The sequence below is a fragment of the Cupriavidus phytohabitans genome, assembly GCF_000426345.1.
Taxonomy (GTDB): Bacteria; Pseudomonadota; Gammaproteobacteria; order Burkholderiales; family Burkholderiaceae; genus Cupriavidus.
This window is the reverse complement of the sequence record NZ_AUFE01000033.1, coordinates 1-56,805: the sequence shown is the minus strand read 5'-3', so window position 1 is coordinate 56,805 and position 56,805 is coordinate 1. Positions and strand designations below refer to the sequence as shown.

Annotated in this window: 51 protein-coding genes (1 of these 51 only partly in view); 32 read left to right on the top strand and 19 right to left on the bottom strand. The window is 65.0% G+C overall.

Features of this window, described 5'->3' with window-relative positions:
• From K309_RS40125 to K309_RS0121940, 5 genes are all read right to left on the bottom strand, one after another.
• On the bottom strand, nt 1-224 hold the 5' portion of the coding sequence (locus K309_RS40125) for a PAAR domain-containing protein (protein ID WP_084402491.1). It extends 67 nt beyond the left edge of the window; the window shows 224 of its 291 coding nt (coding positions 1-224); its start codon is at nt 222-224; its stop codon lies beyond the left edge, outside the window.
• Nucleotides 225-299: 75 nt separating this feature from the next.
• Nucleotides 300-1,559 (bottom strand): KPHS_23130 family T6SS system protein, encoded by a 1,260-nt coding sequence (locus K309_RS0121955; protein WP_156914417.1) that lies wholly within the window; start codon nt 1,557-1,559, stop codon nt 300-302.
• 180 nt (nt 1,560-1,739) lie between these two features.
• Nucleotides 1,740-2,639, bottom strand: coding sequence for a T6SS immunity protein Tli4 family protein (locus K309_RS42510; protein ID WP_029048427.1), 900 nt, complete (start codon nt 2,637-2,639; stop codon nt 1,740-1,742).
• A complete protein-coding gene (locus tag K309_RS0121945; RefSeq protein ID WP_029048426.1) occupies nt 2,636-4,426 on the bottom strand; it encodes a lipase family protein in 1,791 nt (596 codons plus the stop codon). The genes K309_RS42510 and K309_RS0121945 overlap by 4 nt, the downstream gene beginning before the upstream one ends.
• A gap of 29 nt (nt 4,427-4,455) precedes the next feature.
• Nucleotides 4,456-6,924, bottom strand: a complete 2,469-nt coding sequence (locus K309_RS0121940; RefSeq protein ID WP_029048425.1) for a type VI secretion system Vgr family protein — start codon at nt 6,922-6,924, stop codon at nt 4,456-4,458.
• 299 nt (nt 6,925-7,223) lie between these two features.
• Between K309_RS0121940 and tssB the strand changes: the two genes are divergently transcribed.
• From tssB to tssE, 8 genes are all read left to right on the top strand, one after another.
• Nucleotides 7,224-7,730 carry a type VI secretion system contractile sheath small subunit gene (gene tssB / locus K309_RS0121935; RefSeq protein ID WP_029048424.1) on the top strand — a complete coding sequence of 169 codons (507 nt, stop codon included), beginning with the start codon at nt 7,224-7,226 and terminating at the stop codon, nt 7,728-7,730.
• A gap of 24 nt (nt 7,731-7,754) precedes the next feature.
• Nucleotides 7,755-9,302 (top strand): type VI secretion system contractile sheath large subunit, encoded by a 1,548-nt coding sequence (gene tssC / locus K309_RS0121930; protein ID WP_029048423.1) that lies wholly within the window; start codon nt 7,755-7,757, stop codon nt 9,300-9,302.
• A 120-nt stretch (nt 9,303-9,422) separates the two neighbouring features.
• Nucleotides 9,423-10,769, top strand: a complete 1,347-nt coding sequence (gene tssK, locus K309_RS0121925; protein ID WP_084402490.1) for a type VI secretion system baseplate subunit TssK — start codon at nt 9,423-9,425, stop codon at nt 10,767-10,769.
• Entirely contained in the window at nt 10,766-11,413 is a 648-nt protein-coding gene (locus tag K309_RS0121920) for a DotU/TssL family secretion system protein (RefSeq protein ID WP_029048421.1), read from the top strand. Before tssK ends, K309_RS0121920 begins: the two co-directional genes overlap by 4 nt.
• 10 nt (nt 11,414-11,423) lie before the next feature.
• Nucleotides 11,424-13,136: an OmpA family protein gene (locus K309_RS0121915; protein ID WP_029048420.1), complete on the top strand. Its 1,713-nt coding sequence runs from the start codon at nt 11,424-11,426 to the stop codon at nt 13,134-13,136.
• A gap of 15 nt (nt 13,137-13,151) precedes the next feature.
• Complete coding sequence (locus K309_RS0121910) at nt 13,152-13,637, top strand: Hcp family type VI secretion system effector (protein WP_029048419.1); 486 nt, start codon at nt 13,152-13,154, stop codon at nt 13,635-13,637.
• 109 nt (nt 13,638-13,746) lie between these two features.
• Nucleotides 13,747-16,452, top strand: coding sequence for a type VI secretion system ATPase TssH (gene tssH / locus K309_RS0121905; RefSeq protein WP_029048418.1), 2,706 nt, complete (start codon nt 13,747-13,749; stop codon nt 16,450-16,452).
• Nucleotides 16,449-16,886: a type VI secretion system baseplate subunit TssE gene (gene tssE / locus K309_RS0121900; RefSeq protein ID WP_029048417.1), complete on the top strand. Its 438-nt coding sequence runs from the start codon at nt 16,449-16,451 to the stop codon at nt 16,884-16,886. The genes tssH and tssE overlap by 4 nt, the downstream gene beginning before the upstream one ends.
• 57 nt (nt 16,887-16,943) lie before the next feature.
• Here the strand turns inward: tssE and tcuB are convergent, their stop codons facing one another.
• The 3 genes from tcuB to K309_RS0121885 form a co-directional block, all read right to left on the bottom strand.
• A complete protein-coding gene (gene tcuB, locus K309_RS0121895; RefSeq protein WP_029048416.1) occupies nt 16,944-18,143 on the bottom strand; it encodes a tricarballylate utilization 4Fe-4S protein TcuB in 1,200 nt (399 codons plus the stop codon).
• Nucleotides 18,130-19,539, bottom strand: coding sequence for an FAD-dependent tricarballylate dehydrogenase TcuA (tcuA, locus tag K309_RS0121890; RefSeq protein ID WP_029048415.1), 1,410 nt, complete (start codon nt 19,537-19,539; stop codon nt 18,130-18,132). The genes tcuB and tcuA overlap by 14 nt, the downstream gene beginning before the upstream one ends.
• 136 nt (nt 19,540-19,675) lie before the next feature.
• Entirely contained in the window at nt 19,676-20,602 is a 927-nt protein-coding gene (locus tag K309_RS0121885; RefSeq protein ID WP_029048414.1) for a LysR family transcriptional regulator, read from the bottom strand.
• A gap of 186 nt (nt 20,603-20,788) precedes the next feature.
• Here K309_RS0121885 and K309_RS0121880 point away from each other — a divergent pair, with 186 nt between their 5' ends.
• Both K309_RS0121880 and K309_RS0121875 read left to right on the top strand, forming a co-directional pair.
• Nucleotides 20,789-21,787, top strand: a complete 999-nt coding sequence (locus tag K309_RS0121880) for a tripartite tricarboxylate transporter substrate binding protein (RefSeq protein WP_029048413.1) — start codon at nt 20,789-20,791, stop codon at nt 21,785-21,787.
• Between the two features lie 104 nt (nt 21,788-21,891).
• Nucleotides 21,892-23,070, top strand: coding sequence for an FIST signal transduction protein (locus K309_RS0121875; protein ID WP_029048412.1), 1,179 nt, complete (start codon nt 21,892-21,894; stop codon nt 23,068-23,070).
• Nucleotides 23,071-23,098: 28 nt separating this feature from the next.
• Here K309_RS0121875 and K309_RS0121870 read toward each other — a convergent pair whose 3' ends face one another.
• Entirely contained in the window at nt 23,099-24,148 is a 1,050-nt protein-coding gene (locus tag K309_RS0121870; protein ID WP_029048411.1) for a phytoene/squalene synthase family protein, read from the bottom strand.
• A gap of 470 nt (nt 24,149-24,618) precedes the next feature.
• Between K309_RS0121870 and K309_RS41830 the strand changes: the two genes are divergently transcribed.
• The 4 genes from K309_RS41830 (at nt 24,619) to K309_RS37025 (ending at nt 28,724) form a co-directional block, all read left to right on the top strand.
• Nucleotides 24,619-24,756: a hypothetical protein gene (locus K309_RS41830; RefSeq protein WP_156914416.1), complete on the top strand. Its 138-nt coding sequence runs from the start codon at nt 24,619-24,621 to the stop codon at nt 24,754-24,756.
• A gap of 60 nt (nt 24,757-24,816) precedes the next feature.
• Nucleotides 24,817-26,079 (top strand): radical SAM protein, encoded by a 1,263-nt coding sequence (locus K309_RS0121860; RefSeq protein WP_232232449.1) that lies wholly within the window; start codon nt 24,817-24,819, stop codon nt 26,077-26,079.
• On the top strand, nt 26,076-27,311 hold the full coding sequence (locus K309_RS0121855; protein WP_029048409.1) for an MFS transporter: 1,236 nt from the start codon (nt 26,076-26,078) through the stop codon (nt 27,309-27,311). Before K309_RS0121860 ends, K309_RS0121855 begins: the two co-directional genes overlap by 4 nt.
• A 363-nt stretch (nt 27,312-27,674) precedes the next feature.
• Nucleotides 27,675-28,724 carry a LysR family transcriptional regulator gene (locus tag K309_RS37025; RefSeq protein WP_255360119.1) on the top strand — a complete coding sequence of 350 codons (1,050 nt, stop codon included), beginning with the start codon at nt 27,675-27,677 and terminating at the stop codon, nt 28,722-28,724.
• 17 nt (nt 28,725-28,741) lie between these two features.
• Here K309_RS37025 and K309_RS0121845 read toward each other — a convergent pair whose 3' ends face one another.
• A complete protein-coding gene (locus K309_RS0121845; RefSeq protein WP_029048408.1) occupies nt 28,742-29,401 on the bottom strand; it encodes a dienelactone hydrolase family protein in 660 nt (219 codons plus the stop codon).
• Nucleotides 29,402-29,575: 174 nt separating this feature from the next.
• Between K309_RS0121845 and K309_RS0121840 the strand changes: the two genes are divergently transcribed.
• Complete coding sequence (locus tag K309_RS0121840; protein ID WP_029048407.1) at nt 29,576-30,064, top strand: SixA phosphatase family protein; 489 nt, start codon at nt 29,576-29,578, stop codon at nt 30,062-30,064.
• A 136-nt stretch (nt 30,065-30,200) separates the two neighbouring features.
• Nucleotides 30,201-31,127: a LysR family transcriptional regulator gene (locus K309_RS0121835; RefSeq protein ID WP_029048406.1), complete on the top strand. Its 927-nt coding sequence runs from the start codon at nt 30,201-30,203 to the stop codon at nt 31,125-31,127.
• A gap of 4 nt (nt 31,128-31,131) precedes the next feature.
• Here the strand turns inward: K309_RS0121835 and K309_RS0121830 are convergent, their stop codons facing one another.
• Together K309_RS0121830 and K309_RS0121825 are read right to left on the bottom strand one after the other, a co-directional pair.
• Nucleotides 31,132-32,706, bottom strand: coding sequence for an aldehyde dehydrogenase (NADP(+)) (locus K309_RS0121830; RefSeq protein WP_029048405.1), 1,575 nt, complete (start codon nt 32,704-32,706; stop codon nt 31,132-31,134).
• A 179-nt stretch (nt 32,707-32,885) separates the two neighbouring features.
• Nucleotides 32,886-33,815 carry a dihydrodipicolinate synthase family protein gene (locus tag K309_RS0121825; protein WP_029048404.1) on the bottom strand — a complete coding sequence of 310 codons (930 nt, stop codon included), beginning with the start codon at nt 33,813-33,815 and terminating at the stop codon, nt 32,886-32,888.
• Nucleotides 33,816-33,971: 156 nt separating this feature from the next.
• Here K309_RS0121825 and K309_RS0121820 point away from each other — a divergent pair, with 156 nt between their 5' ends.
• The 5 genes from K309_RS0121820 (at nt 33,972) to K309_RS0121800 (ending at nt 38,992) form a co-directional block, all read left to right on the top strand.
• On the top strand, nt 33,972-34,931 hold the full coding sequence (locus K309_RS0121820) for a LysR substrate-binding domain-containing protein (RefSeq protein WP_029048403.1): 960 nt from the start codon (nt 33,972-33,974) through the stop codon (nt 34,929-34,931).
• A gap of 107 nt (nt 34,932-35,038) precedes the next feature.
• The gene (locus tag K309_RS0121815; protein ID WP_029048402.1) at nt 35,039-36,007 is read left to right on the top strand and encodes a Bug family tripartite tricarboxylate transporter substrate binding protein; all 969 of its coding nucleotides are present in this window, start codon (nt 35,039-35,041) and stop codon (nt 36,005-36,007) included.
• Nucleotides 36,008-36,029: 22 nt separating this feature from the next.
• The gene (locus tag K309_RS0121810) at nt 36,030-37,061 is read left to right on the top strand and encodes a 4-hydroxythreonine-4-phosphate dehydrogenase PdxA (protein ID WP_035878095.1); all 1,032 of its coding nucleotides are present in this window, start codon (nt 36,030-36,032) and stop codon (nt 37,059-37,061) included.
• Nucleotides 37,062-37,151: 90 nt separating this feature from the next.
• On the top strand, nt 37,152-38,327 hold the full coding sequence (locus tag K309_RS0121805) for an L-rhamnonate dehydratase (protein WP_029048400.1): 1,176 nt from the start codon (nt 37,152-37,154) through the stop codon (nt 38,325-38,327).
• Between the two features lie 89 nt (nt 38,328-38,416).
• Nucleotides 38,417-38,992, top strand: a complete 576-nt coding sequence (locus K309_RS0121800) for a DUF3016 domain-containing protein (RefSeq protein ID WP_051320547.1) — start codon at nt 38,417-38,419, stop codon at nt 38,990-38,992.
• Nucleotides 38,993-39,005: 13 nt separating this feature from the next.
• Here the strand turns inward: K309_RS0121800 and K309_RS0121795 are convergent, their stop codons facing one another.
• Entirely contained in the window at nt 39,006-39,962 is a 957-nt protein-coding gene (locus K309_RS0121795) for a LysR substrate-binding domain-containing protein (protein WP_029048398.1), read from the bottom strand.
• Between the two features lie 251 nt (nt 39,963-40,213).
• Here K309_RS0121795 and K309_RS0121790 point away from each other — a divergent pair, with 251 nt between their 5' ends.
• Together K309_RS0121790 and K309_RS0121785 are read left to right on the top strand one after the other, a co-directional pair.
• Nucleotides 40,214-41,959: an IlvD/Edd family dehydratase gene (locus K309_RS0121790; protein WP_029048397.1), complete on the top strand. Its 1,746-nt coding sequence runs from the start codon at nt 40,214-40,216 to the stop codon at nt 41,957-41,959.
• A 76-nt stretch (nt 41,960-42,035) separates the two neighbouring features.
• Nucleotides 42,036-43,397 carry an MFS transporter gene (locus tag K309_RS0121785; protein WP_029048396.1) on the top strand — a complete coding sequence of 454 codons (1,362 nt, stop codon included), beginning with the start codon at nt 42,036-42,038 and terminating at the stop codon, nt 43,395-43,397.
• A gap of 9 nt (nt 43,398-43,406) precedes the next feature.
• Here K309_RS0121785 and K309_RS0121780 read toward each other — a convergent pair whose 3' ends face one another.
• A complete protein-coding gene (locus K309_RS0121780) occupies nt 43,407-43,643 on the bottom strand; it encodes a hypothetical protein (RefSeq protein ID WP_029048395.1) in 237 nt (78 codons plus the stop codon).
• A 254-nt stretch (nt 43,644-43,897) separates the two neighbouring features.
• Between K309_RS0121780 and K309_RS0121775 the strand changes: the two genes are divergently transcribed.
• The gene (locus K309_RS0121775; RefSeq protein ID WP_029048394.1) at nt 43,898-44,443 is read left to right on the top strand and encodes a GNAT family N-acetyltransferase; all 546 of its coding nucleotides are present in this window, start codon (nt 43,898-43,900) and stop codon (nt 44,441-44,443) included.
• 85 nt (nt 44,444-44,528) lie between these two features.
• Nucleotides 44,529-45,677, top strand: coding sequence for a hypothetical protein (locus K309_RS0121770; protein ID WP_029048393.1), 1,149 nt, complete (start codon nt 44,529-44,531; stop codon nt 45,675-45,677).
• 118 nt (nt 45,678-45,795) lie between these two features.
• On the opposite strand, the gene K309_RS0121765 is transcribed toward K309_RS0121770, so the two are convergent.
• On the bottom strand, nt 45,796-46,023 hold the full coding sequence (locus K309_RS0121765) for a hypothetical protein (protein WP_029048392.1): 228 nt from the start codon (nt 46,021-46,023) through the stop codon (nt 45,796-45,798).
• Between the two features lie 354 nt (nt 46,024-46,377).
• On the opposite strand from K309_RS0121765, the gene K309_RS0121760 reads away from it, so the two are divergent.
• Nucleotides 46,378-46,938, top strand: a complete 561-nt coding sequence (locus K309_RS0121760) for a PadR family transcriptional regulator (RefSeq protein WP_029048391.1) — start codon at nt 46,378-46,380, stop codon at nt 46,936-46,938.
• Between the two features lie 75 nt (nt 46,939-47,013).
• Here K309_RS0121760 and K309_RS0121755 read toward each other — a convergent pair whose 3' ends face one another.
• A complete protein-coding gene (locus tag K309_RS0121755) occupies nt 47,014-48,009 on the bottom strand; it encodes an NAD(P)H-dependent flavin oxidoreductase (protein ID WP_029048390.1) in 996 nt (331 codons plus the stop codon).
• A 69-nt stretch (nt 48,010-48,078) separates the two neighbouring features.
• Nucleotides 48,079-48,513 (bottom strand): nuclear transport factor 2 family protein, encoded by a 435-nt coding sequence (locus tag K309_RS0121750; protein ID WP_029048389.1) that lies wholly within the window; start codon nt 48,511-48,513, stop codon nt 48,079-48,081.
• Nucleotides 48,514-48,749: 236 nt separating this feature from the next.
• Here K309_RS0121750 and K309_RS0121745 point away from each other — a divergent pair, with 236 nt between their 5' ends.
• Entirely contained in the window at nt 48,750-49,775 is a 1,026-nt protein-coding gene (locus K309_RS0121745; RefSeq protein WP_029048388.1) for a tyrosine-type recombinase/integrase, read from the top strand.
• A 171-nt stretch (nt 49,776-49,946) separates the two neighbouring features.
• Nucleotides 49,947-50,966 (top strand): UDP-glucose 4-epimerase GalE, encoded by a 1,020-nt coding sequence (galE, locus tag K309_RS0121740; protein ID WP_029048387.1) that lies wholly within the window; start codon nt 49,947-49,949, stop codon nt 50,964-50,966.
• Nucleotides 50,967-51,047: 81 nt separating this feature from the next.
• On the opposite strand, the gene K309_RS0121735 is transcribed toward galE, so the two are convergent.
• Complete coding sequence (locus tag K309_RS0121735) at nt 51,048-51,356, bottom strand: H-NS histone family protein (protein WP_029048386.1); 309 nt, start codon at nt 51,354-51,356, stop codon at nt 51,048-51,050.
• Nucleotides 51,357-52,169: 813 nt separating this feature from the next.
• On the opposite strand from K309_RS0121735, the gene K309_RS0121730 reads away from it, so the two are divergent.
• The gene (locus K309_RS0121730; RefSeq protein ID WP_029048385.1) at nt 52,170-54,131 is read left to right on the top strand and encodes a putative bifunctional diguanylate cyclase/phosphodiesterase; all 1,962 of its coding nucleotides are present in this window, start codon (nt 52,170-52,172) and stop codon (nt 54,129-54,131) included.
• Between the two features lie 43 nt (nt 54,132-54,174).
• Here K309_RS0121730 and K309_RS43810 read toward each other — a convergent pair whose 3' ends face one another.
• Complete coding sequence (locus tag K309_RS43810) at nt 54,175-54,297, bottom strand: hypothetical protein (RefSeq protein WP_255360118.1); 123 nt, start codon at nt 54,295-54,297, stop codon at nt 54,175-54,177.
• Nucleotides 54,298-54,334: 37 nt separating this feature from the next.
• Between K309_RS43810 and K309_RS0121720 the strand changes: the two genes are divergently transcribed.
• The 3 genes from K309_RS0121720 to K309_RS0121710 form a co-directional block, all read left to right on the top strand.
• On the top strand, nt 54,335-54,754 hold the full coding sequence (locus K309_RS0121720; protein WP_029048384.1) for a response regulator: 420 nt from the start codon (nt 54,335-54,337) through the stop codon (nt 54,752-54,754).
• Nucleotides 54,755-54,872: 118 nt separating this feature from the next.
• Entirely contained in the window at nt 54,873-55,370 is a 498-nt protein-coding gene (locus tag K309_RS0121715; protein ID WP_029048383.1) for a chemotaxis protein CheW, read from the top strand.
• 128 nt (nt 55,371-55,498) lie between these two features.
• The coding region (locus K309_RS0121710) for a methyl-accepting chemotaxis protein (RefSeq protein ID WP_029048382.1) at nt 55,499-56,805 on the top strand (1,307 nt) is incomplete at its 3' end.

Below are 56,805 nucleotides of genomic sequence, written 5' to 3'. Positions count from 1 at the left end.
CACAGGTCATCGCTTAACGCCGCTTCCCGCCCGTCAGGCCCCTGCATCGACAGGCGAGGCCCGGTACAAACAATTCTGCCCATCGTCTTGCAGACCGGACACCAAACGGGGTCACCTTCATAGGCCTGCTCTCGCCCAGCCAGAAGATCGCTCCCATCCCCTCCAGCGACAACGCCGCCGGCCGTGGTCAGATCCCCTTTCGTGATGTCGTAACGTCGTGCCATAGATCGCTCCTTGTTTTCCGTACGTCCCGCCGAGCAGCTTGCCGGAAATCTCCAGGTTCAATTGATGCAGTTCGCTTAGACTGGATCTCTTTCTACCCACCGCACAACCGCAACATCCGCGCCGTCAGGTAGGCCCGCAAAGACAATTTGACTTTGCATTGAAGCGGACGGCGCCTCAGCGGCGCAGGCAATTGCAAGCCACGGCGCAGCAGTGGCTGCATGCCCAACGGTCTGGTCAAGGTCCGTTGACTGCGTGTTCAGCCCCAGTCGTACTGCAGCCTCGCACAAGACACCAGTCTGCACCGGACCTAGCCCGGTCTGCCAACTGGCGGCAATCTCCGCTGCAGTGACTGCTCCCCATGCCAAGGCATGCGGCAAGGCACCGTTCGACTGGTCCAGCGGACCCCGTACCGGGCGAGACACGGTTGCCTCATGCACCACAGCATGCTGGCGCGCCAATTCGCCTGGCATGAGAAGGAGAGCAACGCCAGCTTCTGCCGCGCCAACGGGCGGTGTATCGCTCAGTAACGGATACAAGTGAATGGCGACAATAAGCTTTGCTTCGAGCATGCTGCCGCTAGCAACCCGATCGAGCCAGTTGTCGAGCGTAGCAAGACCGGCAGGCTCGGTTTGTTCCAGGATGCGCATCTTTCGCTGGTGCCGTTCCCGCCAGCATTCCTGCCAGAGCGCCATATATTCATGGCGAGTCAGGCGCCCGGACACCCACAGGCAAACACCAAGATTGATCCTCGAGGGTATCAGTCGGATGCGATTGGCGAGGTCGTCAAGTAGCTGCTCATACAACCACCGTGTCAGCTGGCGATGACGGGCGTCGTCGGCCTCCTTTCCGCCAGGCCGAAGCTTCACGCCAGGTACGGTCAGCCAGCGTGCCTTGATGGGATTGCCATCGCTGGCGATGGGCTCCTGAGTGGCGAGCCTCACGGCGCCGGTCTGAACAGCGGTGGCATTATTTTCCTTTCGGTCCGACGAGAATCGAAAGGCCGTGCCGACTATGGCGAGCGGGCGTGCCGCTATGGCATGGACGCGCTCGTTGTACTTTCGGATCGCCTCATTGCCCATCAGAACATCGAGTCTGCGGCCTTCGCAAATGCTGTATCTGCGCAGTACTATCCACGCAGGAATCCCTACGGGAAAGAGGATAAGGCTGGCCCAGAATTTCCACGTGTGGGTCGACAATTGTCTCGGCCAGAGCAAAACAATTGCCAATGCGACTCCCAGGGCCGTGACGACGAAAAAGGCCATCCAGACCGGTCGCGATGGCGGATCGTCGGGTTCTGGTTCCTCTTTCGGCAGAAGCGAGAAATCAACAGCCATGCCGTGCCCCGATCAGATAGGCCTCTCTCTGGTGAGCCGAAGGAAAGACTTCCTCGCACAGGTAGCGCATGGCTGCCTCGACGGACAGGGCGGGTGGCGCCGCGAAAGAGGGGCGCCAGGTCAGGATAGCGACCGGCGCAACTGCAAGTGCCTGTAGTACGCTGCGGCGTGACAGGTTCTTCATACCGACCCCGGACGCAGGCGAATGGAGTCCACCACGGCATCCCACAATTCCAGCGCCTCTTCATCGCTGGCAAAGGATTCCTTGTTGGTGAGGTAAGCGCTTTCGCTAACTCGCAGGGACACATTCAGATTGGGCTCTCCGAGCGATTCCGTCTTACCCGGCGCCTCCCACTTGAAGCCATAGGTCCGCTTGCCATCCTGCGTACCCGCCACAAGGATTTCATCGGCTTCGATCGGTCCGACCGGGCGTGCACGGTTGCGCAACTGACTGACGCCCGCAACTGCTCCCAGCAATCCGGCCAGAACGCCGCCAGCGCGTTCGCGCAGTCCGGGTTCCACCTTGTATTGAGTGTACGAAGTAATCCGGAACGAAACATCGGGTTTGCCTGCCAACTGGATTAACATGCTCCAGCTTTCCAGATTGAGATCTTTATCCACCAGGATTGCGTTATTCGCAACATAGCCAATACCTGCCGGCACTCGCCCAGGTTGAATCTCATTCCACTCGCGCGACATATCGTTGCGAACGGACAATGCGGATTGCTTTCTATCGGGATCAACATCTCCCGAGTACTTCAATGCGCTTGAACCCACCATGAAATAAGTGTCAAATCGGTACAGAATGTTCCCCGTGGGCCGGTTCCATGAGATCAGCGTCACAGAATTGTTGGCATGCGGCACTCGCTCAATGAACATACTACCGTGACTAATATGTTTGGTTGCGCGCAGCGCTTGCTCCTCTTGAGCAAGTAAGTTGCCGAGTTCGGACTGGCTCTTGATGGCAGGTAACGGTTCGAGTTTCACCTTGTTGTACGCGTATGTCTCAATCGTCTTCGCGTCCCCTGGCAGGTCCACGAGGTGGCGACCGATGGCACGCGTTCTCCATCCTTCTTTCATGCTGACTCCTTCTTGTTCTCGTGCCAATTGGCCTGTTTGGCGATCTTGATGATGGCGTACATCGTGGCGTAAAGCGCACGCTCGTCCCCATAGCTGCCCTGGTGTTCATAGCCGAACGCTGTGTTGTGCTGACCAGGATTGCCTTGTCCATGCGCAAAGCATATTGCAATACCTGCTTTACCTGGCGCCGCACCGGAGTAGCTGGGTACTGTGCCGTCACCAGGGCAATCGGGCTTGCCAACCGTCAGGTGAATGCCGCCCGATGTCCGCAATGTCCCGTTGCCATCATCAGCAACAATGGCAAGCTTGTCTGGGCTGATGGATCCAACTCCCTGTCCTTCCCAGGCGACCTCGCCCCAAGAGTTTCGGTCCTTTGCTGCCCCCAGCCCCGTATTGAGCAGTCCGCCGGTCGGGCCATTGGGATCGCGCATTCCTTGCGCACCGTAGTGAGCGTAGGTCGGATCTTTGTACCGCTGTTCGATAGATTGATGGAACTCCCGGACGCGAGCCACTGTGTCATTCAGTGTCGTTCGAGGTGAACCATCATCGGGCTTGATATCGACCGACTGGGTTTTTGGTTTCTGTCCTCCCGGATTCATCAGCCCTAGGTTTGCGTCCGGCACCAAGCCATACCACTCGGGCGAGAGATAGATTTCGCTGTATGGATCTTTGTTGCTAGGCAGTGCGTCCACTATGTCGACGCCCGTCCCTTTGTCACGCACCCGTAACCAAGGCTTCCCATCGTTGTAGTCGGCAGTTGGCAACAACTCCAGTGCGCCTGGCGCCTGCGAGACGATGGCAACAACGTCAGCAGCATTGCGCCCCAGGAATAGCTGCTCCACACTCTCGAAGCCAGAACGCATACGCTTGTACGTGGCTGGCGCCCCTGTGGCTGGCTGTACGCCGTGCGAGACGCCCATCACCTTGTCGCACTGATGAATCTCGGTTAGTGCCCGACTGACCATCCCGCCCATGGAGTGGGTGATCACAATTACCTTCTCCGCCATCGCACGAAGCGGCTTCCTGCGCCGGATGCTGCATTGATCGTTGCCTTCGCCATCAGGCGTATCCTTGACGATCACCGACTTGCCCTCGTTGTAGTAGGGCAGGATCGTTTTCTCGATCAGATCCTTGATGGCCGCGCCGGAGTCCCGGTTGCTCTCCAGCCAGTTGTAGCCGCCCGCCCAGACGTCGAACTGATAGTTGGCGGCGTGGAGGATCTCCTCGCGGGTCAGCGCCTCGCCAGCTTCGGCTCCCCATTTAGTGGGCGCATCCTCCCCAAACTCCTCTGCCCAGTTCTTCAGGTTGGCCTTGCAAATTTCGAAGTCATACTCGGCCAGCGAGTTCAGTGAATGTTGCAGCTTGCCCATGAAGGGATGGTAAGAGGAACGCATCAATGCGCCCCAACCGCGGGCGATCAGCACATTCTTCGGTAAGCCGCTCTTACCCGCATCGATGGGTCCGCTTGGGTCGACTTCGACGGTGCTCGTCACCAGATCGGCAGCTCGGTCTTTCGTATTCTTGAATACGTAGCTAAACAGCTGGCAAATGAGGTCTGCCGCTCCCCGCAGGTCTAAGTTGGGCGGTTGCCATGCGATATCCTTCCCCTCTTTCTTCCGGAGATTGGTTCCCATGATGCCGGGCAGAAAGAGGATGGGGATCACGTAGGGCTTCGCCAATACAATCTTTTCGCGCTGATCTTCTGTCGGCGTGAGAACCGTTTGGACATATTGATCGCCGTCCTTGTCGACGACGCTGTGGTAGAGAACGTGGCTTGTTTCGGCCATGGCATGGTTTGGAAGTGAGGTGATTCGCGTTAATCCAGCAGCCTGATCGTGAAGGGCTCGACAAACAGACTCTTCTGCGGCGGAATCTTTCCTGCCGAATCCGTAGTCATCTTGAGCCGGGTGCCATCTCCCCGCAGGATTTCGACACGTGCATGGGGAAGCGGCTCTCCGGTTGAAGGATTGCGTATCACGTAGGCGTCATTGAAGTTCGCGTGCTTCCATGTGTTCATCTCTTGTGCCAGGGAGCTTGGGCCCTGGCGTGCGAATGACGCGGACTTGATCGTTCGATCACCGCGGGTCCCGTCCTCGATACCCGTCGACGACATGCGAAGATATGAACCACCGCACTTGAACAGCAGCTCATCCTTGGCCTCGATGACAACGCGCCCGTTTGCACTGCTGATTGTCATCTTCTTGTCAGCCAGCAACCGCATTTCATCGCTCTGGGCCTGAATGTCGACCGGGCCTCTTGCGGCAAAGAGCTTGATGCCGAGTTTCTGGGCGAACATGGATACCAGATCGCCTGCCGCGACCGTGAATCGTTTAAGTACGCTGAAATCGGCATGCCCATGAGACGTGGCGATCAGGTTCTCAGCCGCGCTCATTTGCAGGTCGGAGCCGGATGCGAGTGCCATGCCGGCAGGGGCGCTGACGAGTATCCCAGCCTTCTTGAGCCCGATCAGGGTATCGTTAAGCAGCGTCCGCTGCCTGTCGTAGTCCGCTGCGATCGCTTGCGCCGCCTTGGCGGCCGAAGCCAACGATTCGCTTTGCTGGAGCGCTTGCTCCAACAGGCTTTGCGCGGCCTGCATGTCGAGTTGCTGGCCGCTGGCATTCGGCTGATCATCCGCCGAAATGAGGATGCCCTTGCCGCCACGCATCGCGCCATGGCCGGACGTCCGCAACTCGAACCCCTCACCACGCTTCTGCTTCTTGCTATCGACGAGGTAACCCAGGTTAAGCTGGGTCTTGCCGCCGTAGTCGGTGGACAGCTTGATACCTTCCTGCCCCTCCCAGTCCTCCATGCGCAGCTTGTTGTTCGCCTGCGTGCGGATCACGTTGCGGGAGATCCAGCGGTCCTGGCTGGTGATATGGTCGGTTTGCTGGCTGTTGTGGTGGGCGTGCGCGATATACGGCTTGTTCGGGTTGCCGTCGGTGAAGGCAATTGCCACCTCGGTGCCATCGAGCAGCGGGAAGTGGAAGCCGGTCTGCAGGCCGCCCGCGAACGGCTTGGCCAGGCGCAGCGGCACGCTCTCGCCCCCGGAGGGCCAATCGTCGAAGTCGAGGTCGAAGCGAACCGCGTAATGCCCGTCCTGCGTCAGGTAGGCATACTTGTAACGGCTCGGCGAGGTGACCCGGGCACTGAGCGTGCCGGCGATGCGCGGCCAGTTCTCTTCATCCAGCGGCAGGCGAAAGCGCCGATCCGAGGGGATCGCCTTGTAGGCGTTACGGTAGGCCGCATCGCGCGCGCCGCTGTGCGTGACCTCGGTGATGACCTGGCCGTTGGGCGCATCGGGCAAGGCCAGGTCCAGGCGCAGGATGCGCGCCGGGCGCAGCGCCAGTACGTTGCCCTCGCCTTCGTAGACGACTTGCCCGGCAATCGCCGCCTCATGGCGTAGTTGGGCCTCCCACCTGGCGCTGTCCTGGTCCAGATGGTGCGTGCCGTAGACATACGCCTGGCCGTAGGTCGTCCGGTCCTTGCGTGCGATGTTCGCTTCTGCCTTGAAGCGCTCATAGGCCTGCGCCGGGTTGCGGTCCGCGGCCAGAACGGACCCGGCTACCGTCTTCGCAATAGTCTTGATGGCGAAGACGGCCTCGACCCCCGATTCCAGCCCGGCCGTCTCCTGATACGGCGGCCGAAGTTCCGGCTGGTAGAGGTAGTGGTCGATATCGTCCGCCACCACCCAGGTTTCACCGAACTTCCCTGGCACGAAGTAGCTGTACAAACCTTCCTGCTCCATCAGCAGGCGGATGTAGTCCCAGTCGGACATCTGGTACTGGAGGCGGAACTTGTGCTGCGGGTACTGGCGGCGCGTCTTGAAGGCGAACTGGTGCCCCTTCAGGTCATGCCGGCGCAGGATGGCCTCGATGATCTGCGGCGCGGTCTTGTGCTGGTAGACGCGGCTGGCATGGGTGAGGCGCAAGCGCGCGACAAGAGGCTCCACGACTATTTCATAGGCGCAGAAGTCGCGGGTCTGTTTGGTCTTGGAGAAGCGGGTAATGCAGCCGGCAAACCGGCGAGGCTCGCCGCCGTCGGCGGGATCGATCACGAACGCCGCGTCGCGCCCAAGATAGTCGGCGCGATCCAGTTCCAAGGGATGCGTCAACTGCACGGTCACCACGTAGGGTTCGCCCAGGCATTCCGTGGCCTCGAACGACACAACCGACAGCCCGGCAGCGCTCGCTGCGGTGGGCACTTCCAGGAAGTATGACTGCCGCCCGGCCATGTTTCTGGCCAGCGCGCCACCGATTGCCTTCAGTTCATTCACCACACCAGCCATTGACTTTGCTCCGTTCTCAGCGTGATCGAACTCTCTGCATAGGCCACGGCATAAGAGCGAGGCCCACATCCAACATCCCTGCGCGCCGCACGTTACGCCGTCTTAACTAGGGCGGAAACACCCAATTCGTCGTGTTTGCAACGAATTTGAACTAATTCATAAAAATCAGATTTCTCCTAAAGACGCGCACAAGGCAGTGCTGATAGATATACCGGCAGGTCTCCGTTACCGAACTGCAGAACACAGGTGTTGGCATGACCTAAGGATTGTTTAAGGCGGATATAAAAGGAAATTGAACAATGGCTGAGAGCTTTCAGAACGAAGTGCCCAAGGCACGGGTCAACATCAAGCTGGATCTGCATACCGGCGGCGCGCAGAAGAAGGTTGAGCTTCCGCTCAAGCTGCTGGTAATGGGTGACTACAGCAATGGTCAGGACACGCGCGCCCTTGCCGAGCGCGAGAAGGTGTCGATCAGCAAGAACAACTTCAACTCGGTCCTTGCCGACTTCAATCCGAAGGCCCGGATTGCCGTCGAGAACACCTTGGCAGGTGACGGCTCGGAGTTGCCGGTCGACCTGGACTTCAAGTCCATGGACGACTTCAAGCCGGAAGTGGTGGCAGGCCGCGTACCCGAGTTGCGGGCCTTGATGGCCGCCCGCAACCTGCTGCGCGACCTCAAGTCGAACCTGCTCGATAACGCGATGTTCCGCCGCGAACTGGAAAAGATCCTCAGGGATCCGTCGCTCTCGGAGCGCTTGCGCGCCGATCTGCAGAAGATTGGCGAAAACACCCCGTCTGCCCAGTAACGAGTTTCCAGAGGATTGAATCCCATGACCAAGCAAGACATCGTGGCACGCACTCACAGTGAGGCGGAGACCGTTGTGCTGGACGCAACCGGCAAGAGCGTCTACGAATCCCTGTGCGAGAAGATCAACCTGACCCCGGTCAGGAACGCACGTCCGGTGGAATCTTTCCAGAGCGCCGACGCGCTCTCCGATTCGTCGCTGGATGAGCGTGTCGCGCAGGCGATGAATGTGTTTCTGAAGATGATTCAGGATTCATCGCAGCAGGTGGACCGGCTCGACAAGAGCCTGCTGGATTTCCATATCGCCCATCTGGATGCGCAGATCAGCCGCCAGCTCGATGCGATCATGCACCACGAAACGTTCCAGCAGATCGAGTCGGCCTGGCGCGGGCTGAAGTTCCTGGTCGACCGCACGGACTTCCGCAAGAACGTCAAGATCGAGGTGCTGGATGTCTCCAAGGAGGCGCTGCGCCAGGATTTCGAGGACACGCCGGAAGTGATCCAGAGCGGTCTGTACCTGCATACCTATATCCAGGAATACGACACTCCAGGCGGCGAGCCGATCGGTTCCATCGTCTCCAATTACGCCTTCGACCGCAGCGCCCAGGATATTGCCCTGCTGCGCAATATCTCGAAGGTGTCGGCGGCGGCCCACATGCCGTTCATCGCCTCTGTGTCGCCGAAGTTCTTCGGCAAGGACTCGATGGAGGAAGTCGCCAGCATCCGCGACATTGGCAACTACTTCGATCGCGCCGAGTATCTGAAGTGGAAAAGCTTCCGCGATTCGGACGATGCCCGTTATATCGGCCTGACGCTGCCGCGCTTCCTCGCACGCTTGCCCTATGGGCCCGAAACGGTGCCGGTCCGCGCCTTCAATTACACCGAGGCCGTCAAGGGTCCCGACCACAACCGCTATCTGTGGGCCAACGCCTCTTTCGCCTTTGCCGCGAACATGGTGCAAAGCTTTATCAAGAACGGCTGGTGCGTGCAGATCCGTGGGCCGCAGGCTGGTGGCCTGGTAGAGGACCTGCCGATCCACCTCTATGACCTGGGCACGGGCAACCAGGCAAAGATTCCGACCGAGGTGCTGATCCCCGAAACGCGCGAATTTGAGTTCGCCAATCTGGGCTTTATCCCGCTGTCGTACTACAAGAACCATGATTTCGCCTGCTTCTTCTCGGCTCACTCGGCCCAGAAGCCGGCGCTCTATGACACCAGCGAGGCCACAGCCAACAGCCGCGTCAATGCACGCCTGCCGTACATCTTCCTGCTGTCGCGCATTGCACACTACCTGAAGCTGATCCAGCGCGAGAACATCGGCACTACCAAGGACAGGCGCCTGCTTGAGCTCGAGCTGAACACCTGGGTCAAGACGCTGGTGACCGAAATGACCGATCCGGGCGACGAGCTGCAGGCTTCCCACCCGTTGCGCGAGGCCAAGGTGACGGTCGAGGATATCGAGGACAACCCGGGCTTTTTCCGCGTCAAGCTCTTTATCGTGCCGCACTTCCAGATCGAGGGCATGGACATCAATCTGTCGCTGGTGTCGCAGATGCCAAAAGCAAAGAACTGAGCGAACTGAACCAGGTCGCCAGCACCGGCTGGATTGCCGCATGGAGGGAGAACCTCCATGCGGTGTGCATATTCGTCTCAGCAACGATGACGCGCCTATACCGCGCGGCTCTCGATCACCATGAAGATAACAAGACCGCTGTGGGCACAGGGTATTTTCATGACCCCGCAGCACTTCCAGCAGCAAGTCCTGTGGGAACGCCATACTGACGAGCTGGTCGCGCGCATCGCGTGCCCGGAGCCATGGGGGGCTATTCGTGTCGCGCTCGACCCGCAGGCGCTGTCGATCCACCGCCTGGCCGTCAGCGCCTTGACTGTCCGGCTGCCCGACGGAACGATCATCGACACGGAAACGGCGGACCGCACGCCGGCCGCTCGCGATCTGGCCGATGTGCCAGCCGGTGTGGATGCGGCAGTTGTGCTGATCGGCTTGCCGCTGCTGGACGCCCAGGGCGGCAACTGCATCGAGGACGGCGCACGGCCCGCCCGGCCACGGCGCTTCGTGCGCGAATACCTTTCCGTGGCGGACCTGCATGGCGAGGGCAGGGAAGAGATCAGCGTCGAGCGTCACGCGCTGGCGTTGCTTTTCGACTTCGAAGCGCACGGCGACTATGTGACCTGCCCGATTGGCCGGCTGGTCCGCACGCCGCAAGGGCGCTTCGAACTTGACCCGGTGTTCGTGCCGCCGTGCCTGTTCATGTCGGCAAGCGGGCGGCTCACCGAACGCATGAAGCGGCTCTCGGAAATCCTTGCCGCCAAGAGCGCGAGCCTGGCCGTGCGCCGACGGGAGCGTTCGGACCAGATCGCCGACTTCGCCGTAGCGGATGTGGCGCTCTTCTGGTTGTTGCACAGCGTGAACAGTAGCTGGCCGGAACTGGCGCGGCTGTGCGCCGCGCCGCGGCAGCACCCCGAACGGCTCTACGGTGTGCTCGCCCGCCTGGCTGGGGCGCTCCTGACCTTTTCGACCACCGAGACGCTTCAGGCCATTCCCCCGTACGACCACCGTGCGCCCGAGCCCGTGTTCGCGGAACTGGAGTCGCTCATCCGAACGCTGCTCGACACGGTGATCCCGTCGCGTGTCGTGCCTGTAGCGCTGGAGCGCGTACGGCCCACGGTCTGGGTCGGCAAGATCCTCGACGAGCGGCTGGTGGAAGGCGCCGAGTACTACCTGTCCGTCCAGACGGCCCTTCCCGCCCATGCGCTGCTTGAACAGTTGCCGCGCCTGTGCAAGGCAGGGGCACCGGACGAGGTCGAACAGATCGTCAACTCGGCGCTGCCGGGCATTCCCTTGCACACCATGTCGCGCCTGCCCGCGGCGATTCCCGTGCGGATCGAGAACCAGTACTTTGCGCTGGACAGTGCGCATCCGGCCTTCCAGCGCATGCTGGCCGCGCGCGCTTGCCAGTTCTACGTCCCGGCCTCCGTGCCGGACGTATCGCTTGAACTCTTTGCGGTATTGCCGGCATGACCACGCTTACTACCATTTTGCCGCTCGCCCTGCGCGACACGGCTCTGACCGTCACGGAACTCGCTGGCGAAGCCAGGACTGAGACCTTTGGCAAGTTCCGGGACAAGTGCCTTGAGCATTTGAACCGCCTGCGCGAAGAGTTCCGCGCGGCCGGGCATGCGCCGGCCGTGGTCGAGGATGCGGCCTACGCGCAATGTGCATTGCTGGACGAGGTCGCCCTGCGCTGCCTGCCGGAGGAGGATCGCGACGCCTGGGAACGCGAGCCCTTGCAGGTCAAGGAGTTCCAGAGCCATAACGCCGGCGAGGAACTGATTGCTCGCATCGAGCGCCGTCTGGCCGAGCCCCAGCCGGTGTTGCCCCTGCTGGCCGTCTTCTACGCCGTGTTGGGGCTTGGCTTCCAAGGCAGGTTCGCGCTGGAAGGCACCGGCGCGCGCGAGGCGCTGATGCGCGCCATTGACGAGCGCCTGGAGCGGGGCGGCGTGCACAAGAGCACGGGGCCGGTGATCGTCACCAGCGGGCAGCCACGCGGATGGCGAGGACTGTCGCCACTGGCCTGGGTGGGCACCACCCTGGTCGGTGCGGCTCTGATCTACTTTGCGCTGGGCCGGTGGCTGGCCGCGTCGATCGCCCAGCTCGGTGGCTGAAAGGGTATTCGTGACCGGCTATCCGTATCGCACGCTTTTCGGCTGGGTCGCGGCGCTCGCGCTCGCCTGGCTGGCCCTCAGCTCTCCGTGGACGAGGGCCTGGAACCTGCTGCTGGCAGGGATCGTCATCGTGCTGGCACTTGCAGCCAGCATTGTGGCGACGCGACGTGTGCATGCCCGCTGCCGGGCTTCGCGCGCCGTCCTGGAGGCCATCCACGCGTCGCTGGATGCGCTGCCGGGAGATATTCGCCGCAATACCCGGCTGGTGCTCGCCGTGGGCGAGGGTACACCAGCACTTGTGTTTGGCGAGCGACTGGTCCGAATCTCCGACAGCGCGATCTGGGTGCGCGTAGACGAGCCGACCAGGCTGGCCTACGTGGCCGATGAAATCAAGCGCTGGCGCGAGGGCCAAGGGCCCGACGCCATCGCGTGCCTGGTTGGCGCGGATCAGGCATGCGATTCCGCTACGCTCAGTACCGGACTCAGGTATTGGCGCACGGCCATCGGCGAGGCCAGCCGTGCCGTTGGCTATCCGCTGCCGGTCTGCATTGCGGTCTACGTGGAAGAAGCCGGGGGACCGCCCGACGAGTGCCCGTGGTTTGGCGTCTCTGGCGCAAGTGTGCAACTGGGCGAAGCGCTGTGCGACCAGCTGGCCGATCGCCTCGCGCAGTATCCCCGGGTTGCCGTGCCGGCTGACCGCCCCGCGCGCATGCGGCGCGCCGCCCGACTCGATGCGCTTGCCAGATGGGCGTCTGGCGCCTTGCTGCCGGCATTGCGGGAGGAGGGGCTGGACCCGGGGAGAAGCGGCCCTCCGGTTCACGTGGCGGCGTTCGGCGTGACGGCCGTGAATGGCGTCCCGGCTTCCAATTCGCTCTATGCCGGTTTCGTGACGCAACTCACCGGATTGGCGGCAGCCTTGCAGGAGAGGAGGAGGGTGTCCTACCCCTTGCCGGATCCCCTGATCCGTGGCCTTGCGCGGCAGCCGGTGCGGCGCGCCTTGCCGCGCGCGCTGGCGCATGCCTTTGCCTGGCTGGCTCTGGCCTTCTGTGCGGCCGCAGCCGCTTCGGCCTGGCAGAACCGTGCGCTGGTAGCACGCGTCATCAACGACATGGCCCGCTATCGCGCCATCGGCGCGGAGCATGACGCCGCGCGTGTCGATGCATTGCAGGCCCTCAAGCGCGATCGGGATGAACTCGAGCAGCACCAGCGCGCTGGCGTGCCACCGCGGCTCGGGCTGGGCTTCTATCGGGGAGCCGGTCTGCTTCCTCCCCTCAACGCCCTGATCGCTGCCTACCAGCCGCCGGCACCGCCGCCGTCGACCATCGAACTGAACAGCCTGTCGCTATTCAAGAGTGGCAGCGCGGTGCTCAATCCCGGCTCCAACCGTGTGTTGGTCGACGCGCTGGAGATGATCAAGGCCCACCCGGACAAGCGCGTGCTGGTGGCCGGACATACGGATACCGTTGGCAGCCCGCAAGCCAACGTCAAACTGTCCGAGTCCCGTGCAGCCTCAGTACGCGACTGGCTGGCTGACGCCTCAGGCCTGCCGCTCACTCATTTTGCGATCCAGGGCTATGGCGACACCCGTCCCAAGGCGCCCAACGACACGGATGCCGGTCGCGCGGTCAACCGCCGTGTCGAAATCACCCTTGTTCCCGACTGCCGCGACGATCGCCGCGGCAGTCAGGCAATCCCGGGCCACCCGGCCTGTTCATTCCAGTAGAAGGAGTAAGAAGACATGGCAATTCCCGCATACATGTGGATCAAGGACGATGGTGGCGCCGATATCAAGGGTTCAGTCACCGTCTCCGGGCGCGAGGGCAGCGTCGAAGTCGTCGCCTTCGACCATGCCGTCAACATCCCGACCGACTCCAACACCGGCAAGCTGACCGGTACCCGTGTGCACAAGCCGATCATGTTCTCCAAGGAAACCGACGCCTCGACGCCCTACCTGTACAAGGCCGTCACCAGCGGCCAGACCCTGAAGTCGGTGGAGATCAAGTGGTACAAGATCGACGACGCTGGCAAGGAGAAGGAGTACTTCAACACCAGGCTGGAAAACGTGAAGGTGGTTGGCGTCACGCCCAAGATGCTCGACATCAAGAATCCGGCCTACGAGAAGCACAACCACCTCGAAGACATCGAACTGCGCTACGAGAAGATCACCTGGTCGTACAAGGACGGCAACATCATCCACGCTGACAGCTGGAACGAGCGCTCGTAAGCGCCCCGTGGCCGGTGCCTGACACCGGCCCCCCCCCGATGCGTGCGGTGCCTGACACCAGGTGCCGTGCTCACTCTCTCTTTCTAGTCCCGCAGCCCTGCTCCTCGCCATGACCACCCGTGACCATTCCCAGTTCCTGCGCCGCCTGAATGAGCACTGCGCCCATGCGCTGGCCGATGCCGCCAGCCTTTGTGAAACGCGCGCCCACCGGGACATCGAGGTCGAACACTGGCTGATCAAGTTGCTGGAATTGGGCGAAGGCGACCTGCTGGCGATCCTGCGGCGCTATGAACTGGATGTCGACGCGATCTGGAACGGCCTGCTTGCGGCCGTCGAGCGTCTGCCCCACGACCTGCGCGGCAGGCCGGGATTGTCGGTGCGGCTTGGCCAATGGCTGGAAGCTGCCTGGCTCAAGGCTTCGCTTGCCAGCGGAGCGCAATCGATCCGCTCCGCGCACCTGCTGGCCGCGTTGGCCGAAACACCGAATCTGCTGCGGGCCCCGTATGCGTGGCCGCTGCTGAGCATTTCCGCAACGCAGATCGAGCGGCTGATTCCGGAGCTGGACAAGATTTCCATCGAGGCGGATGTACCCGCGGCATCACCGGCACCGGCGGATCAGCAGACGCCCGCTTCTCCATCCCCGCCGGTGGCAGTGCCAACCGTACCAACGCGCGCCATGCCAGGTCTGGCCGATACCTCCGCGCTGGCGCGGTTCACCACCGACATCACGCAGAAGGCGCGCGACGGGAGGATCGACCCCGTGTTCGGCCGCGACATCGAGATCCGGCAGATGATCGAGATTCTGGCCCGTCGCCGCAAGAACAATCCGATCCTGGTCGGCGAGCCCGGGGTGGGCAAGACGGCGCTGGTCGAAGGGCTGGCCCTCCGGATCGCGCAAGGCGATGTCCCGGCTGTCATACGGGATGTGAGTGTGCTGACGCTTGACCTTGGGCTCCTGCAGGCCGGTGCTGGCGTCAAGGGCGAGTTCGAGCAGCGCCTCAAGAACGTGATCGAGGCTGTGCAGCAAGCGCCAACGCAGATTCTGCTCTTCATCGACGAGGCGCACACGCTGATCGGCGCGGGCAACAGCGCCGGCGGCGCCGACGCCGCCAACCTGCTCAAGCCGGCGCTTGCACGAGGCGAACTGCGCACCATTGCCGCAACGACCTGGTCGGAATACAAGCAGTATTTCGAGCGCGACGCGGCGCTCGAGCGCCGCTTCCAGATGGTCAAGGTCGACGAGCCCGACGACGAAAACGCTTGCCTGATGCTGCGCGGACTGAAGGAGCGCTATGCCGGGCACCACCGGGTGCATATTACCGATGCCGCCGTCGCCGCGGCCGTACGGCTGTCACGCCGCTACCTGACAGGGCGTCAACTGCCGGACAAGGCCGTCGACCTGCTCGATACAGCCGCCGCCAGGGTGCGGATGAGCCAGGAGGCGCCGCCTGTCGCGATCTCCGCCTGCGAAGCCGAACGCGCCGCACTGCATGTCGAACGCGATGCCCTGCTCGCGGATAGGGGGGCCACCGGTACGTGTGACCGCGACAGGCTGGCTGCCATTGATGCGAGGCTGGCAGCGCTGACAATCGAGCGGGAGCAACTCGAGCGCACGTTCACGGATCAACGGCACTGCGCCGAAGCGCTAATGACCTTGCGTGCGCAGTGGACAGCCGTGTCCAATGAATCCGCGCGACGGGATCTGGAGCCATCGATCGTCGCGGCACACCAGTCGCTGACGCACCCAGGCAAGCCATCCATGATTCACGCGGAAGTCGATGAGATGGTCATCGCGCATGTCATTGCCGACTGGACCGGGGTGCCGGTCGACAGCCTGCTGTCCAATGAGCTCGCCACGCTGCTGGAGCTGGAAGCCCGCCTGGGTGGCGTCGTGGTGGGCCAGGACGAAGCGCTGGCCGCGCTTGGCAAGAGTCTGCGCGCCGCCAAGGCGGGGCTCAAGTCAGAAGACGCGCCGTTGGGGGTCTTCCTGCTGGTGGGCCCGTCCGGGGTTGGCAAGACCGAAACCGCACGCGCGTTGGCTGATCTCATGTTCGGCGGCGAGCGATCGCTCATTACCATCAACCTCTCCGAATACCGGGAGGCGCACACCGTCTCCCAGCTGAAGGGTTCGCCGCCGGGCTATGTCGGCTATGGCGAGGGCGGCATCCTGACCGAGGCGGTGCGCCAGCGGCCCTACAGCGTGGTACTGCTGGACGAGGTCGAGAAGGCGCACCGCGATGTGCTGAACCTCTTCTATCAGGTGTTTGATCGCGGCTTCATGCGCGACGGCGAAGGTCGAGTGATCGATTTCCGCAACACGGTCATCCTCATGACGTCCAACCTCGGCAGCGAACAGATTCTTGCCGCCGCGCAGACGGTCGCGGAAGCCGGCGGAGAAGTCTCCAACGGCATGCTGATGGAAGCCATCCGGCCGACGCTGGTCGATCACTTCCAGCCAGCGCTGCTGGCGCGCTTCCAGACCATCTTGTACCGGCCGCTGGCAGCCGTTGCCATGGCGACGATCGTGCGCATGAAGCTTGCAGAACTGGCCGGGCGTATCGAGCGCCGGTTCGGCGTGCCGCTGCAATACGACGACGCCCTGGTGGCCGAACTGGTGCGTGCGTGTCTGCTGCCAGATTCCGGCGCACGCAATATCGTCAGCCTGCTGGACCAACAGATCCTGCCGGTGCTCTCGCGCGAGTTGCTGGTACGCATGGGTAGCGGGCAGACCTCGAAATCAATCAAGCTCTCATACTCGGAAGCGGACGGTATCAACGTCGGGTTCGATGAGGTCACAGCGGGAGCCGGTGCGTGACACGGGGCGGCGGACCGGGCCTCTTCGAGGCCGTCACCGGATACTTCGCGAACGGCGTCGGTGTCGACGAGTTCGACGCGACCACCCAGACCTTCTTGTCGGTGCAGGACAATATCCAGCGCATCCTCAACAGCCGCCGCGGTTGCCTGGCGCACCTGCCCGACTATGGACTGGGCGACTTGTCCCGGATCTACCGGCACCTGCCTGCGTCGGCGCACACACTCAGGCGTGAGATCGAAACCACGCTGCTGAAATACGAGCCGCGCCTGAAAGCCATCGACATCGAGATCGATGAGACCGAGCCCGGCATGCTGCTCAGCTTCACAATGAGCTGTCACCTGCATCAAACCGGACTGGTGCGATTCGGCACGCACTTCACTCCTGACAGCAAGACACGCCTTACCTTGCTGCAAGCCGCGCTCGACAGTGATTAACCTGTCTCTCTGATTAAAGCGTTGTCGGGTCGTTGTGCCGGCCGCAGCCACCAGCAATCAGTCCCCTCCGAGCTGCACTCCCTTCCCCTTGCGCCTCTCCACCGCCGCCTTAACCAGCGCGGCACTCCGATAAATCCCGTGCGCAAATTTCCCATACGGCAGTGTCGCGAACAACGCCATCACGACCCCCAGGTGAACCGCCAGCAGCAACGGCATCGCGGCAGTCTCACGGCCAGCCAGCAAGCCTAATCCCGTCCCGCTGGTCAACAACAGCAACGCAATGAATCCCCGATCCATCGGCCGCTGCCGCACATCGCCATGCATGGGATGCCGCCGCAAGTTCAGCCACAGCAAGCCGGCCGGTCCGATCAACAGCCCGATACCGCCGGCAGTGCCCAACATAACGGGCAGGCTTGGCAGCGGATATGGCGCATGCCATCCCAGCAGGTAGTGGTAAGCCGTCGCCACCATCGTCGACGCAAAGCACAGCATGAAGCCATAGAAGGTGAAATGGTGAAACCGCCGCCGCGCCAGCGTAAAGCGATCGCTCGCCTCATTGCAGCCATCGCCATGCCCGCCGTCCAGATAGGTCAGCGCCAGCACGTTCTTCGCCGCCTCGGCCACGGCGGGCGCCGAGGCGGTTCCGGCCGACACATCGCGCCAGAACCGCCGTACGCCAACGCCAAGCGCGAGCACTGAAAACCCGAACACCGCACCAAACATCGCAGCCAGCGTGTTGTGGGGAAACACTGCGTAGAAATTCCCACCCGCATGCGCGCGCCACAGCGCTCCGCCGACCGTCACGGCCAGCACCAGGAACAGCGCCAGCCCGATCGCCAGCGCCACCGACACCGTCAGGCCGTTGCGCTGGTATAGCTTGCCCAGGGGCGCCGGCCACGCATATTCGCTGTACGTCTCCAGGCGCACCCTCGCCATCGCCTGCGGCACATTCACGCCGAAGTCATGCGGCGGCGCATACTGGCAAGCGTGGTAGCACGCCCCACAGTTGTGGCACAGGTTCGCCAGATAGTTGACATCGGCCTTGCCGAACTCAAGCCGCCGCGTCATCGCCGGGAACACCGCGCAAAACCCTTCGCAATAGCGGCAGGCATTGCAGATCTGCATCTGCCGCGCGACCTCGGCTTCGTTGCCGGTCAGCGGCAGCACGCGGATCACGCGGGCATTGCCGTGCCTGGCGACAGCTTGTTCGCCTGCCAGTTCCACGGCTTCGCGCGCCAGGGCTTCAAGCTTCTGCATGGATCGCTCCCGACCTGATGCCAGCCGCAAGTGCGGCTTGCGTGCCGGCAATGCGCCCGAAAGCGGTGCCGATCGACATGCCGACCCCGGCCGTATACCCCTTGCCCAGCACGTTGCCAGCCATCATTTCCCCCGCCACGAACAGATTCCCGCTCGGCTTGCCGCCGAAATGCACCTGGGCGCGCTCATTGACCTTGAGCCCCAGGTAAGTAAAGGTGATGCCCGGCCGCAGCGCGTAGCCGTAGAACGGCGCCTGGTCGAGCGGCCGTGCCCAGTGCGTCTTGGCCGGGGCCAGACCTTCGGTATGGCAATCGTCCAGCGCGGTATGGTCGAACGTGCCGGCTCGGCACGCCGCGTTGTAGTCCTGCACGGTGCGCAAGAACTGCGCCTCCGGCAGCCCGAGCTTGCGCGCGAGTTCAGGCAGCGTGTCGGCCTTCTCGCCGGGGAACACCGGCGGCATGAAGCGGCCGATGGCCTTGCTGTCGATGATCGAATAGCCGATCTGCCCCGGCTGCTGCGCTACCAGCCGGCCCCAGATCGCGTAGCGCTTGGGCCAGAAGTCCTCGCCCTCGTCATAGAAGCGCTCGCCGTCGCGGTTGACGACGATGCCCAGCGACACGCAGTCGATGCGCGTGCAGATGCCGCCGTCATACAAGGGCGCGCGCGCGTCGATGGCAACGCAGTGCGATTGCGAAGGGTCGCCGATGGCATCGGCGCCGGATTCGATCATGTGCCGCAGCAGCACGCCCTGGTTGAAGCGCGTGCCGCGGATCAGGAAGTTGTCGGCGGGCCATTCGCCGCGCTCGTTCTGGCCCCAGGCCTCGCGCAGCCATTCGCGGTTCGACTCGAAGCCGCCCGCTGCCAGCACGCAGGCCCGCGCGGTAAAGCGTTGGTCACCGCTGCGCGCGGCGACGAAGCGGTTGCCATCCATCTCGATCGCGTCGACCGGGGTTTCATAGCGGATCTGCACGCCCATCGCTTCCGCGCTGCGGTAATACGCATTGACCAGTGCCTTGCCGCCGCCCATGAAGAAGGCGTTGGTGCGGGCCACGTGCAGCGCGCCCGACAGCGGCGGCTGGAAGCGCACGCCATGCCTGCGCATCCACGGCCGGCAGGTGGACGAGGCGCGGATCACCAGCCGCGCCAGGTGCTCGTCGGTGATGCCGCCGGTGACCTTGAGCAGGTCCTGCCAGTACTCTTCTTCGGGATAGGCATCGACCAGCACGTCTTGCGGCGCGTCGTGCATGCAGCGCAGGTTGCGGGTGTGCTGGGAATTGCCGCCGCGCCAGGCGCGCGGCGCGGATTCGAGCAGCAGCACCGAGGCCCCGGCTTCGCGCGCCATCAGCGCCGCGCACAGGGCCGCGTTGCCGCCGCCAATTATTAATACATCCACCAATACGTCGACCATCGGCATTGTCTCCTTGCTGGCGCCATCTTGGCCGGCAAGGCGCGACGCCGCCATCAGGGGCGAGGCAAGGGGGCTTCAGCTTTCGTGAAGCCCCGGCGCTCAACGTCGCTCGGCGTTGAAGGGATCAGCGCGGCCGCAGGGTAGCGCCCGGCCAGCGCCCTTCGCGCACCAGCGTGGCGGCCACGTCGGCCAGCACCACGCGCGCGGCCAGCCCCGCCGGGGATAGCTCATCGTCGGACAGGCTCACCAGCAGGTTGGGGCGGGTCGCGCCGGCGTCGGCAAGCAGCACGCTGCGGTAGGCCGTGCCCTGGCTGCGCGCCAGCGCCGCGCCGGGCTGGATGGTGGCGCCCAGGCCACCCCGCACGGCATCCATCAGGATGGCCAGGCCATCGATCTCGGCCACCACCTGCGGCTCGCGCTTTGCCTGCCGGAAGCAGGCGGCGACCAGCGCGCGCAAGCCGTGTGAGCCGCTGGGCAGGATCAGCGGCAGCTTGCCCAGCGCTGCCACCGAGGTGCTTGCGCCGCGCGGCATCCCGGCCAGCCCCTCGGCGCCGATCACGAACAGGCGCTCGTCGAGCAGCGGCAGCACGCTCCAGCGCTGGGCCGGCTCCTCGCTGAACAGCACCGCCAGGTCGATCTGGCGCGCGCTCAGCATGGCGCCGAGATAGCCGGACAGGCTCTCCACCATGCGCAGCCGCACGTCGGGGTAGCGCTCGCGCATGGCCTGCATGAATGGCAGCGCCAGCACGCCTGCCGTGCTGGGCGGCAGCCCCACGCTGACGTGGCCAGACAATCGCGCCTGGCGCGCCGCGAGCGCGGCGTCGTCGATATGGCGCAGCGCCAGCTGGGCCTGGCGCCAGAAGGCAAGGCCGGCATCGGTGGCGACCACGCCGGTCGAGGTGCGCTGCAGCAGCCGCGTCGACAGCTCGCTTTCCAGCCGGCTGATCTGCTGGCTCAGCGCGGAGGTGACCACGCCCAGCTCCAGCGCCGCCTTGCCCATGCTGCCATGCTCGATCACGCTGACGAAGTAGCGCAGTTGCCTCAGTTCCATGTCGCGTCCCCGCTGCCGCAAATTGGCGGCATGGTAGCGGAAAACCCGTCGCGGTTCACGAATCCTGAAGACCCCTTAACGCCCGCCCGATGGCGCGCGCCACCGCGGCTGCGTAGAGTCGCACCACCAGAAGCGGGCGCCTGCCCGCCGTCCCATAACAACATGACTTCCCGCAAAGGAGACTGCATGCCTTCCGTTTCGCGCATCCGCCGCGGCGTGCTGGCGGCGCTGGCCGCCGGCGCCGTGCTGGCCAATCCCGCCGCCATCACCACCGCATTCGCCGCCGACAGCTGGCCGGCCAGGCCAATCACGCTGGTGGTGCCCTTCGCCAGCGGCGGCACCACCGACATCCTCGCGCGCACCGTCGGCCAGAAGCTGGGCGAGGCGCTGCAGCAGCCCGTGGTGATCGACAACCGTCCCGGCGCCGGCGGCACCATTGGCGCGGCCAACGTCGCGCGTGCGCAGCCCGACGGCTATACCTTCCTGCTCGCCACCGTGGCGCACACCATGGCGCCGGCGATCTACAAGAGCCTGCCGTACGAGTTCACGCGCGACCTCGACCCCGTGGGGCTGGTGGCGCTGACGCCCAACGTGCTGGTGGTCAACCCCGCCATCCCGGCGCGGTCGGTGCCGGAGCTGATCGCCTATATCAAGGCGCACCCCGGCAAGGTCAACTACGGCTCCGCTGGCATCGGCAGCACCGAGCACATGTCCGGCGAGCTGTTCCGCTCGCTCACCGGAACCGATATCGCACATGTGCCGTACAAGGGCGGCGCGCCGATGATGACCGACCTGATCGCCGGCCAGATCCAGATGGCGATCGAGACCAGCCCGTCGGCCTCGCAGCACGTGCGCAGCGGCAAGGTCAAGGCGCTGGCCGTCACCACCGCAAAGCGCTCCGGCGCCTATCCGGGCGTGCCGACGCTGTCCGAGAGCGGCGTCAAAGGCTATGAAGTCACCACGTGGTTCGCGCTGATGGCGCCGCGCGGCACGCCGGCGGCGATCGGGCAGCGTGTGTCGGCGGAACTCGGCAAGCTGCTGAAGGCGCCGGACGTGCAGAAGCGCTTCGAAGAGCAGGGCGTGACCGCGGGCGACATGACGCCGCCGCAGCTCGCGGCATTTATCCGCGCCGAGACCGACAAGTGGGTCAAGGTCGCGCGCGAGTCGGGGGCCAAGGCGGAATAAGCATGGAACATGCGCGTCGATGCGTGGACTTGCGCGGCGACCTGAACACCCACTGCCCGCCGGAGTCCAATGGTATGACGCCAGCCTGGACCCGGAGGCAAGCCATGCATGACCTGACCTTTGTTCACGCTGACGCCGCGCATACCGAGTGGCAGGTTGCGCTGGCCGACTGCCAGCGCCAACTGGACACGCAGGACCTGCTGCGCCAGGCGCGGCTGGACCATGCGCCGCCGCTGACGCTCGGCTGGTGCTATATCAGCGATTACTACGCGCTCGCTGCGGAGGCGATCCTCGCCGCGTTGCAGCAGAACTGGCCCGGGGTGTCGTGGGTCGGCACGGTTGGCCTCGGCGTGTCGGCGAGCGGCGTGGAATACTTCGACCAGCCGGCAATGGCGCTGCTGGCGGCGCCGTTCCCGCGCGGCAGCTTCCGGCTGTTCTCGGGGCGCCAGCCCTTGCCGGCGGCGTCATCGGGCTTTGTCCCGCATACCGCGCTCGTGCATGCCGAAGGCAGCACACCTGATGTGCAGGAGCTACTGCACGAACTGAGCGCGCGCACCGCCACCGGTTACCTGTTCGGCGGACTGAGCTCGGCACGCAACCGTACCCTGCATATTGCCGACGGCGTGTATTCCGGCGGACTGTCCGGCGTGCTGTTTGGTCCGGAAGTCGAACTCGTCTCCCGCGTCACGCAGGGCTGCCAGCCGATCGGGCCGGCACGCGCGGTGACGCGCAGCGAACACAACCTGCTGTTCGCACTGGACGGCAAGCCCGCGCTGGATTGCGTGCTGCAAGACCTGGGCGTCGAGCGCGACGCACCCGTGGAAGCGATGGCCGAAGCGTTGTCGGGAACGCTTGCGGGTTTGAACGCCGCCACCGACGATGCGCCGGTGCAGCCGGGCAGGTTCGGCTCGGATACGTTGGTGCGCCACCTGATCGGCCTGGATGTGCAGCATCGCGTTCTCGCGCTTGCCGACCAGGTCGCGCCGGGCATGCGGCTGGCGTTCTGCATGCGCAACGCCGCCGCGGCGCGCGCGGACCTGGAACGCATCGCCACGGAAATCCGCAGGGACATCGAGCAAGGCGGCGGCCACGCGCGTGGCGCGCTCTACATCAGCTGCTCAGGCCGGGGCGGGCCGCATTTCGGCGCGCCGCATGCCGAACTGCAGACTGTGCGCCGGGCGCTGGGCGACCTGCCGCTGGCGGGCTTCTTTGCGGGCGGCGAGATCGCGCGGGATCACCTCTATGGCTATACCGGCGTGCTGACGGTATTCACCAGCCATTGAACAGGCTGGCGACCGGGCAGGGACCTAGTCAGCCGATGACGGCTTCGATGCTGCGCACCTGGCGCGCAAACCAGCTGCGCAGCAAGCCGTTCGACCAGACCATCGGCAGCGAAGACGCAACCATGCGGTAGACCTCGCGGCGCGGCATCTTCGAGGCCCTGGCCGGGTCCAGCCAGTGCTCGTTGCGCACCAGCAGCAGCAAGGTTTCCATGCCGATCAGGATCGGCCACAGGCACGCCAGCCGCAGCCGGACGAAGCGCCGCGGGATGGCCAGCGTGTAGGCCATGGCTTCTTGGAAATGCGCCAGCGTCATGGCGGCCAGCGAACGCATCAGGGCATGCGCGCGCACCGAAGCGTCTGGCAGCAGCAAATCCTGCGGCGTCAGCCCATGTTGTTCCAGCAGCGACGCCGGCAAGTAGCAGCGGCCGATGCGCAGGTCCTTGCCGCAGTCGCGCAGCACATTGGTCATCTGCAGGGCCTTGCCGAAGCGGATCCCGCTGCGCAGCATGGCGCCGAGGTCGCCATTGATCGCACCCGGCACGTGCATCGCGGTCATGTGGGTCCAGAATTCGCCGACGCATCCGGCGACCATGTAGGTGTAGTGGTCCAGCGCCGCCAGGTCGGGGAGTGCCACGATGCGGCCGGCGCGCTCGTCGGGGAACGTGCGCAGGTCGAACTCCATGCCTTCGCTGAGGGTGGAGACGATCTGCCTTACCGCTTGCCGGTCAGCCGGTTCCAGCTGCGTGAGCACCGCCAGCGCGGGATCGAGCGACTCGAGCAGGATCCGCTCATCCGGGTGCTTCTGGTGGTGAGCCATCTCCGTCGCGATGCGGAGCGCCGACGCCGCGCCATCCGTGTTGCCGTTGACCTGGTCACGCAACGATAGCAGCAATGCCAGCCGCCTTTCCGGCGCGATCAGCGCGGTATCGGCAATGGTGTCCGCAGCGCGTGCGATCAGATAGGCAAGGGCTACCGGATCGCGCATGCGCGCGGGCAGCACGCGCAGCGTCAGGTAGAACGAACGCGAGACGCCTTTGAGCAGCGGACCGAGGAGAAACGCTCGGCTGGTGTCGCGCATGGGTGGTGACCTGTTCTTAAGCGGTTGGCGGAGAGATAGGCCTGGTTGGCAGCAGGCGGGCGCGGACATTGTACCTTCGACATGGATGCGAGGCGCCCACTGGAGCGGCTTGGCTGTGGCGCAGCGCTTCCCGTTAATTGATTGACCGGACGAGACAAGTTTGCGGACGAGGCTGCATGTGCTTCGGCAATGTCTGCAACCAGGCGGCGTGAAACCGGCGCTGCGTTGATCCCTTCAGATGCTAGCCTCGACATTCCTCTACCCCGATTTATCACTGTGACCTGGCCTGGCACTCATTGGGAGGCTGGTTAGATATTTTTGTTCCTCGATCAGAAGCTGAACCTTAGGATGAGATATCGATTGCGCCGTTAGCTCGCAGGTAAAAGTGGCTGGTACCAGGATCGCGCGTTCCTAGACTGAAGCTGGGCGGTGTGGAATTGCCCATTTCTCAGCTAACCAAGGAGTTCGAAATGATCGATAAACCATGCAGTACCTCCGCGACGATTGACTCGCAAACCAGCTTCGACGTCGAAGACTTTGTCTTCGAGGTCGAATGGGATTCGGGTCATGATCCGGAACGCGCCATGTGGGGAGAAGCCATCCAATGAGCGCGATGAGTGAGGCGAGGTGGAAATGGTCCACCTTGCCATTCTCGAAAGGTGGATGACATGAAATTTTTCAAAGAAAACACTTATGGCGCGGCGATATACGTAACAAAAATTCCACAAACATGGATGAGGGTAAGAAAAGAAAAAGCAGTAGAACTTGAAAGCTTGCTAGCGGCTAACGATCCGGCTTTGATGCGTTCCCTGGAAAGAATCTCGAAGACATCCAAGTTGGCGAAAAAGGAGCATCTGGCACTGTATCCGGTCGTCAAGCTTACCAACCGCTGCAACTTGACGTGCCCTCACTGCTACATAGAGGCGCCGAGCAGCATGCGCCGCGGGAAGTTCGACCTGGAATACTCCGAGGTTAAAGACTTCATTAATTACATCATCTGCCTGGGTGGTGAAATGAGCAATCCACCAAGGACGCTTCAACTATTCGGTGGTGAGCCAACCATAAACAAGGATTTCGAGAAGATTCTCGGGTACGCCAGGGAAAGAGGGCTGCTGGTCCGGGTGTCGACCAACGCGGCCAATACGAGAAAATTCCAGTCGGAAGCGTTTTCAGAGTTGTACAAGGATGGCGGTGTCGAGTGGCGCATTTCGCTAGATTCGCATATACGAGAGGTGCACGATCATTTTCGACCCAGGAGCTTTGATCAAGTCGTGTCAAATGTACGATACATGGCGAGAATGGGCGCCCTCATCTCTATCAAGGCCGTGATCGGGGTACATAATTTTCCATCTTTCGTTGATACCATTTATTTCGTGCGAAAACTGGGGGCAACACAGTTCTTATATTCACCATTGAGCATGACAGGATCGGCGGCCCGCATGAAATTGTTGAACAAGGTAACGACGAGAATGATTACTGAAAAGCTGGTGGCGGCCGTCGAGCATGATCCCAAGCTGGGCCCTTTCGTGCAATCGTCACCCCTTGCTCGTTATCTAAAGCTGATCTATACCCGGGATGCAGGGATCTTGCCTCGCGTGCAATTCCATATCAATCACGATGGCCGCATATGCCCGCAGGACAATCTTTTTGAATTTCCTGAGTACCATTTCGGGGACATCGCGACTGGCGACTATGGATTCGATAGATTATGCAAATACCAGGCGCTGCTGGAAGAACCGCCGGCATGCAAGGCATGCCCGGTCTCTCACTATTGTCCTCGCGCAGACTATGCCGATCTGGCGACAGGAGACCTCAGGTCCGCAAAGGAGTTTTCTGTTTGTGACGACATTCGCGACAATGTCTTCTACTTGATGTCACTGGGGCAGCGTGGCGCTGCATTGACGCGAACCGTCCTGGGGCTGCCAACATGACCCTTCAGCATACAGAAACGCAAGGTCTGCCCAAGGCGTTTTTGGGGCTGGCGGCAGTAGGGTTCCTCGTGCCGTGCGCCACAATTCTGCAGACCTTCACGATCACGTGGTTCCTTGCGCAACTCACGGAATTCGCGTCTCTGCTTCCGCTAGTCATAGGAGGCGGTGCAGTGGCTCGAATTTTCAGTGGCATCCCATTCAATGGCGTGGTTCAAAGAATGGGAGCACGGGTTGCCTGCATGTTCTGCCTGCTTGCAGGTACCGCAATCTTGCTGGGGACGATCGCGGTTTTGGCGCGGTTACTGCCGCTGTGGCTATTGATTCCTTCTGAGATTGGTTTGGGGACGGCGGTCACTGGTTTTTCTATTTCCCGACAGATTCTGATCAAGGATCTGCTTCATGGCGAGAGGGAGAACTTGGCCGCGGGCCTCTCACGCAGTGCGGGCTATCTGAGCAAGCTGGTCGTCCCACTGTTTGGTGGTCTGTTGCTGATTGCGTTGAAGCCCGCTTACGCGACGCTGGTGAGTTGCGGCATTCTACTGGTCAGTGCCTGGGTAATCTGGTCATTGGATATGTCGCCAGCTTCGGGTTCCGCGGACCAGAAGGCGTTGCCCTTGACGGAGCGCATCGCGGTGGCCGTTGCCTTTTACAAACGCGATCACACCCTGGTTTTCGCCCTTGGTTTTACAGCGATCCTTAATTTTGTGCTATCGCCGCTGGTCGTCATCATGCCGCTCTTTGTCGCAGCCATCGATGGGGCCAATAGCGCGTATCTCGGATTTTCGGAGTCCTGCCTGGGCGCGGGGGCCGTTGGCGGTGCGTTGAGTTATGCAAAGCTGAGGCGGTGCCATCTTCCGTCATTGGCCGTGATGACCGGTTGCGGCTTCTTGCTGATCTGTGTTTCAGCGGAGCTGCCAAGTGCCTGGCGATATCCGGGCCTTAACATTGCCTTGCTCGTGATCGGAGCCAGCGTCGCGTTTTCCGGAAGCGCGGCGGATGCGCTGCTGATGACGCGGGTACCGCGCGATTCATATGGCCGCCTGTTAGGGGTGCAAGCGTTGATCGTTGGATCTGCCTTTCCAACCGGGCTGTTTGCGGCTGGTGTGCTACTACAGCTCACTGATGCCTTTTTGGTAATTGCCGCATACAACGCGGGACTGTGCATTGCTGTGGCATTGTTACTGCATCTGAAACTAGGGAAATCGGACGTCCAGCCCAATTTGCTAAATTGATGCAACAGCATCGGCCAAACGACAAAGGCGAATCTGATGCCCTGAGCCTGTGGCTAACGCATATCTGCGTCCGTTGATTCTGCCTAGGGCGGCGCGGGCAGTCCTCCCGCACTGTCCTGGACTGGCTGGACAAGATTGAGGTGGATCATTGCGCAGGGTATCGCATGCTGGAACTGTAACGGCTTCCCGCCGTTCCCTGTACGCCATGCCTTGCTCGCCCCATGGCGTGGGGCTTGTCGGGATGGATTTCGTGGTAATGCTTATGTCGGACGGAGGTTGGCATATGGTCGTGCTGTTTCCTGCCTTCGTTGGCAAGCGCCGCACCGCGAGTTCTTTCTCGTGATTCGGTCGAAAAATCCATACTTGCCGGTTGCCATAGCAACGTCTGGACCGGCAGGCGCCACAGGCCCCGCGCTCGCAAGAGTCCTCTATGGGCGCCTGATCAGGCAGGGGCGTCTGCGTCAGCTACAACTGCTGGTTATGGTCGCCGATTGCGGCTGTATCGCCCGCGCTGCAAAGGAAGTTTGCATGAGCCAGTCAGCTGCATCACAAGCGCTCGCTCAGCTCGAGTCGGTGTTGGGTATTAGGCTATTCGAGCGCCACGCGCGTGGGATAAGGCCAACAGAGAGCGGCCGCAACTTCATTTCCCACGTGCGCGAAGTCATAGTGCGGCTTCAGCAATCCGCGGAATTTCTGGCCGCGAGCCGGCATGGCAATACGATGGCCCTGCGCATCGGCTCCATTCCCGCTGCTTCCTACGCGTTGACGGCCTCGGTACTGAGTACTTTTCATCAAGATCACCCAGAAGTCCGCATTGAATTGCAGGAGGACCGTAGCGAGCGTCTGATATCGTTGCTGAGTGCGGGCAGCCTGGATGTTGTGTTTTGCAGGATGCCGCCGCTATTGCACAAAGCGCTGCACTTCGAGCCGGTACTGGACGATGAAGTCATGATTGTCGCTTCGTCCTCGCACCCACTGCGCAAGCGATCCGCATTTCCCATTCAAGCACTTCAGGGAGCGAACTGGGTATTGCCCTCGGCCGGCGTTCACTTGCGGGACGTATTTGATAGCGTCGTGCTGAACGCATTGCCCGATGCAAAATTGCTCCCCCTTTCATCCGTGTCGCTGCCTGTGCTCGAGACTTTCCTGCAGTTGCCGGGATCAGTGGCGTTGATACCGCGCAGCATATCGGCAGGCGTGTTGGCTGGCGGGCGCGTGTGCCAACTGCAAGTAAAAATGCCGGCCGGGCTCGCCCCTCTTGGGGCAGTGCACGTTACGGAACCCGTCCCCGATCTCGTGCAGAAGCTTCTGGCAACAGCCAGGCGGGAAATTGCTGCTTGCATCCGCGCTACGCATGGGGCAGGCGCTGGATCCGCGAGTCACGCAGGAATAGCCAAGCGGGTGGAGCGATAAGCCTCCGCAGACGCCGCTCAGGACGATGCCTTGCAGAGATGGCGCTCGAACCACTGCATCGCCAGGCGGGCGACCGATTCCAGTGTGCCGGGCTCCTCGAATAAATGGGAGGCGCCGGGAACGATCACCAGCTTCTTCTGGCACTTGAGCTGGGCAAAGGCGAACTCGTTGCGTTCAATGACGCTCACATCCAGCCCGCCGATGATCAGCATGGTGGGCGCAAGCAGATTCGCCAGGGCGTCGGCGCCCGCCAGGTCGACCCTGCCGCCTCGTGAAACGATGGCGTGTATCGGGATCGGCGACTGGCTGGCGGCACGGATCGACGCCGTGGCACCGATGCTGGCGCCGAAGTAGCCCAACCGCGACGGCACGCCTGGCTGCCGCACCGCCCAGTCGGTTGCCTGTGCCAGCCGTGTGGCCAGCAGCCCGACGTCGAAGCGGATAGCCTGCACCTGGTCTTCCTCCGGCATGAGCAGGTCCATCAACAGCGTTCCCATGCCGCAGTGGTTGAGTTCGGCGGCCACATACCGATTGCGCGGGCTATGCCGGGAACTGCCGGTGCCGTGCGCAAACAATACCAGGGCGCCTGCGCCTGGCGGCACGGTGAGTATGCCTTGCAACTCCACGCCACCCGCGGGGATGACAACTTCGATGGCATCTGCACTGCTGCTGCGCATGGCCGCCCTCCGGAGGATGGGACTTCGACGCAGCCCGCGTTGCAATCGGCCCCATCGCAGTCCACTATAGGGCGAGCGTAGCGGCGAGGCCAGCCGCCCTCTGCTGGTCCGCTGACGCGCGGAATCGTCAGGCAATCCACCAGCGACCAACATCCCGATGCATCAGGAGAGGCCATGAAGACCCTGTTTCTCGTCCGCCACGCCAAGTCAAGCCGCGATGACCCGTCCTTGCCAGACCGCGAGCGTCCGCTGGACGATCTGGGGCAGCGCGATGCCCCGGAAATGGGCAAGCGCCTGGCCGAGCGCAAGGTAAAGCCGGACCTGCTCGTGTCGAGTCCGGCCGTGCGCGCGCTGGCCACGGCGCACCTGATCGCCGACGAACTCGGCTATGCCCGCAAGGACATCGCGATCGATGACCGGCTGTACGCCAGCAGTGCGGATGAGCTGCTGGCTGTCGTCCGTGCGCTCGACAAGAAGCTTGGCAGCGTGATGTTGTTCGGTCACAACCCCGAATTCACTGACTTCGCGCAGCGCCTGTCGGGCGAGATCACCGACATGCCGACCTGTGCCGTCGCCAGATTCCGTTTCGACACCAAGGCGTGGGCGGATGTCGGGGACATCACCCCGGCGAAAGTCTCGCTGGATTCGCCCAAGAAGTCGTAGTCGAAGGTCGGGCGCGGGCATTGCAGCAATATCTTGCAGCGATATCTCCGGCTTGACCATCCGGGGCGAAGCGATAAGAATTTGTGATCGCAGGCGAAAGCCTGCCTTCATGCTTCTCTGCCCGTCGTCCCAACCCATGATCCCACCAGTCAGCACCCTCCACGGCCGCCTGAAAATGCAGCACCTGCGCCTGCTGCTGGCGGTGGAGGAGCGCGGCTCGCTGCGGCAGGCGGCCGAAGCCTTGACGTTGACGCAGCCCGCCGTCAGCAAGATGTTGCAGGACATGGAAGACCTGCTGGGCGTGCCGTTGTTCGAGCGCCATGCGCGCGGGCTGCGCGCGACGCGCTTCGGGATGGCGGCCACGCGCTATGCCCGGCTGGTGTTTGCCGACATGGATGGCTTGCGCGATGAGCTGGTGGCGCTTGAGTCCGGCAAGATCGGGCGCGTGCGGGTCGGCGCGGTGATGGCGCCGACGCCGGGCCTGCTGGCAGAGGTGATCCGGCGGCTGAACCGCGATCATCCGCGGCTGGAGGTGGCGGTGCAGGTGGAGACCAGCGACCTGCTGGTGCCGCTGCTGGAGCGCGACCAGCTCGATATCGTGCTGGGCCGCGTGCCCGATGGCTGGGACAGCAGCGGCCTGGAGTTCGAGCAGCTTGGCGACGAGGGCCTGGCGATCGTGGTCGGGCCGCAGCACCCGCTGGCGCGGCGGCGCAAGCTGTCGTTCGCGGAACTGACCCGCCACCCGTGGATCATGCAGCCACGGCCCAGCCCGATGCGCGCGCTGATCGACCGCTCGTTCGAGGATGCCGGCGTGCCGGCGCCGCCGTCTACCATCGAGACCGCGGCGGTGCTGATGACCACGTCGCTGCTGGCCGACAGCGAGCTGATCGCGGTGCTGCCGGAGTCGGTAGCGGCGTATTACGGCCGCCTCGGCGCGCTGGCGGTGCTGCCGCTGCCACTGCCGCGCAAGCTGGGGCCGTACGGCATCGTCACGCGGCGCGGGCGCCCGCCGACCGCATCGATGAGCCTGCTGATCGATATGCTGCGGGCGCTGGTGCGCTAGTGGGCTAACGCTGCAGCTTGCCGTCAAGGCGCCAGAGGTGGCGCTGCTCGCTGTCGGGGCGCAGCGAAGCGGGCAGCAGGTCCGCCGGCATGTCCTGGTAGCTGACCGGCCGTACGAAGCGCGCGATCGCGAGGCTGCCGACCGAGGTCGAGCGGCCATCCGACGTGGCCGGCCAGGGGCCGCCGTGGACCATGGCGTGTCCGACTTCCACGCCGGTGCCAAAGCCATTGACCAGGATGCGGCCCGCCAGGCGCTCTAGCGCGGGCAGCAGCGTGCGCGCGGCGTCATGGTCGGCGGGGTCGATATGCAGCGCAGCGGTAAGCTGGCCCTCTAGCGCTTCGACCACGCGCCGCATTTCCGCCGTATCGCGGCAGCGCACGACCAGCGATGATGCGCCGAAGATTTCGTGGCGCAGCGTCTCGTCGGCCAGGAAAGCCTCGGCGCTGGTGCTGAACAGCGCCGCCTGCCCTTGCAGCGCACTGCCTGCCTTGCCGCGCGCCACCAGCTGTACCTGCGGATGCTGCGCGAGCGTGCCGACGCCGTTGCAGTAGGCACGCAGGATGCCGGCGGTCAGCATGCTTTGTGCGCCGATGTCCGCCAGGCTTGCCGCCGCTGCTTCCAGGAACTGGTCTAGGCCTGCGCTTTCCATCGCCAGAACCAGTCCGGGATTGGTGCAGAACTGTCCGGCGCCCAGCGTCAGCGAGCTGGCGAACGCCGTGCCAATGGCTTGCGCGCGGCTGGCCAGCGCATGGGGGAACAGCAGCACCGGATTGATGCTGCTCATCTCCGCATACACGGGAATCGGCTCCGGGCGCGCCGCGGCGATCGCCATCAGCGCCTGGCCGCCGGCGCGCGAGCCGGTGAAGCCAACCGCCTTGATGCGCCTATCCGCCACCAGCCCCTGCCCGATCTCCAGCCCGGTGTCGAAGAGGAGGGAGAAGGTGCCTTCCGGAAGATCAAGGTCGGCCACGGCCTTCTGGATGGCGCGGCCGACCAGTTCGGAGGTGCCGGGGTGTGCCGGATGCGCCTTGACGATGACGGGACAGCCCGCGGCCAGTGCGGATGCGGTATCGCCGCCGGCGACCGAGAACGCCAGCGGGAAGTTGCTGGCGCCGAATACGGCGACCGGGCCCAGCGGCATATGGCGCAGGCGCAGGTCGGGGCGCGGCAGCGGCAGGCGTTCGGGCTGGGCCTGGTCGACGCGCAACTCCAGGAAGTCGCCCTGGCGCAGCATGCCGGCGAACAGCCGCAGCTGGCCCACGGTGCGCCCGCGCTCGCCTTCGATGCGCGCGCGCGTCAGGCCCGATTCGCTGGCGCAGCGCTCGATGAGTGCGTCGCCCAGCGCCAGGATGTTGCCGGCAATGGCTTCGAGGAAATCGGCGCGCCGCGCGGGGGCGGTCTCGCGGTAGGTGTCGAAGGCTTGCCATGCCAGCGCGCAGGCTTGGTCGAGCTGTGCCGGCGTGGCGCCGCCGAACGCGGGTTCGAGCGTGGCGCCGGTGGCGGCATCGATGGCGTGCAGGGTGCCGTGGGTGCCGCGGATGGACTGGCGGCCGATCAGGAGGTTGCCGGTGAGGGTCATGGTGGAACTTGGGAAAGAGTGGTTGGTCATGGCGTTTGCAGGAGTAGTCCCATGGCGAAATGTCGCGACTTCGTGGAGGCTCCGGCCCTCACCCCGGCCCTCTCCCGCAAGCGGGAGAGGGGCCGGGGGTGAGGGCAAGCGCTTCTCGATGCGAGGCGCTGCCAAATCAATGCGCGCTTTCACCGCCCCCACCGCAACACCAGCGGATCCACTCGCCGCGCCACCTTCAGCAATCCCTCGCGCGTGGCCGGATGCATCGGCTGCAGCGGATGCCTTACCGCGTCCGACGCAATCACCCCGCCTTCCTTCATCAACACCTTGCTGGTTGCCAGCCACCCTTGCCGGTTCTCGTAGTTGATCAGCGGCAGCCACTGCTGGTAGCGCTGCGCCGCCAGCTCGGCATCGCCGGCCTGCCACGCATCCAGGATCTGGCGGATGCCGTCCGGGAAGCCCGCACCGGTCATCGCGCCGGTGGCGCCAGCTTCCAGATCTGCCATCAGCGTGATGGCCTCTTCGCCGTCCCACGGGCCGACGATGGCATCGCCGCCCAGCTCGATCAGCTCGCGCAGCTTGGCCGCGGCCTGCGGCACTTCGATCTTGAAGTACGAGACATTGGCCAGCTCGCGCGCCATGCGGGCCAGGAAGGGGGCGGACAGCGTGGTGCCGCTGACCGGCGCGTCCTGGATCATGATGGGGATGTCGATGGCTGCGGAGACCGTGGCGAAGAACTCATAGATACTGCGCTCAGGCACACGGATGGTGGCGCCGTGGTAGGGCGGCATCACCATCACCATGGCGGCGCCGGCGTCCTGCGCGGCGCGGCTGCGCTCGGCGCAGAGGCGCGAGCTGAAATGCGTGGTGGTGACGATCACCGGCACGCGGCCGTCCACATGCTCCAGCACGGTCTTCATCAGCACGCTGCGCTCGTCATCGCTCAGCACGAACTGCTCGGAGAAGTTGGCCAGGATGCAGATGCCGTGCGATCCGGCGTCGATCATGAAGTCGATGCAGCGGCGCTGGCCGTCGAGGTCGAGGCCGCCTTGGTCGTCGAAAATGGTCGGCGCGACCGGGAATACGCCGCGGTAGACGGGCGCCTGGGATCGGGTCATGGTCTCCTCCTTGCGGCTGGCACGCGGCCAGCGCGGGTTGTGAGTTGTCAATCGGGGCAGTCAATCAGGTCGGGCCAATATACGAGCATGGCAGTGGGGCTGTATATTGAAACCTTTCCATCTTGTGATCGCTTTTGCGACTCACCACGTCCCAGCATGAAATCCACCCTGGACACCCTCACCGGCCGCCTGCGCATGAAGCAGCTGCAACTGCTGATCGCGCTGGACGAGCATCGGTCACTGCACCAGGCCGCGGCCGCGATGGCAATGACCCAGTCGGCTGCCAGCAAGTCGCTGCAGGAACTGGAAGGCATGCTGGAAGCGCCGCTGTTCGAACGCTCCAAACGCGGCATGCGCCCCAACACTTTCGGCCACTGCGTGATCCGCCATGCACGGCAACTGGTGGCGGACCTGGGTGCGATGTGCGAGGAAGTGGCCGGCATCCGCGCGGGAAGCGGCGGGCGCGTTGCCGTCGGCGTGATCATGGGTGCGGTGCCGGGTGTGCTGGTGCCGGCGCTCGAGCAGTTGCGGCAGGCGCATCCGGACCTGGCGCTCGAGATCATCGAGGACACCAGCCTGCGCCTGCTCGGCCAGCTCGACGACGGCCATCTCGATCTTGTGCTCGGCCGCTCGCTGGTCAGTGACGAACCCGGCAAGTACCACTATCACCCGCTCGGCGACGAGCAGGTGTCCGTGGTGGTTGGGCATCTGCACCCCGCGCCCCGGATGCGGGCGATGGACTTCGCCGACCTTGCCGGTTATCGCTGGATCACTTACGCGGGGCACATGCCGATGCATGCGCTGCTGCAGCGCGAACTGGACCATGCCGGCGTCAGCTTCCCCGCCAATGCCATTTCCACGTCGTCGGCGCTGATCACCGTGGCGATGCTCCAGCGCGATGCCGGGCTGGTGTCGCTGCTGCCGGCCAGCGTGGCGGAGCTGTTCGTGCGCCAGAAGATGCTGCGCATCCTGCCCGTGCACCTGCAATCGCGCCAGCAGACCTTCGGCATCGTCACGCGGCGCGGCGGCGCATTGTCGGCTTCCGCGCGGCAGCTGGTGGCGATCCTGAAAGCGCAGGCGGGGAAAGTGGCCGAAGCGGTATCACCCAAGGTATAACCCCAGGTGATCGCCAGTTCAAAAAACGTCAGTAGTGGCGAATCGCTGATGCCCATATAGTCTGCTCATCCGCGCCACCAGAGCCGGACAGCAAATCGGAGACAGCGATGAAGACAAGGATTGCCGGCGCACTTGCCGGCCTGGCCACGGTGGCCGCTGCAGTGACGACCAGCGCCTGGGCGCAGGACACCCGGCCGGTGCGTCTGATGGTGGGCGCCGCGCCTGGCGGCGGCACCGATGTGATGGCGCGTATCGTCTCTGACAAGCTCGCCGCGCAGTTGAAGCAGCCGGTCGTGGTCGACAACCGCCCCGGCGCGTCCAATACCATCGCCGCGGACATCACCGCCAAGGCCGCGCCGGATGGCAACACGCTGCTGATGGGCGTGGTGACTTCGCAGGCGATCGCGCCGCACCTGCTCAAGCTGCAGTTCGACCCGCTCAAGGACCTGGCGCCGGTGGCGCTGGTGTCGTCGGTGCCCAATGTGCTGGTGGTCAACAACCAGGTACAGGCGCGCGACGTCAAGGCGCTGGTCGCCGAGATCAAGGCCAGCCCGGACAAGTTCCGCTACAGCTCGTCCGGCGTCGGCAGCACCCAGCACCTGGCCGGCGCCGCGTTTGCGCGCCAGATCCAGGGCAAGCTGCTGCACGTGCCGTACAAGAGCAGCAGCAGCGCGCTGGTCGACCTGATGGGCGGCCAGGTGGACATGAGCTTCGAAACCATGCCGTCGGTGATCAACCATATCAAGGCCGGCAAGCTGCGCGCGCTGGCGGTGACCGCGGACAAGCGCTCGGCGCTGCTGCCGAACGTGCCGACACTGGCCGAGGCTGGCGTGCCAGGCGTCCAGATGAATGCCTGGTACGGCGTCTATGCGCCGGCCGGCACGCCGCCCGCCACGCTGCAGAAGCTGGGCACCGCGCTGTCGACCGTGATCAAGGATCCCGATACCGTGCGCAAGCTGGCCGACGTGGGGGCCGTACCCGGCACGCTGACCGCTGCGCAGTTCGATGCCTTCTCGCGCGCCGAGTACGCGCGCTATGGCAAGCTGATCGCCGAGCTTGGCGTCAAGGTCGACTAGGCCCGTATCTCTAGAGAATTTCATGACATCACGTCCACGAATCGCGATGGTGCTGGGCGATCCCGCCGGCATCGGCCCTGAACTGATCGCGCGCCTGCTGGCCGACCCGGCCACCAGCGAACAGGCCGACATCCTGCTGATCGCCGACCGCGACGAATGGCGCCGCGGCATGCAGGTGGCGGGCGTCGAGCTGGCGCTGGCCGAGACCGATACCCTCGCGTTCGCGCAAGGCGCGCCGCGCCTCTACCACTGGGAACTGGACGGCAAGCCCGCGTATCCCCGCGGCGCGTCCAGCGCCGAGGGCGGCCGCTACAGCCTGGGCACGCTGTCGCTGGCGCTGGAGCTGGCGCAGTCGGGCCAGGCAGACGCGATCCTGTTCGGGCCGCTCAATAAGAGCTCGCTGCACGCCGCGGGCATGGACCACAGCGACGAGCTGCACTGGTTTGCCGAGCAACTCGGCTACCACGGAAATTTCTGCGAATTCAACGTGCTCGACGGCCTGTGGACCTCGCGTGTGACCTCACACGTGGCGCTCAAGGACGTGCCGGCGATGATCACGCCGGAACGCGTTGGCGCCGCCATTGACCTGATCGACCAGGCGCTGCGCCGCGCCGGCATGGCGAGCCCGCGCATCGCCGTGTGCGGCCTGAACCCGCACAACGGCGACAACGGTGCCTTCGGCCGCGAAGAGATCGACGTGATCGCGCCTGCCGTCGCTGCGGCGCGCAGGCGCGGTGTGAATGCCGAAGGCCCGTTCCCGGCCGACACCATCTTCCTGAAGGTGCAGGGCGGCCCGTCGCAGCGGCAGTTCGACGCCATCGTCACCATGTACCACGACCAGGGGCAGATCGGCATCAAGCTGATGGGCTTCTCGCGCGGCGTGACGGTACAGGGCGGGCTGCCGGTGCCGATCACCACGCCGGCGCATGGCACCGCGTTCGATATCACGCAGCAGGGCCGCGCCGATCCCGGCGCCACGCAGCAGGCGTTCCAGATCGCCTGCCGCATGGGTGCGCAACGGCGCGCCGCCGCACGCACCGCCGCAAGCGCCTAGCCACTCGTCCATCCATACCGGATCCAGCATGACCGCCCCCGGCGCGGCCGGGGAGCGTTCGCGCCAACGCATTGCCATCAGGAGCTGAACATGAAGATCACCAACGTCCGCGCCCGCGTCTTTGAATGGAAGGGCAAGACCGTGCCGCCGCAGGCGCACTTCTGCACCAACGCCACCGACATCCTGTTCGAGCGCGGCGACGCCATGGGCTCGTTCCGCTTTCACGGCTGGATGGTGGTCGAGATCGAGACCGACACCGGCCTGGTCGGCATCGGCAACTGCGCGCTGGCCCCGCGCGTGGCCAAGCAGATCGTCGACGAGTACCTGGCGCCGGTGGTGATCGGCCAGGATCCCTTCGACAACGAATACCTGTGGCAGAAGATGTACCGCCGCACCCACGCCTGGGGCCGCAAGGGCATCGGCATGGCGGCGATCTCGGCGGTCGATATCGCGCTGTGGGACCTGATGGGCAAGGCCGTGGGCAAGCCGGTGTTCAAGCTGCTGGGCGGGCGCACCAAGGAAAAGATCTGGTGCTACGCCTCCAAGCTCTACAACAACGACGACCGCGATGCCTTCCTGTCCGAAGCGCAGGGCTACCTGGACCAGGGCTTTACCGCGATGAAGATGCGCTTCGGCTACGGCCCCAAGGACGGCCCCGCCGGCATGCAGAAGAACATCGAGCAGGTGCGATTGCTGCGCGAGCTGGTCGGCGACGGCGTCGACATCATGCTGGAGTGCTACATGGGCTGGACGCTGGAATACGCGCGCCGCATGCTGCCGCGCCTGGCGGAGTTCAATCCCCGCTGGCTGGAAGAGCCGGTGATCGCCGACGATATCGAAGGCTATGTCGAGCTGAAGAAGGCGAGCCCGTTCCCGATCTCCGGCGGCGAGCACGAGTTCACTTCGTACGGCTTCAAGGACCTGCTGGAGCGTCGCGCCGTCGACGTGATCCAGTACGACACCAACCGCGTCGGCGGCATCACCGCGGCGCAGAAGATCAACGCGATGGCCGAGGCCTGGTCGGTGCCGGTGATCCCGCACGCGGGGCAGATGCACAACTACCACCTGACCATGGCGTCGACCGCTTCGCCGATGTCGGAGTACTTCCCGGTGCATGACGTCGAGGTCGGCAACGAGCTGTTCTACTACATCTTCAAGGGCGACCCGGCGCCGGACAACGGCTACCTGCAGCTTGACGACAACCTGCCGGGACTGGGGCTGGAGTTGAACGAGGAGTACTTCAGCCAGTTCAATATCATCGGCTGACTGGCAAACTGGCAAACTGGCTGACTGGCGCCGGCGCACTACAATCAAGAGGCATCAAGAGGCGTAGTGCCCTTGTCCTGGAGTTCGCCATGGCCAGATCCCGCCGTCTGCTGGCCGCCTGCGCGGCGCCCATGGGCCTGATGTGTGCCATCGGTGCCATCGGTGCCATCAGTGCCATCAGTGCCTTCGCCGCGCCGCCTGCCGGAACGCTGACAGTTTCCTTCCCCCATCCCGAAACCTACACCGATGCCGCCTACCGCAGCGCATACGGCAGCGACCGCGAGCGCGCGCAGGTGATGAACGATATCCGCCGCCACTTCGACGAGCTGGCGGCGCGCTACCTGCCGCAGGGCTATGCGTTGAGCATCGAGGTGCTGGATGTCGATCTCGCGGGACATTTCGAGCCATGGCGCGTGCGCGCCTATGACGTCCGTATCGTGCGCGACGTCACCTGGCCGCGCATGACGCTGCGCTACGAACTGCGCGGCAGCGACGGGGCCGTGCTCGCCAGCGGCGAGCAGCGCATCTCCGACCAGAACTTCAACATGGGCGTCAACATCTACAGCCAGAGCGACAGGCTGCGCTATGAAAAGGCGATGATGGACCGCTGGTTCGATGAGACCGTCAGGCGCCGGATCGCAGCGCGCCAGACCGGACAGGGATGATCCGACGCTGGCACTACTGGCCGTAGATGCGCAGCGCCGTCTCGCGCAGCGCATCCGCGACCAGCAGCGCGCCGGGTGACATCAGCCGGTCGGTCGGCGTGATCACGCCGAAGTCGTCCATATGGCAGGGCATGGCCATCGGCAGCACCTCCACCATGCCGAACGCCGCGTAGTACTGCGCGACATCCGCGGTCAGCACCGCGATCATGTCTGACTGCGTCACCATGCGCGTCAGGAACAGCAGCGCGGCGGTCTCCACCACATTGGTCGGCGGCGCCAGGCTGGCGCGCTGGAACATCAGCTCGAAGCGGTGGCGCAGCACCGTGCCGGCCGGCGGGATCAGCCAGGCGGCCTCGGTGGTGTCTGCCAGCGACAGGGCGGGCGCTGCCAGCATCGGGTGACCGGGCCGCACCACGGCGCAGACCGGCTCTTCCGCCATCGGCTCGTAGCGCAGCCGGCCCTTGTCGTGCTCGGGGAACAGCCGCGCGACCACCATGTCCAGCTTTTCCTGCCCGAGCCGGTCGAGCAGCACGTTGCTGTTGTCGATTTCCACCGAGACCCGCAATCCCGGATAGCTTGCCTTCACCCGCGCGATCGCCGGCGGCAGCAGCCGCACGCCGGGCGAGGTGATCGCGCCGATCGCCACATGGCCAAGCCGGCCCGCCTTCAGCGCCAGCACTTCCTCGCGCGCCTGGTTCAGGCTGCCGATCACCGCGCGCGCGTGGCGGATCATCGCGCGGCCGTAGTCCGTCGGCGCCATGCCGCGCGGCAGGCGCTCGAACAGCGGTACCGACAGCATCTCTTCCAGCTCGCGCAGCAGCTTGGAAGCGGCCGGCTGGGTCATCGCCAGCCGTTCCGCGGCGCGGTGGATGCTGCCTTCGTCGGCGACGGCCAGCAATAGCAGCAGCTGGCGCGTCTTGAGGCGGGTGTGGTTGTGCCAGGAGGGTGCCGCCGGGGCCGCAACAGCCATGGGGGAAAGGTCGGGGGCTTCCATAGGGTAAATACCAATGCCGATATCGATATCGCAAATGCCGAACTCTTCATTAGTAGCATATCGGCGAGCTGCATACACTCCGTCCGACAAAACAACAACGACCGGAGACAGCGTGGCGCCTGCCATGACGCCATGACGCCATGTCCGCCAAGCCGCTGGATCCGTCGTCCCTGCCATCACCGCTGCCTTCGCTGGCGGCTCACTGCGCAACCTGCAACAGGAACAACATGTCGGATTCCAAGGACAAGCAACGCAAGCCGCTGCGCTCGACGGCGTGGTTCGGCACCGCCGACAAGAACGGCTTCATGTATCGCAGCTGGATGAAGAACCAGGGCATCCCCGACCATGCATTCGATGGCCGCCCGGTGATCGGCATCTGCAATACGTGGTCGGAACTCACCCCCTGCAACGCGCATTTCCGCAAGCTGGCCGAGCACGTCAAGCGCGGCGTGTACGAGGCCGGCGGCTTTCCGGTGGAATTCCCGGTGTTTTCCAACGGCGAATCGAACCTGCGCCCGACCGCCATGCTGACGCGCAACCTGGCCGCGATGGACGTGGAAGAAGCGATCCGCGGCAACCCGATCGATGCGGTGGTGCTGCTGACCGGCTGCGACAAGACCACGCCGGCGCTGCTGATGGGCGCGGCAAGCTGCGACGTGCCGGCCATCGTCGTCACCGGCGGGCCGATGCTCAACGGCAAGCTCGACGGCAAGGACATCGGCTCGGGCACCGCGGTCTGGCAGCTGCATGAATCGCTGAAGGCGGGCGAGATCAACCTGCACCAGTTCCTGTCGGCCGAAGCCGGCATGTCGCGTTCGGCCGGCACCTGCAACACCATGGGCACCGCGTCGACCATGGCTTGCATGGCCGAGGCGCTGGGCACGTCGCTGCCGCATAACGCGGCGATCCCGGCGGTCGATTCGCGCCGCTACGTGCTGGCGCACATGTCCGGCATCCGCATTGTGGAGATGGCGCGCGAGGACCTGACGCTGTCGAAGATCCTGACGCGCCAGGCGTTCGAGAACGCGATCCGTGTCAATGCCGCGATCGGCGGCTCGACCAACGCCGTGATCCACCTGAAGGCGATCGCCGGGCGCATCGGCGTGCCGCTGGAGCTGGAAGACTGGAGCAACGTGGGGCGAGACACGCCGACCATCGTCGACCTGATGCCGTCGGGCCGCTTCCTGATGGAGGAGTTTTACTACGCCGGCGGCCTGCCCGCGGTGCTGCGCCGCATGGGCGAGGCCGGCCTGCTGCCGCATCCGGGCGCGCTGACCGTCAATGGCAAGGCGATCTGGGACAACGTCAGGGATGCGCCGATCACCAACGACGAAGTCATCCGCCCGCTGGACCAGCCGCTGATCCGTGACGGCAGCATCCGCATCCTGCGCGGCAACCTGTCGCCGCGCGGCGCAGTGCTCAAGCCGTCGGCGGCGACGCCCAGGCTGCTGCGCCACCGCGGCCGCGCGGTGGTGTTCGAGAACCTGGAGCACTACAAGGAGCGCATCGTCGACGAGTCGCTCGACGTCGACGAGAATTCGGTGCTCGTCCTCAAGCGCTGCGGCCCGCGCGGCTATCCCGGCATGGCCGAGGTCGGCAACATGGGCCTGCCGCCCAAGCTGCTGCGCCAGGGCATCAAGGACATGGTGCGCATTTCCGATGCGCGCATGAGCGGCACCGCGTATGGCACCGTGGTGCTGCACGTGGCGCCGGAGGCCGCGGCCGGCGGGCCGCTGGCGATTGTGCGCGACGGCGACTGGATCGAGCTGGACTGCGAGGCCGGGCGCCTGCACCTGGATATCGATCCCGCCGAGCTCGAGCGCCGCATGGCCGACGTGCAGCCGCTCCAGGCGCCCGCCGACGGCGGCTATCGCAAGCTCTACGTCAACCACGTGCTGCAGGCGGACGAGGGCTGCGACCTCGACTTCCTGGTCGGCTGCCGCGGACGCGAGGTGCCGCGCCACTCGCACTGATCCACCCGATTGCATTGAAGGCGCGCGGCCCCGGCGGCACGCGCGCGACCCCTTACAAGAACAGAGGAGACTAGCCATGCAAGGCACACAGACCGCGCCGCTGGCGCGCGCCGTCCCAGGACAGGAAACCGGCGCACAGGCGCAGGAAGAGACCCGCATCGTCGGCATGCTGGTGCGCCGGCTGATCCCGTTCCTGGCGCTGATCTACGTGGTGGCGTATATCGACCGCTCGGTGGTCGGCTTTGCCAAGCTGCACATGAACGCGGCGATCGGCATCAGCGATGCGGCCTATGGCCTGGGCGCGGGCTTGTTCTTCGTCGGCTATTTCCTGTGCGAGGTGCCGAGCAACCTGGCGCTGGAGCGCTTCGGCGCGCGCCGCTGGTTCGCCCGCATCCTGCTGACCTGGGGCGTGATCACCATGGCGATGGCGTTCACGCAGGGCGCGCACAGCTTCTACGTGCTGCGCTTCCTGCTGGGCGCGGCCGAAGCCGGCCTGTATCCGGGCATCCTGTACTTCCTGACCAAGTGGTTCCCGATGCGCCATCGCGCGCGCATCATCGGACTGCTGGTGCTGGCCCAGCCGATCGCGCTGATCATCACCGGACCGATTGCCGGCCTGGTGCTGTCGACGCAGGGGCTGTTCGGCATGTCCAACTGGCAGACGCTGTTCGTGCTGAGCGGCCTGCCGGCGGTGCTGCTGTGCCTGCCGACGCTGCGCATCCTGCCGGAATCGCCCGCCAGCGCCGCATGGCTGGCACCGGCCGACCGCGCCTGGATCGAGCGCGAACTCGCCGCCGACCAGGCTGCCTATGCGCTCAAGTCGCACGGCAATCCGCTGCAGGCGCTCAAGGACAAGCGCGTGCTGCTGCTGTCGCTGCTGTTCCTGCCGTTCCCGCTGAGCATCTACGGGCTGTCGCTGTGGCTGCCGACCATCATCAAGCAGTTTGGCGTGACCGATGCAATGACCGGCCTGCTGTCGGCCGTGCCCTACCTGTTCGCCGTGGTCGGCCTGTACCTGGTGCCGCGCCATTCGGACCGCAAGGGCGAGCGTTATGGCCATATCGTGGTGGTGTCGGGGATGGCAGCGGTCACCATGGGGCTGAGCGCGTGGGTGCAGTCGCCGGTGCTGCAGTTCCTGTTTATCTGCCTGACCGCGTTCTCGATCTATTCGATCCAGGCGGTGGTGTGGGCGCTGCCCGGTGAATTCCTGACCGGCGCCAGCGCGGCGGTGGGTATTGCCACGATCAACTCGCTGGCCAACCTCGGCGGCTACTTCGGGCCATATGGCATCGGCGTGATCAAGGACGCCACCGGCAGCCTGGCCGCGGGGCTGTACTTCCTGTCGGCAATGCTGGTGTTCGCGGTGGTGATGGCGTTCGTGGTGCGCGCCGCGCTGCGGCCGGCGGCGCGGGCCGGTGCAGCGCAGGCCGGTGCCTGACCGCCGGCGTCACGGCCGCCGCTTCTTCCACTCATAGTCGGGCGGCGGATCCGCCGCGCCGGCGCGGCCGACCGAGTTGGGGTTTTCCGAGCACAGCGTGACAAAGCTCACCGGTTCGCCCGCATGCTGGCGCTGGCGCAGCGCTTCGGTGAAGTGCAGCGCCTCGCGCATCGCGTCGCTCGGAAACGACTGCGCGTGCGGCGTGAGCCCGGTACCGTGGGCTTCGGACCAGTAGACCATGTACATAAGGCTTCCTTTTGCGTGCGCCGGGTGGTTGGGGTGGCTGCAACCTTCGTTCCCGCTGCCGCGGTGGCAGGCAGTGGGCGGCGGAGTGTGCCGGGGACCACGATTGCAATCCCTTCCTGCGCCTTTTGCAAGCTTTGGCATGGCGCAGGCACAATGGCGCTTCTCGCACGGTCTGGCTTGGTGCGCCTTGCGCCTTGCGCTCGGTCCTGATCCGCTGTGCCTTTCGCGTACCGTCCCGATCCGTCTCGGTCCCCATGCCTGATATCGCGCTGATTCCCGCCACCGCTGCCGATGCCGACCGGCTCGCCGCCCTGCACACCGCCAGCTGGCAGCACACCTATCCCGGCATGCTGCCAGACGCGTACCTGCGCGAGCAGGCCTATCCGGAGCGGCTGGCGGCCTGGCGCGCGCGCATGCATGAGGGCGCGGATGGCCCCGTGGAGGCCACGCTGGCGCTGGTCGATGGCGTGGCCGCCGGCTTTGCCTGCCTGTTGCCCGAGGCTGAGCCCCAATTCGGCATCTACCTGGACAACCTGCATGTCCTGCCGGCCTTCCATGGCCAGGGTGTGGGCAAGCGGCTGCTGGCGCATTGCGTGCAGCGCGTGGCGCAGCGCTGGCCGGGGCAGCCTCTGTTCCTCTATGTGCTGGAGGCCAATACGCAGGCGCGCGAGTTCTACCAGCGGCTGGGCGGCGAGACATCGGAACCGTTCGAGGACGATTTCCACGGGGCCGGCCTGCGCGTCATGGTGCGGCGCGTGACCTGGCCCGACGTGGCGGCGCTGGCCAGGCGGCTGGCGTAATGCAAGCTGGCGGGCGCGGCAGGCATTGCCGAGCCGCTTGCCACTGGCCTACCATCGCCGGCATGCCAACCGGAGACGCCCAGCCATGATCCTGCCGACCGCCAGCTTGCCGCAACCCGCCCGTGCGCGCCTGTCCCCGGCCTTGGCCGCTGCCGCCATGACTGTGGTCCTGGCCGGCTGCGCCGGCACGACGGCAGCGCCGCCCGCCGCGGCCAGGCCTGCCGATGCCGCGGCAGCCGCGCCGCACTGGCAGCGCGTGCATCTTGGCGCAGGGGCGGGCGCAGGCTATGACTTCCCGGTCTATGCCAACCACCGGCTCGACGGCGACCTGTCACGCATCCGCGAAGTCGTGTTCGTCCAGCATGGCCTGCAGCGCAACGGCGACGACTACTATGCCGCCGGCGCCGAACTGCTGAAGGCCAGCGGCCGCAGGCCGGACGAGGTGCTGCTGCTCGCGCCGAATTTTCCCGGCACGCCTGACGAGAAGAAGGGTTTTACCGGCATGCCGCAATGGTCGGTGCAGGGCTGGCTCAGCGGCGAGGATGCGGTCGACGGCCCGGCTCGACTCAGTTCGCTACAGGTGCTGGACGACCTGCTCGCCTTCGTCACCGACAAGGCGCGGCTGCCGCAGGTCGGCAAGGTGACGGTGGCCGGCCATTCCGGCGGCGCGCAGATCGTGCACCGCTACGCGGTGCTGAACAATGTCGACGAGCGCATCCGCGCGGGCGGCATCGACCTGCGCTACGTTGTGGCCAATCCGTCGTCCTATCTGTATTTCACGCCGGTGCGACCGGCTGGCGCCGATGGCAAGTCGTTCGCGCCGTACGACAAGGCCATTTGCCCGGACTACGACAAGTACCGCTACGGCATGCAGGACATGGTGCCGTACGCGCAAGGCGCCGACGGCATGGCGCTGTACCAGCGCTATGCTGGGCGCCAGGTGACCTATCTCGCCGGCACCGAGGACAACGATCCCAATCACCGCGTGCTCGACAAGGCGTGCGGCGCGGAGGCCGAGGGCCCGACGCGGCTGCAGCGCGCGCGCGGCTACCTGCGCTACGAGCGCTACCTCGCCAGCCCGGGCTCGGTCAGCCGCCACCAGGGGTATGAAGTGGTGGGCGTGGGGCACGACCAGGCGCGCATGTTCGGTTCGCAGTGTGGGGCGCGCGCGGTGTTCGGCATGCCTGAAGCCGCCAATACCGGCGGTGCGGCCTGCCGTGCGCCGCAGCTCTGAGTCGGGGCGCACTGGATACCGCTATGGCAAGAAAAAACCCGCGGCAACCGCGGGTTCAAGTCCCTGCCCGCAGGATCGGGCTCGGAGGAGACAACCACAGGAAAAGCCGTGGCGTCAGTCAGGTCAGGCTGTATTTGACGACCTGTTCTTCGACGCCGACAAAACGTACCAGCTGGCGCAGGCCGCTGGCATATTCCTTGATGTGGTGCCCGTCAGGCGTATCGGGCAATCGGTAGTAGATCGGAGCCTTGTTGCGCAGCGGCGCCAGCAGGCCGGGCAGGCGTTCGCCGCCATCGGCTTCCCAGGCGACGTCGCGCTCTTCGGCAAGCATGGGTTTTCCGGTCATGGGCATACTCCAGATTCGGTGCATGGTGCGGCCGGGGACGGTTTTTTCTTGCTCGCACAGGGTTTCAATGTATGGAATGTATGGCAAGTAACGCAAAAATGCCATTCAGCATTATTTAATTCTGTCTGCCGAGAAATTTCGAAACTGCCAGATTTACCAAATATATGTCGGCGCTTGCAGATACAGATATTGCCGGATTGTGGCGATCCTTGCATCACGCCTTGCCGACAGCTTGGGGCACTGCGCTAACATAGCGACAGTTTTTGCGGCCCGTGGCGCACCGGCACGACCGGCACTCCCGCCGCATGGCACTTCGCAACCATCAACCGCCCCGGCGGGCCACCGCCCAGACGCATGTCGACCCAGCACGCCTTGTTGATTTCCCTGCTTGAAAAGCCGTCGTCCGGTTATGACCTGGCGCGCCGGTTCGATCGCTCCATCGGCTATTTCTGGCATGCGACCCACCAGCAGATCTACCGTGAGCTGGGGCGCATGGCCGACAGCGGCTGGATCGCGGCCGACGAGAGCGAGACCACGGAAAACGAAGGCGCCGCCGACCGCAAGAACCGCAAGAAGGTCTACCGGGTGCTGCCGGCCGGGCGCGAAGAACTGGTGCGCTGGGTGCTGACGCCCGGGGCCGGCCTCGACCAGCGCGAGGAAATCCTGGTCAAGCTGCGTGCCGATGCCGCGATCGGGCCGCTCGGCCTTGGGGATGAAATGCGCCGGCTGATCGCGCTCCACCAGGCGCGGCTCGAGACCTACCTGGCGATCGAGCGCAAGGATTTCTCCGCGCCCGACATGGACCGCGCGCAGCAGTTGCGCTATACGCTGCTGCGGCGGGGCATCCGCTTCGAGCAGGACTGGGTTGCTTGGGGCGAAGACCTGCTGCCGCTGCTGGAGCGCCCGCCGGCGTAGCGCGCAGTGCGCCAGAGCAAAACGCCGGCCCAGGCGACTGCCTTGCCGGCGTTTTTTGTTGTGGCCTGGTCAGGCTCAGGCCACGTCGACCGCGCGGGCACCCGCCTGGCTGGCTTCGCCCAACCCCAGGCGCCTGCGCGCCAGCGCATATTCCTCGGCAAAGCGCCGCACCAAATCGCCCGCCGGCACCACGCGCTTGATCGCGCCCACGCCCTGGCCGGCACCCCAGATATCCTTCCACGCCTTCACGCTGGTCGAGCCGAAGTTCATCTTGGACGGATCGGACTGCGGCAGCGCCTCCGGGTCCAGGCCCGCGCGCTCAATGCTGCCGCGCAGGTAGTTGCCGTGCACGCCGGTAAAGAGGTTGGAGTAGACGATGTCGCCGGCGCTGCTGTCGACGATCATCTGCTTGTAGCCGTCCTGCGCGTTGGCTTCCTGCGTGGCGATGAAGGCCGAGCCGATGTAGGCCAGGTCGGCGCCCGCGGCCTGCGCGGCCAGGATGGCGTCGCCACTGGAGATCGCACCCGACAGCAGCAGCGGGCCGTCGAACCATTCGCGGATCTCGTGCAGCAGCGCGAACGGCGAAAGCGTGCCGGCGTGGCCGCCGGCGCCGGCAGCTACCGCCACCAGCCCGTCGGCGCCTTTCTCGATGGCCTTGCGCGCGAAGGTGTTGTTGATCACGTCGTGCAGCACGATGCCGCCGTACGAATGCACCGCGTCATTGACTTCCTTGCGCGCGCCCAGCGAGGTGATCACGATCGGCACCTTGTAGCGCACGCACAGCTCCAGGTCATGCTCGAGCCGGTCGTTGGACTTGTGCACGATCTGGTTGACCGCGAACGGTGCCGCCGGACGGTCCGGATGCCTGGCGTCGTGCTCGGCCAGTTCGGTGGTGATGCGGTCCAGCCATTCTTCCAGCTTGGGCGCCGGGCGCGCGTTCAGCGCCGGGAACGAGCCCACCACGCCGGCCTTGCATTGGGCAATCACCAGGTCGGGGTTGGAGATGATGAACAGCGGCGAGCAGACCACCGGCAGCGACAGCCGGTTCTGCAGCAGGGCGGGGAGGGTCATGGGTGAGTCTCCTGGGTAGTACGGTGAGGCAAATAAGAATCTGACGGGCGCGGGCGGCAGCCTGGCCGCTTACGCGGCACCGGTCAGCACGTCCTTCTGGCTGGCCAGGCGCGCGCCCATGGCGGCGGCCAGCGCCTCCAGTCCGGAGCGCGGGCGCACCATCACCTCGAATTCGGCAATATGGCCGGCATCGTTGAAGCGGATCATGTCGATGCCCTTGAGCGCCTTGCCATCGACCGTGGCGCTGAATTCGAGCACCACGCTGTGGCCGTCCTCGCTGACAAAGCTGCGGTGGTAGCGGAAATCGCGGAACACCTGGTTCACCGTGGTCAATACCAGCGCGATCGCGGCACGGCCGGGGTAGGCCGTATGTGCGACCGGCGAGCGGAATACGACTTCGTCGGCGACGATGGCGTCGAGCCCGGCCATCGAATTGGTGGCAATCAACTGGTGCCAGGTGTCGAGCGAGGCCTGCGCTGCGGGAATCAGCTGGGTGGTGGTCACTGCGGTCTCCTTGGACGGTGCGGCGTGCGCCAGCTACCTTGTGCGCTCGTTTGTGTTCTGATTTTATGCAACCAGTTGCATAATGAGTCGAAAGGTAGCACGCACTGCGGCACTGCGCAAGCCGGCTTTGGCCCCGCGCCGTGCCGGGGCGCCTCGCAGTGACGTGTTGACTACAATAGGCAGCATCGCCCGGTGGAATCCCTCCCGCACCCACTAGCCACCGGCAGGAGAAGTCAGTGACCACTAAGTCGACCGCGCACCAACCCGGCCAGGCGGCGCTGTTCGATGCCGACCTCGCCGCATGGCGCGCCCATCCCGAGCGTGCCTTCGATGGCTGGCTGGCGCGGCACGGCTTCCGCCACGGCACCAGCGTGGTGTACCGCGCGATGTGGGGCAAATTGCTGCGCTGGTCGGCCGAGCGCGGACTGCCGCCGCTGAGCTGGTCGGCGGAGCAGATCGGCGAATTCCTGGATGCCCAGCAGCTGCACAAGTCGCACCGCTACCGCTATGCGCGGCTGATCGAACGGGTGTTCCACCATCTCTCCCAGTTGCGCGAGGGCATGCACAACCCGGGAAGCCAGGCGGTACGCGCGCACCTCGCCGAGGGCGAGAACGACCCCACTGCCTTCCTGCTGCCGGGCGAGCGCGACCTGCTGGTGGCCCGCATCCTCGGCCCGGCCGGCGTGCCGCCGACGGTGGAGGAATGCCGTGCGGCATCGCCGACGCAATGGAAGCGCGCGCGCGATACCGCCTTGCTGGCGGTGTTGCTGGGTGGCGGGCTGAAGGTAGGCGAAGCGCGCGCGCTGCGCCTGGAGGCCATCGACGATGGCGCCCCGGGCCGGATGGCGCTGCGCATGGTGCGTCCCGACAATGGCCGCGCCTATACCGCGCCGCTGTTCGCGCTGGCGCATGCCCCGCTGCGGGCGTGGCTGGCACTGCGCGAGGCGTCGGGCACGCTCGGCAGCCTGCTGTTCCCGGCCATGCCGGCGGGCCGGCCGATGCACGCGGCTTCGGTCTACCGGCGCGTGGAAATCCTGCTCGACGAAGCCGGCGTGCTAGCCGGCCGCCATGAGCGGGCCTCTCCGCAGACCCTGCGCAATACCTGCGCCGCCATGCATTTCGAGGCCGGCGCGACGCCGGCCGAGGTGGCGCAATGCCTGGGCATGCGTGACCTGGAATCGGGCTGGCGGCTGCGCGGCGCGTACGAGGCGTGGCAGGCACGGGCGGGATTGGTGGCCCAGGCGAGCGACAGACAGCCCTGAGGCCGCGCCGTCATGCTTGTAACTGTGTGTGCCAGCTGACCGGTTGCGGCTGACTCATCGTGGATAATAGGCGACACTACCGCCTGCGCGGGCTCAAATGTGCGGCATCAGGCATTGCACGATGGCGCTTGAGACTCGCCGCCCCGAATCGAAATCCGACGCTTATTTCCCATGCCCGAAACCCTGCTCCTTACCGGCGCCACCGGCTATATCGCCTCGCATACCTGGGTCGCGCTGCTCAATGCCGGCTACCACGTGATCGGACTGGATAATCTGTGCAACAGCAGCCCCGTGGTGATCGAGCGGCTCGCCACCATTACCGGCAAGACCCCGCATTTTGTCGAAGGCGACGTGCGTGACCGCGCCTTGCTGGACCGGCTTTTTGCCGAACACCGCATCAGCGGGGTGATTCATTTTGCCGCGCTCAAGGCAGTGGGCGAATCGGTGAGCCAGCCGCTGCAGTATTACAGCAACAACATTGACGGCCTGCTGACGGTCTGCGCCGCCATGGGTGCGGCCGGGGTGAAACAACTGGTGTTCAGTTCCTCGGCCACGGTTTATGGCAATCCCCACACTGTGCCGATTCTTGAGGATTTCCCACTGTCGGCGACCAATCCGTATGGCCAGACCAAGTTGATGGGCGAGCAAATCCTGCGCGACCTGGAAAAATCGGACCCGGCATGGCGCATTGCCTACTTGCGCTATTTCAATCCGGTCGGCGCGCACGAAAGCGGGCTGATCGGCGAAGATCCGCGCGGAATTCCGAATAACCTGATGCCTTACGTGGCGCAGGTGGCCAGCGGGCGCCGCGAGAAACTGATGGTATTCGGCGGCGACTACCCCACGCCTGACGGTACCGGCGTGCGCGACTATATCCACGTCTGCGACCTCGCCGACGGCCACCTGGCGGCGCTGGTCTACCTGCGCGACCACGGGCGCGGCATGACCGTGAACCTGGGCACCGGCCGCGGCTACAGCGTGCTGGAAGTGGTCGAGGCCTACCAGCGAGCCAGTGGCCGACCGGTGCCGCATGAGATCGTGGCGCGCCGCCCGGGCGATATCGCCTCTTGCTATGCCGATCCCGCGCTTGCCAGCCAGCTGCTGGGATGGCGCGCGCAGCACGGCATCGATCGCATGTGCCAGGACTCGTGGCGCTGGCAGTCGATGAACCCGCGCGGGTTCGACGCCTGAGCGGCAAGTTCCGGCAAAACACACCAAACAAAAACGCCACGGCTTGCACCGTGGCGTTTTGCCATGCGCCGGAGTCGCGCTTCAGCGAATCAGGAAATCCTCGACGGTCTTGCCCTGGGCCAGTGCCTGGGTCAGCCAGCCTGGACGCTTGCCGCGGCCGGTCCAGGTATTGCCGGCACTGTCGCGATAGCGCACCGGCACCTTGCGATTGACCGCCTTCTTGCCGGCCGGCGCTTTCGCGCCAAAACCCAGGTCTTCCGCGGTCAGGCCATATTGCTCGATTTTCTCGCGAATATCCGAGATCACCGAAGCCTGTTCACGTGCCTTGATTTCCTCGGCTTGCTTCTGCAGTTCATTGATTTTCTGAACGATTTCCTGATAAGTCGACATTGCGTCCTCGGTTTCCGGTGGGGTGATATGCGTGGGTATCTGCACAGCGGGGTGTCGCGCAATGCTGCGCAGTGCTGAGCTGTCGGTGTACTGAAATGCTGAAAACAATTATAACGGGGCAACCGGCGGCTGCAAATGCCGGGGCTCTATTCGAGCATGGTTTTTACGAAAATTCTTGCTGCCGATATTGCAGTGAACTTTCGTGAACCATTCCGGTCACTCTGCCGCATTTGAACCCGGATCGCGGCGGCGCACTTCGTCCGACCGCCGACCCGGTACATAAATCATCCTGACCTGGCCGATCCGCTCAAATCGGCACCGGCCCCGGCCGCGCCGGCGCCGATGGAAATCCAATAGCCATAATCGGCGGCCGCTCCGGTGAATAAAGCGTCTGTTTACATGCCGCGCTCGGCGTGCCGTATATCCGACATCCAGGTTAATTTCCGCCCATTGGCCACGTGGCCGGGCGCCGTTGCTCAAGTACCGGATGGGGCGCGCCGTTATCCGGGCAGGGCTGATCAAGCGGGTGTCTGGTCTTGCCGTAACGAGGCCAGGGGTGTACCTCGCGGAATGCTTACGTTTTCCTTTCGACAATGTCTCTCCACAACAATATCCGGATCAAGACCCTGTTGCTCGCGCCCGGCAGCGGTCGCTGCCGGCAGCAACCATGACTGGAGTGCGTTCTAAACCGGTGTTCCCGGCAGGGGACCCCCGTATTGTGTTGTTCACACGGCGACCGCAAGATGCCATGATGCGAGGTTTGGCCCGCGTCGGGTTTGTCTTCGCGCATTTTCTTCATCACCGCGCAGCCCAATGATTGCCCTGAGTACCGTCCTGTTGCTGCTCGCCGCCCTGCTGGGCGTGGCCGCCGTCCTCGGCGCCCGCGCCGGGCGTGCGGACGAGGGCGCCGGAAGCCGGTCGCTGCGCACGCTGACATTGTCGGCGGCGCTGATGTCGCAGCTGGCCGTCAGCCTGCCCGTGGTGGTGGTGGTGCTGTCGGGCAGCGTCCCGGCGGCCAACGACACCGCCCAGATGGCCGCCAGCTTCGCCACCGCCGCGGCTGCCACCACCGGCGGAAAGCTGCTGCTGCAGTGGCTGCGCCAGGGCGCGCGCCTGTGGCGCGGCGCGGCAGTGCTGGCGGTGGTCGCCGGCGCCGGCATGGTGGCCGCGGCCGGCACCCACCTCGGCCGGGCCTGCGGCGCCGGTGCACCCTCTGCGCGCGCCTGCATCGACGCGGCTGGCCTGCCGCATCCCGCCTGGCTGGCAGGTGGTCTGACCGCGCTGTGCGCGCTGATGTTCGCACTGCACCGGGCGCAGTCGCACGGCTGGATCCCGGTATCGCGCATCGAGACCAGCCCCGCCGAGGATCTCGCCGACGATGCCGCCGCCCCGGCGCGCGGCGCTGAACCGCGGCTGGTGCGGCGCGGCGCCCGCATTCCCGGCCGGCTTACGGTGCGCGCCACCGCGCGCGGGCAGGGTACGGTGGGCGAGTACAGCGTCGCCACCGTGATGCCCGACCGAGTCGCGTTCGGCCGCTGGGTGGACCAGGCCATGGCCCAGGCGCGGCTGGCCGATACCGGCTGCGCCGTGCTGCTGATCCATATTGCCGACTACCGCGAGGTCGACGAAGTCTTCGAGATCCGCGCCGACGATATCCTGGCGCAGGATGCCGGCGCGCTCGCGCAGGCCGTGCTGGAGCCGCACGATTTCCTCGCCCGGCTGGCGCGCGACGAGTTCGCCGTCGGCGTGCCCGAGCTGGTGCACCACGGCCGCGCGCAGGAGCTGGGCTCGCGCGTGCTGGGTTCGCTGGCCGAGTTCATTGCCGCGCGCGGGCTGCAGATGCAGATCGGCGTCAATATCGGCATCGCCATCTATCCGCGCGATGCGCAGACCTCCGAGGCGCTGATGCAGGCCGCGCGTGTGAGCCTGGCCGAGGCGCGCGAAAGCGGCTCGAACCAGGTGCGCCTGTTCAACAGCGCCGCCGGCGAGCGCGCCCGCCGCACCCGCGTGATCCGCCGCGACCTGTGGCTGGCGATCCAGGACGATGCGCTGTCGCTGCAGTTCCAGCCCAAGTACGACGCCCGCCGCGGCACGCTGGTGGGTGCAGAGGCGCTGTGCCGCTGGCGCCATCCCGCGCTGGGGCAGGTCAGCCCGGCCGAGTTCATCGCCGTGGCCGAGCAGTCCGGCCAGATCGACAAGCTCGACGACTGGGTGCTGACCAGCGTCTGCCGCCAGGTGCGCCAGTGGCAGGACGCCGGACTGCCGACCGTGCCGGTGGCGATCAATGTGTCGGGGCTGCGCTTTGCCAGCCGCAATTTCCCGCAGTACCTGCTCGAACAGATCCACCAGCACGACATCCCGCCATCGGCGATCACGCTGGAGATCACCGAAACTGCCGCCATGAAGGACATCGGCAAGTCGCTGGAGACGCTGGCCGAGCTGCAGTCGCTCGGCATCCAGGTGGCGCTGGACGACTTTGGCAGCGGCTATTCGAGCCTGGGCTACCTCAAGCGCCTGCGCGTGGGCACGCTCAAGATCGACCGCACGCTGATCGGCGGGCTCGACTCCGATGCGCAGGGCCGCGCCATCGTCGGCTCGATGGTGGCACTGGCGCACGAGCTGCGCATGAAGGTGGTGGCCGAAGGCGTCGAGTCGGCCTCGCAGCTGGGGATCCTCAACGAGATGGGCTGCGACGAGGTGCAGGGCTACCTGCTGTCGCTGCCGCTCGATGCGGCGGGGTTTGCCGACGCGCTGCGTGGCCGGCAGCAAGCCTGAGCGCCGCACGCAGGAACACCAAGGCGAAAGCACGCCAAAGGCGCTAAAGCGTGGCGCCTGGCATGCCGATATCCACGCTGGCAGGGCCCGCGCGCTTGCGGTGCGGCCTTGCGCCGGCCTGTCCGTCGCCGGCCGCGCCACCGGCGCCAAGCACCTGCTTCAGCATTCGGCGGATCAACCGAGCCCTGCCAACGGAGGCGCCAATGTCATTGCCCAGCATCCTCGTCGTCGACGATTCCCCCTCGCTACGCCGCATGATCGGCGCATGCCTGCGTGCCGGCGGATTCGACGTCACCGAGGCCGCCGACGGCGAACAGGCACACGCGCTGGCCGAGGCCGCTGCTGCGGATGATGCCGTGGATCATGTCGCATTCGGCATGCTGGTCACCGACCAGGTCATGCCCGGCATGGACGGCCTGACCCTGATTCGCCGCCTGCGCGCCAGCGCGCGCTATGCCGCCATCCCCATCCTGATGCTGACCACCGAGCATGACGGCAGCATCCGCGAGCAGGCCCGCGCCGCGGGCGCCTCGGGCTTCCTGCCCAAGCCCTTCGATCCCGATGCACTGATGCAGGCCGTGGCGGAGCTGCTGGCGCCGCCGCACCCCTCGTCGGAGGGGTAGGGAAGAGACAGCGTCGGCCTTCAGTCCCCCCGTTTGCTGCCGTAAACACTGGTGGGCGGAATCACGCCCCGGCGCGTTGCGCCAGGAAACCGGCATGACCAGACATGAGGGGCTGACGATGCGGCATATCGACAAGGCAAACGGCGCCGCAGGCGCGAATGAAGGCGCTGGCGAGGAATTCCTGGCCTTCACGCTGGGCCGCGAAGAGTACGGCATCGATATCCTGAAGGTCCAGGAAATCCGCGGCTACGAGTCGGTCACCCAGCTTGCCAATGCGCCCGACTACATCAAGGGCGTGATCAACCTGCGCGGCATCATCGTGCCGATCATCGACCTGCGCATCAAGTTCCGCCAGGCCAACGTCAGCTATGACCAGTACACCGTGGTCATCATCGTCGATCTCAACGAGCGCACCACCGGCATCGTCGTCGACGGTGTCTCTGACGTGCTGACGCTGACGCCCGCGCAGATCAGGCCCACGCCGCATTTCTCCGGCGAGCTGGCTACCGGCTACATCCGTGGCCTTGGCTCGGTCGAACAGCGCATGCTGATCCTGGTCGATATCGAGAAGCTGCTCGATACCGAAGAACTGGCCGCGCTCGACGCCGTGGCCTGACCTCTGCCACACCTGCCTTTTCGCCCCCGCCGTCCGGCTGGCTTACCACGCTTGCCGGATCGTACCGCCCGGAATTGCGCCATGCCTGGCAGCCATGGTTTCCCGGGCAAGCAGTATTGATGTCATCCATGCGAAACAACCAACCCGTTACGCAACGCGAATACCAGCTCTCACCATCGGACTACCTGATCTCGCGCACGGACCTCAAGGGCCGTATCACCTTCGCCAACCGCACCTTTATCGAGGCCAGCGGCTATGCGGCGGAGGAACTGCTGGGCGCGCCGCACAACCTGGTGCGCCACCCCGACATGCCGCCCGAGGCGTTTGCCGACCTGTGGCAAAACCTGGAAGCCGGCCGCACCTGGATGGGCGTGGTCAAGAACCGCCGCAAGAACGGCGACTTCTACTGGGTCAATGCCACCGTGACGCCGACGCGCGTCGACGGGCGCGTGGTCGGCTATACCTCGGTGCGTTCGATGCCCTCGCGCGAGCAGGTTGAAGCCGCCGGTGCGCTGTATGCGCGCTTCCGCGCGGGACGCGCCGCGGGGCTGGCGATCCGCGATGGCGCCGTGGTGCGCACCGGCATCGCTGGTTTCGCCCGGCGTGCGCTGCGCATGAACCTGAAGCGCCGCATCCTGTGGGCGCAGGCGGGCGGGCTGGTGTGGTTCCTGGCGGCGCTGGCGGCGGTCGAGATCCTGGATCCGGCGGGCGCCGCGACGCTGCGCCCGTGGCTGTGGGGCGGTTTCGCGCTGGCGCTGGCGACCTCGTTCGCGGCCGGCACCATGCTGTTGGCGCGCGTGCACCGGCCGGTGGGCGACATGCTGGACTTTGCGCTGCGCCTGGGCGCGGGCGACCTGACCACGCGCTTCGAGCATCGCGGCGGCGACGAGATCGGCGCGCTGGCGCAGGCGATGCAGACCATGCAGCGCAGCCTGCTGTCGGTGGTGCATGAAATCCAGGAAGGCATGGCCAGCATTTCCACCGCGACGCGGCAGGTCGCGGCCGGCAACAACGACCTGTCGCAGCGCACCGAGCAGCAGGCGGCGTCGCTGGAAGAGACTGCTTCCAGCATGGAAGAGCTGACCAGCACGGTGCGTCAGAACGCCGACAACGCGCGCCAGGCGAGCGGGCTGGCGGCCAATGCGTCGGAAACCGCGCTGCGCGGCGGCGAGGTGGTGGGCCGCGTGGTGCAGACCATGGACGAGATCAACGATGCGTCGAGGAAGATCGTCGACATCATCGGCGTGATCGAAGGCATTGCCTTCCAGACCAACATCCTGGCGCTGAACGCCGCGGTGGAAGCCGCGCGCGCCGGCGAGCAGGGCCGCGGCTTTGCGGTGGTCGCGGGCGAGGTGCGCAGCCTGGCGCAGCGCAGCGCCAATGCGGCCAAGGAGATCAAGGGCCTGATCGGCGATACCGTCGAGCGTGTCGACAA

Excerpts from the sequence above, each read along its gene's own strand:
- K309_RS0121955 (WP_156914417.1), bottom strand. The coding sequence starts at position 1,559 with ATGGCTGTTGATTTCTCGCTTCTGCCGAAAGAGGAACCAGAACCCGAC.
- K309_RS0121885 (WP_029048414.1), bottom strand. The coding sequence starts at position 20,602 with ATGGAACTGAGGCAACTGCGCTACTTCGTCAGCGTGATCGAGCATGGC.
- K309_RS0121835 (WP_029048406.1), top strand. The coding sequence starts at position 30,201 with ATGATCCCACCAGTCAGCACCCTCCACGGCCGCCTGAAAATGCAGCAC.
- K309_RS0121815 (WP_029048402.1), top strand. The coding sequence starts at position 35,039 with ATGAAGACAAGGATTGCCGGCGCACTTGCCGGCCTGGCCACGGTGGCC.
- K309_RS0121940 (WP_029048425.1), bottom strand. The coding sequence starts at position 6,924 with ATGGCTGGTGTGGTGAATGAACTGAAGGCAATCGGTGGCGCGCTGGCC.
- K309_RS0121870 (WP_029048411.1), bottom strand. The coding sequence starts at position 24,148 with ATGCGCGACACCAGCCGAGCGTTTCTCCTCGGTCCGCTGCTCAAAGGC.
- K309_RS42510 (WP_029048427.1), bottom strand. The coding sequence starts at position 2,639 with ATGAAAGAAGGATGGAGAACGCGTGCCATCGGTCGCCACCTCGTGGAC.
- K309_RS0121775 (WP_029048394.1), top strand. The coding sequence starts at position 43,898 with ATGCCTGATATCGCGCTGATTCCCGCCACCGCTGCCGATGCCGACCGG.
- tssC (WP_029048423.1), top strand. The coding sequence starts at position 7,755 with ATGACCAAGCAAGACATCGTGGCACGCACTCACAGTGAGGCGGAGACC.
- tssK (WP_084402490.1), top strand. The coding sequence starts at position 9,423 with ATGAAGATAACAAGACCGCTGTGGGCACAGGGTATTTTCATGACCCCG.
- tssH (WP_029048418.1), top strand. The coding sequence starts at position 13,747 with ATGACCACCCGTGACCATTCCCAGTTCCTGCGCCGCCTGAATGAGCAC.
- K309_RS0121860 (WP_232232449.1), top strand. The coding sequence starts at position 24,817 with ATGAAATTTTTCAAAGAAAACACTTATGGCGCGGCGATATACGTAACA.
- K309_RS0121845 (WP_029048408.1), bottom strand. The coding sequence starts at position 29,401 with ATGCGCAGCAGCAGTGCAGATGCCATCGAAGTTGTCATCCCCGCGGGT.
- K309_RS0121795 (WP_029048398.1), bottom strand. The coding sequence starts at position 39,962 with ATGGCTGTTGCGGCCCCGGCGGCACCCTCCTGGCACAACCACACCCGC.
- K309_RS0121800 (WP_051320547.1), top strand. The coding sequence starts at position 38,417 with ATGGCCAGATCCCGCCGTCTGCTGGCCGCCTGCGCGGCGCCCATGGGC.
- K309_RS0121715 (WP_029048383.1), top strand. The coding sequence starts at position 54,873 with ATGCGGCATATCGACAAGGCAAACGGCGCCGCAGGCGCGAATGAAGGC.
- K309_RS0121720 (WP_029048384.1), top strand. The coding sequence starts at position 54,335 with ATGTCATTGCCCAGCATCCTCGTCGTCGACGATTCCCCCTCGCTACGC.
- K309_RS0121920 (WP_029048421.1), top strand. The coding sequence starts at position 10,766 with ATGACCACGCTTACTACCATTTTGCCGCTCGCCCTGCGCGACACGGCT.
- K309_RS0121820 (WP_029048403.1), top strand. The coding sequence starts at position 33,972 with ATGAAATCCACCCTGGACACCCTCACCGGCCGCCTGCGCATGAAGCAG.
- K309_RS0121780 (WP_029048395.1), bottom strand. The coding sequence starts at position 43,643 with ATGTACATGGTCTACTGGTCCGAAGCCCACGGTACCGGGCTCACGCCG.
- K309_RS0121830 (WP_029048405.1), bottom strand. The coding sequence starts at position 32,706 with ATGACCCTCACCGGCAACCTCCTGATCGGCCGCCAGTCCATCCGCGGC.
- tcuB (WP_029048416.1), bottom strand. The coding sequence starts at position 18,143 with ATGCAGAAGCTTGAAGCCCTGGCGCGCGAAGCCGTGGAACTGGCAGGC.
- K309_RS0121945 (WP_029048426.1), bottom strand. The coding sequence starts at position 4,426 with ATGGCCGAAACAAGCCACGTTCTCTACCACAGCGTCGTCGACAAGGAC.
- K309_RS0121770 (WP_029048393.1), top strand. The coding sequence starts at position 44,529 with ATGATCCTGCCGACCGCCAGCTTGCCGCAACCCGCCCGTGCGCGCCTG.
- K309_RS0121755 (WP_029048390.1), bottom strand. The coding sequence starts at position 48,009 with ATGACCCTCCCCGCCCTGCTGCAGAACCGGCTGTCGCTGCCGGTGGTC.
- K309_RS0121810 (WP_035878095.1), top strand. The coding sequence starts at position 36,030 with ATGACATCACGTCCACGAATCGCGATGGTGCTGGGCGATCCCGCCGGC.
- K309_RS0121880 (WP_029048413.1), top strand. The coding sequence starts at position 20,789 with ATGCCTTCCGTTTCGCGCATCCGCCGCGGCGTGCTGGCGGCGCTGGCC.
- K309_RS0121825 (WP_029048404.1), bottom strand. The coding sequence starts at position 33,815 with ATGACCCGATCCCAGGCGCCCGTCTACCGCGGCGTATTCCCGGTCGCG.
- K309_RS0121790 (WP_029048397.1), top strand. The coding sequence starts at position 40,214 with ATGTCGGATTCCAAGGACAAGCAACGCAAGCCGCTGCGCTCGACGGCG.
- K309_RS43810 (WP_255360118.1), bottom strand. The coding sequence starts at position 54,297 with ATGCTGAAGCAGGTGCTTGGCGCCGGTGGCGCGGCCGGCGACGGACAG.
- K309_RS0121760 (WP_029048391.1), top strand. The coding sequence starts at position 46,378 with ATGTCGACCCAGCACGCCTTGTTGATTTCCCTGCTTGAAAAGCCGTCG.
- K309_RS0121735 (WP_029048386.1), bottom strand. The coding sequence starts at position 51,356 with ATGTCGACTTATCAGGAAATCGTTCAGAAAATCAATGAACTGCAGAAG.
- K309_RS0121910 (WP_029048419.1), top strand. The coding sequence starts at position 13,152 with ATGGCAATTCCCGCATACATGTGGATCAAGGACGATGGTGGCGCCGAT.
- K309_RS0121855 (WP_029048409.1), top strand. The coding sequence starts at position 26,076 with ATGACCCTTCAGCATACAGAAACGCAAGGTCTGCCCAAGGCGTTTTTG.
- galE (WP_029048387.1), top strand. The coding sequence starts at position 49,947 with ATGCCCGAAACCCTGCTCCTTACCGGCGCCACCGGCTATATCGCCTCG.
- K309_RS0121875 (WP_029048412.1), top strand. The coding sequence starts at position 21,892 with ATGCATGACCTGACCTTTGTTCACGCTGACGCCGCGCATACCGAGTGG.
- K309_RS0121840 (WP_029048407.1), top strand. The coding sequence starts at position 29,576 with ATGAAGACCCTGTTTCTCGTCCGCCACGCCAAGTCAAGCCGCGATGAC.
- K309_RS0121730 (WP_029048385.1), top strand. The coding sequence starts at position 52,170 with ATGATTGCCCTGAGTACCGTCCTGTTGCTGCTCGCCGCCCTGCTGGGC.
- K309_RS41830 (WP_156914416.1), top strand. The coding sequence starts at position 24,619 with ATGATCGATAAACCATGCAGTACCTCCGCGACGATTGACTCGCAAACC.
- K309_RS0121765 (WP_029048392.1), bottom strand. The coding sequence starts at position 46,023 with ATGACCGGAAAACCCATGCTTGCCGAAGAGCGCGACGTCGCCTGGGAA.
- K309_RS0121785 (WP_029048396.1), top strand. The coding sequence starts at position 42,036 with ATGCAAGGCACACAGACCGCGCCGCTGGCGCGCGCCGTCCCAGGACAG.
- K309_RS0121805 (WP_029048400.1), top strand. The coding sequence starts at position 37,152 with ATGAAGATCACCAACGTCCGCGCCCGCGTCTTTGAATGGAAGGGCAAG.
- tssB (WP_029048424.1), top strand. The coding sequence starts at position 7,224 with ATGGCTGAGAGCTTTCAGAACGAAGTGCCCAAGGCACGGGTCAACATC.